The sequence below is a fragment of the Candidatus Paceibacterota bacterium genome (assembly GCA_035583355.1).
In the GTDB taxonomy this organism is placed as follows: domain Bacteria; phylum Patescibacteriota; class Minisyncoccia; order Phycocordibacterales; family UBA6899; genus JAJZQJ01.
In genome coordinates, this window is sequence record DATEZQ010000002.1 from 1 (window position 1) to 53,774 (window position 53,774).

The window sequence follows — 53,774 nt, forward strand, 5'->3', positions numbered from 1 at the left end:
CGCAAGAGCGCACTGAATAAGATATATCTGATACTAGGGGGAGCCGAAAAACCGTTCCGGTTTTTGACTCTTGGAACGCTACGCGTGCAAAACCAGAGTCCGGGCCTTGGCACGGCTCACAAAGTAGTTTAAGTGCGGGGCGCTTAAACTACTAAGTGGCCGTCGCCACGACTCGCCGACCGTGCACGCGGCTGGATTTATCACGAGCGAAGCTCGGATAAAATCTGCGCCGGGTGACAGTACCCGGCTCCGTCTTTCAAGTCCCGTCTACCGCTACAGAAACAAACAAAAACGAAGCTTTCGCTTCGTTTTTGTGTTTCTGCGCGGTAGACGGGACTTGAACCCGCAACCTCTCGCGTGACAGGCGAGTGCTCTAACCAGTTGAGCTACCACCGCATTCCTACATTTGTAGTGCTGAAAATATAGCATAAAGAATCGACCAATGCAAGCCAAAAAGTAGTTGCGCTTGCCCACTACTTTCTGTCGTGTATGCTTAGGAAAGAATCTTTATATCGACAAAATGGAGCCTGGAATGGCGACGATACGCTCGAAGCTTATAGAGGATAGACTTGGAAAACTGATCAACATGTTCGGAAGGATGCATGACCCCGTTGATGTACTTGAACTCATTCGCTTGTTCGAAAAGCATGAGTTTCGTGGAATGGTGGCAGTAATCAAGCGGCAGATGCGCCTTTCGATGCCCATTCGGGTTTGTTACGTCAATGACCCTCGGTATGGACCCGAGAAGTGTGTTGCTTGGGTTGACGGACTAAATTTTGTACCATTCTTTGGCACGCAGAACATCCGAGGCGAAATGGCGAGTATGTATCTTCGCCAGCACGCGCTCGTCGACATGCCGTCCCCGTCACTCATATTCGCTATTGCCCATGAGCTTGCACATGTGCTGCTCACTGCATTTCGCAGTGAACTTAACACCGATGAGGAGGCAACGGATCTCCTTGCTATCCTCCTTGGATACGGGACATGTTACGCCGCAGGTAAAACCTATCAATGCAAATACCCGTTTGGGGCAAATTTTCCATTCGAGCGATCAGAATTCACATCAGGCTACCTCTCCATTGATGAGATCATCTACGCAGAGATGCTTATTAGACGATAAATACACCGGGGAAACCCGGTTTTTTATTTCTGGGACAAGATTATTATGCCAATATCTCCTTTTTAAAGGTATTGATTTATTTGGGAAATCGGGTATTATGACGAAACAATTATAGCCAACATAGCTCAGATGGTAGAGCATTTCCATGGTAAGGAAAAGGTCATCGGTTCAATTCCGATTGTTGGCTCAAGTTTGTGGGTAAAATCCAAAAACTTCCAGTAGACTGCATATGCTGGGACGCCAAAGTAGCTCAGTCGGTAGAGCATCTCACTCGTAACGAGAAGGTCGCCGGTTCGATCCCGGCCTTTGGCTCCATTGACGCTTTAGCGTATAATGAATACATGTCGGCGTAGCTCAGACGGTTAGAGCGAAGGACTCATAAGCCTTAGGTCACAGGTTCGATTCCTGTCGCCGACACAAAAAGACCACCCCGAAGCGCAAGCTTCGGGGTGGCTTCTTTTTGTAGTCGGGACAGTGAATCGAAAGACGGAGCCGGGTACCGTCACCCGGCGCTAATTTTATCCGGCTCTTCGAGCCGTGATAAATCCAGCCGCGTGCACGGTCGGCGAGTCGGGGTCGCGAGTACTTTGGCTTTTGACGTCTCGTAGAGCGTCAAAAGACTTAGTAACTTGTGACCTAGTCCTGGACTCCTGTTCTGCACGCGAAGCGTTCCATGAGTCAAAAACCGGAACGGTTTTTCGGCTCCCCTGGTATCTGATATATCTGACTTAGCGCGGCTTTGCGCTCCATCAAACACAAACCCAAAAGGTTTTTGTTTGCCCAGTATCGCATTCCCCCATTTGCATTCCCCTCCCCCTCATGTTAGCCTTCCCACAGATTTTCAAGGAGGTCCAATGGACGCCGCTCCCAACAACCCGCTCGTCTTCACCGAGCATCAGCTCATCGCTTCCATAAGGAAGCCGCTCGTTCCCCGACTGCCGAAAAAACATGAGGGCATCCACTTCTTCCTCACGATGGACGATTTCGAAAAGGCCAGGCGACGTTCGCTCAGAACACGCTATATCTTCGTCGCAACCATCACCGTCAACGTGCGCATGACCCCATCGTGCTACTGGGAGTTCCTCGAAACCGGAAAGCTCTCCCTGGGCGACGTCTTCATTTCGGCGGCTGACTTCGAGAAGATCACGGCCATCAATGCCATGTAGAACGGCAATCAAAAAACCAGAGCAGTGCTCTGGTTTTTCTCATCTATTCTTTTTCCTCTTCTGGTTTCACCTCGCATGGCATATCCCCAGCAGGTAACTCCACGAAGAACGTCGTTCCTTTTCCCGGAATACCTTCAGACTCAAACCATATCCTTCCACAACATGCATCAACGACACGTTTTGCACTAAAGAGCCCGTACCCCGTGCTATGCACATTAACCTCGGTTGAATGTGCGCCATGCCCACCCTCCTTGAACATCTTCGGCGCATCCTCTGGAGTGATTCCTACACCTGTATCTCGGACTGAGAATAATATATGCCCAGGATCCTTCTGCTCAAGTCGCACATAAACACCACCACTGAGCGTATAATTTACCGCATTTGCCACAAGATTTTGAATGACATGCAGCTTTATGTATGCCTGATCGAGATTAACCATAAGTGGCCCATCGTGCGCGATATCAAGATTAAGCGAGAGGCCCTTTTTCACAGCGTCAGGGTCGACACCAGCTACTACCTCCTTCACCATCGCTGCAATATCAAACTTCGTCGAATGAAAGACGAGTTCGCTTCCAGACTTCAAAATGAGCATAATCGAATCAATAAGACGCATTGCATCCTTTGCGGACTGCTCGATGAAACCCTTTGCCTGTTCAGGCACAGGACCGAACTCACCCTCAAAGAGTGCACGGAAGAGCATAGCATGCTTTCCCAGAGTCCCCTTCACATCATGACTCATGACGCGATTCACTTCTTTTAATCGAGTTGCAAGCTCCTCGATCTCCTCGCGCTGCTTCACTTCATTGCGCACACTACGCATCAGCACGAGACCAATGACGGTCACAAGTACCAGTGATACGTAAGTAACACGATGTACATAGTCGATATCTTGAATGAAAAGAATTCCCGCCAAAACCATCACCAATGCGATGACGAGCATTTCCGCGCCCAGCATATGAATGGAAAATCGCTTATCATTCACTGCAATATAAGAAACACCTGCGAGGAATAGTACTGCCCCAATAGGAGCGATGAGCTCAAAACGATAATCACCGATAACATCTCCGAGGAGTGTCGTTAAGAGAAAAACCGCAAGGAAAGCAAAAGCAGAGAGTGCGATGATGACCGCTTTGCCGTGGAGCATCTGGATCTTCGGAGACCTCATGAACGCTCTGACGAGCACGAAACCTACACCAATCAATGCAAATGCTTCATAAATATATGTGTACACGAGGAGCGCATTGCCCTGCACCGCCTCGCAAGTGGAAATATCAAACGATTCAACATTATATGTCGACGGGGCAAGAATAATGATAGGAAGTATTGCGACGAGAAAGAAACGGCGCGCAAGCGTCGGCATCGTCTCACCATGAAGAAGGTGATATACAAACAACACCGTCGCGAGCGACATAAAGGCAGAAGCTACACCCCATGACTGCCATGCAAGCTGCACGAGAACGACCGGTGCTGCAATCCATGCGAGTAGTGACGTCCCTGAAAGAAATACGAGAGCAAATGCGAGAAGCGCAAAAAGCTGCGCGATGCGCTCATGGCGGTTGTAATAGAGTGTACGCAACGCAAACCACAAAGAAAACAGCATGATCGGTATATATGCGTAATACAAAAGCGGTGGCGCAATAGAGAAATCAAGTAATCCAAAGAATACAGGGCTTGCGTCTGTGCAAAGAAGTGAAAGCATAGTGCGTAAGTGTTTACAACAGCGTTGATTTCTTGTGCATAATGTGACAAAATCAATAAAGTAAGCGTTCTAATTTGGGTCACGTTACCACTGTTTCTTAAATCCTCGCTGTCTATTCAGCAATTATATCATGAGAATCCTACTGATTTCCGACATACTCCTCACTGGCGACTTTGCGATTAAGTTACGCCAGGAAGGTAACGAGGTGCGCGTATTCATTGCAGACGAACGCAATAAAAATAATCTCGATAACCTACTCGACAAGACCGATTCATGGGAGAAGGAACTTGAGTGGGTAGGAAAAGATGGCCTCATTATATTTGAAGATGCAGGACTCGGGAAAAAGCAGGATGAACTACGTGCGAATGGATATACTGTTCTCGGTGGCAGCGAACTCGGTGAGCGTACGGAAACGGATCGTGAATTCGGGCAGCAGGTTTTCGCGCTTCGTGGCCTACCTATTCTCCCAGTTTCTGATTTTACCTCACAGCACGATGCGATTGCATACCTCAAAGAACATCCCTCAGCCTGGGTACTCAAATATACTAATGGCCACCTAATGAAGCACCTCAGCTTCATCGGTTCTGATCCTGACGGTGGCGACGTGATCGCATATCTCGAAAACAACATTCGACATGACATTGGTGCTAACGAAACACTCTCACTCCAGGAGCGTGCCTTTGGCATAGAATTCGGTATTGCACGCTACTTCAATGGCACTGACTGGGTTGGGCCAATTGAATACAATCTTGAGCACACTCACCTCTTTCCCGGAGAGATAGGCCCAAACGTCGATGAAATGGGAACACTTGCGTGGTATGACGACAATGAAGACGAGCGTCTCTATCGCGAGATTCTTGCACCGATGAAAAAGTTTCTTCGTGAAGCTAAATTCCATGGCGACTATTCAATCAACTGCATCGTCAATGAGTCTGGTGCTCACCCCATCGAGGCAACCGCGCGACTGGGCGCTCCAATAATCCACCTGCAGGAGCAACTCAGTCTTTCACCATGGACAGAGTTCATGCTCGCAGTCGCAAGAGGTGAGCAATATAATCTTAAGTGGAAGAAGGGATTCGGTGTCGTCGTTTCTGTTGTCACTACTCCATTCCCTTACCCATATAGTGCGGAGGGCAAAACGATGCTCGGGCTTCCCGTCCACATTCAGCAAGATTGTAGCGTGGCAGAACTTCGCAGAATTCACCTTGAAGAGGTAGCATCGCGTGATGGCACAAATAAAACACTGTATATCTCTGGGACAAGCGGTACCGTACTTTATGTTTCAGGATACGGTGATACTGTATCTGCCGCACGACAGCAAGCATATGATACGATCGCAAAGATCTCAGTTCCAAAAATGTTCTATCGTAATGACATCGGAGCAACGTTTGAGAAAATACAGCTTCCACAACTCAAAGCATGGGGCTTTCTCTCACATCTATAAAAATAACAACACTTTCGTGTTGTTATTTTGTAATATAGTCATAGCCCATCCAGAATAGGATCACCCAGAATATCGCTTGAAAGGCTGCGAGGAAGACTAGTGTACCTATCGCTCGTTGTTTCTTTCCTGCAAATTCTTTATGCCAAAATTCAAGAAGACGTTCAGGTCCATCCCATATGATACTCTTTATGACCAAAAAGAGAATCGTTCCGAACCCCAAGAGTCTCGATTTCTTTTTTACGAGCTCGTAGCTCTTTCGGTATTGGCGACCAAGTGTAAGGTCTTCACCAGAACGTAGACAAATTTCATAAAGTGCATATGCGGTAATTGTATCGAACAACCACATTGCAAGCATCGTCCCGTAGAGATCTACTTCTAATCGTCGCATGACACCAACAAGCGCGATAGAGAGAATCACAAGCCCCCAATCTAGCACAGAATATATCACCCAACGAATGGCGACACTTTTGAGCTCAGCTACCTTGTCGCGAAGCTTCTCTTCCCCAAGAATAATACCGAGGCCGAGCACAGCAAACGAGACAACAGTGGCGATGGTTTCCAAGTTTTCCATATATACTCATAGTATCATACAAATTGTCCGTGAATTTTCTCTCTCACTATCCTAGAGGTACAAACACAAAATTCAACTACTGAATCAGTGCCACAGCCCAACTCAATCCGAGGTATGCGCAGTAATAGACTGTTGTCCAAACGGCCATAGAAATGGCGACCGAAGGAAGTGTAATAGTGAGCATGTTCCACCAAAACCCCTTTTCACGGCGATAAATCAGGAGTGTCACATAATCAGGATCGAGATAAAACCAACTTCCAATCCAAAATATTGTCTTGCGCGAAGAGAGCACCCACGCGACGATACGTCTAAACCAATGCTGCCCTTGATACTCTTTCCAAACAGCAAGGCGCTCCGCCTCCACTTGGGGACTGAGGCGGCCAAGAAGTACGTAACGCTTAAACCACCTTCTGCGGAAATCTTCCTCTCTCGCCATGCCGCGGAGCTCCTCGAGTCCGGTGATATCATGGCCTCGAGCAAAAAATACTCACTTGTTTGCACAATACCTGCACAAAAGAGGAAGTATGGGATTCCTACCCCAAAAAATGAAAATAGCGTACCAACGGCTCCAAACTGCCAAATAAAATATACCATTGCAACATCAGTGATTCGTGTCAAAAAAGTAATGAGGCGCTCTATAAAAATAATCTGACCTGTGCGGCCCAAAAACTTCCCCGCCTTCTTCAGCAACCCCGGCTTATCGGTAATGTGATTTGCATCCATATACTTCCCATTCTATCAGAAAATACAGATGACTAATCGGCAATCACCAGTCAAAACGACTTGCATAATATACCTTTTTGGTGTATAGTCGTATTTACGAAAGACAAATCTGACGCGTAAGCGTATGGTATTTGTATTTACCGTATAGCGGGATAGAGCAGCGGTAGCTCGTCAGGCTCATAACCTGAAGGCCTTGGTTCGATTCCAAGTCCCGCAACAAGTACCAAAAAATCTGCGTAAGCAGATTTTTTGTTGTACTTGATAGCAGGACTTGGAATCGAAGGACGGAACCGGGCACCGTCGCCCGGCGCTGATTTTATCCGGCCCTGGGCCGTGATAAATCCAGCCGTGCGCACGGTCGGTGAGTCCTGGCCCTACTCGCACACCGTATTCTGCGAATGCTTGGAGCAGAATACGGATGTGACGAAGGGGCGATTCCAACTCTGATTCAGCGCGCTCTTGCGCTCCGTCAATCGCAGGCGCTGCACGCCTGTGATTGCCCTTTAATTTAAAAACACACCAGGCAACGCCTAGTGTGTTTTGAATTTAACTCTCCAAATACCCTGCCTCCTTAAATATCAAATGATATGCATCAATCGCATCCTCCATCTCCCCTTTCTGTAAATCATAATCTCCCTCATGCGCAAGCACGTTTCGAAGCTTGTGCACCCTCCAGGCCTCTTGTAGGTACGGGAATGCGCTCTCTGGAATTGCTTCCATCCGCTCGCCCATCGTCTCTCCAGGGTAACCCATCTTTTTTATGATGTCGTCGAGAATACTATCTGCCTCGAGAATTGCAATACGCCAGTCTGAGGCATTCATAGAAGCGGCGAGCTTTTCAATACGCTCCCACTTTGGATTCTTTATTGGCGCAGTCTTCACCCAATCAAAAAGTGATTCGAGTTTTGCCTCCTCTGCCTTTTCAATGGCGTTCAACTTTGCACGAGCATGCCAGTAGTACCAAAAGAGGATGCAGACAACCGCCGCTCCGATAATATTCAAGATGAAGAAAATCGGTGATAATGTCGGCCAGATATTATCAAGAAAGTAATTGATAAGAAAATTATTTTCGAAGTCAGGCATAAGGGTTCATTATTTTGAAAGTCTTTCGACATCTCTACCAATACCAAAGAGGTACGGCTCATGGAAGTGATCTGCCATAAATTGAATTCCGACAGGAAGCTGCGTACCCTCACGCACTACCAGACCATTCGGAATCGATATTCCTGGAACTCCCGTAATATTCGCTGAGACGGTGAAGATATCTTCGAGATACATTTTTAGTGGATCTGCAGTCTTCTCCCCTATTTTAAATGCTGGACTTGGAGATGTTGGTGTAGCAATAAGATCAACGTCTTTGAGAATTTCCTTAAATTCATCAGTGAGTTTTCGACGCACAAGTACCGCTTTATTGTAGTACGCATCATAATACCCTGCAGAGAGCACATACGTACCCAACAAGATACGGCGACGCACCTCAGCACCAAATCCTTCGCCACGAGTCTCGAGATAGGTATCAATGAGCTTTACACCTTCCTTGCGCAAGCCGAAACGTACACCATCAAAACGTGCAAGATTTGATGAAACTTCCGCGGGCATCAAGATATAGTAAATTGCGAGTGCAAGAGGCAGCGTCGGCATCTCTATTGGGACGATGGCATGACCAGCCTCTTTCAGCTTCGCGATTGTAATATTGAAACTCTCGCGCACGTCTGCGTCGATACCATCCATATTTATGAATGATTCTGGTATACCGATGCGATAAGAATGTTTTGCGAGCACATACGGTCGCTCTTCATCACTAATAGACGTGCCATCCATCGGATCCTTACCTGAAATACTTGTATGCATGACTTCCACGTCATTTACAGTCTTTGCAAAGGGACCAATTTGATCAAGTGAAGAACCCATTGCCATAATCCCATATCGCGAGACTGAACCATAGGTTGGCTTGAGTCCGACGATACCGCATAGTGCTGCGGGCTGACGAATCGAACCACCCGTATCTGAGCCCAGCGAACCGAGAACGCTCCCCATTGCAATTGCCGCAGCAGAGCCACCCGATGAACCACCAGGAACACGTGTCTTATCGAGCGGATTCTTCACTGGACCCCATGCACAAGTCTCACTTGATGAACCCATGGCGAATTCATCCATGTTCGTACGGCCCACAATGACTGCCCCAGCTTCAATGAGCTTAGCGACCGCAGTTCCAGTGTAAGGTGCAACATATCCCTCAAGAATCTTTGAACCCGAAGTTGCACCATGCCCCGCAAATAGCATGTTGTCTTTGATGGCAACAGGAATACCTAGAAGCGGCGCCCTCTCTCCCTTTGCTATACGCGCGTCCGCTGCATCAGCCTGAAGAAGTGCATCCGCAAAAACTTCTGCGAATGCATTGATCTCCGGGTTTTTCGCAGCGATGACGTCAAGCACTGCCTGCGTCAACGCACGGGAGGTATACTCCCCCTTTTCAAGTGCTTCCCGTGCTGCAAGTATTGTAAGTGATGTTAGTTCTATGGTCATATGAAAAAGCTATTCGAACATTTGTTGTACGCGGACAAAATCTCCTTCACGCTTTGGGGCATTATCAAGAATCGCCTCACGCATTGCTCCCGGCTGTGCGGTAGCCACATCAGGGCGAAGTATATTACGATGATCCCCTGCCTCTGTATGCGCGTACGCGCTTGTGTCTACTTTTGCTATTTCTCCAACATAACCGAGCACGGCGTCGATCTTTTCAGCAAGAGCAGACTGCTCTCCTTCCGCTACCTTGATTCGTGCAAGCGTTGCGAGATGTTCTATATCCTGAGGTTGTAACTTCATATGCCTATACTACCGCAAAAATGCTGAAATATGAAGTGATGTTTCTACTCGTAAGCCTCATACAGCGCCTATACTATAGCGCGTTAAAGTATTGACAGTGCTCATACGCGTGTTAGAACAGGAATAGACACAAGAAGGAGGTTGCCATGTCAGATCCCGCAATGAAACGCACGGAGCGCGCGGAACAGCTCATGTCTGACCTTGCCCTACACATCTGTGAAGAAGGTGGGCAAATCTGGCTCGATGAACTTGAGCTATTCATGAAAAAACAAATTTGCTGGGTGATTGACCGAACGCCCAAGAAGGAGCGTACGGACCCCCTGCTCCTCGAACAGTATAGCGCACACATCAATAACCCAATCACTTCATTCAAAGAATTTCTTGAACATGGGGCCGTAAGAAACCAGCGCTGTTTCTTTGATGCAAATTTTACGGGATGGTTCGGAACATATAGTGCAAAGACATCTTCCCCCTGTACACTGCGGTGTAAGGAGTTACAGGAAAGCGCCAACGACCATGATCTAATAGCGGCGCTCGGTGGAGAAAACGCAGCAGAGGTGCCCCTCTCAATATTCTTTGGCGCGCTGATTACGCCCGTCGATGGAAGTCCGAGTGTTTTTGGAGAAAGTGATGTTCTTCATATTTTCTACGCTCGGGATAACATGGGCATACTTCGTGCAATAACAGTAGCGTGTAAAAATGGATCCCCAAGATTCATCTCCGCACACTCACTTATTAGCAATGCACGCTGGGATAAAGGACGTCGCGTTTTCTCGATCTAATCGCACTTACATTGCCCCCATTCTGGGGGCTTTTTAATTAAAAAACCCACACAGTGTGTGGGTTTTGTCTTTGTTCATGAAACATGAGACGGTTGACCGAACCTCGGATGAGGCGAAAGCACTGGAAAGACGCCTTCGATCATGATCGTCGACGTCGACACTCCATCACGGAGAATGATGAATGTCCGAGCACACGTCCCCCCTGCGCAGAGCCAGAGTGATCCATTTGCGTCGGCCTTAACCGCATGTCCTACACGCGAACCGCAGTGCGGGCACCCAAACTGTGCAAATGCGGTTGCAGAAACAGCGATGACCTCACGCTTTGTATCTTTCGGTGAACTGGTCATACCTCCCCCTTGTGTGAATCGATAATGTACGGCTAGCAAAAAACTAGCATACTCTTTTTGGAGTGTCGAGTGTATAAGAAAAACCGCTCACGCGGTTACTTCTTGCCGATCATATATAGAAACTCTTTTTCATCGATGACTTTTATTCCGAGCTGCTGTGCCTTTGCAAGCTTACTTCCTGCGTCACTACCCGCAACAACAAGACTCGTCTCTTTTGATACGCTACCCCCGGGACTCCCACCTGCATCTCGGATGAGCTGCTTTGCCTCATCACGCGAAAGCGTTTCGAGCCCCCCTGTAACAACCACAGTCATCCCCATAAGTGCCCCACTACGCACTACTGACTCATTCTCGACAACAACAAGTGCACGCAAACGCTCGAGATCATGTTGCGCATGCTTATTGTGACGCCAATTCAGAATCTCATCAGCCATCGTCTCTCCTATACCATTAACTGCAAGTAAGGCCTCCCTATCTGCAGCAAAGAATGCATCAAAAGAACCGAAGTATGTGGCGAGATCATGTGCAGTCTCTTCTCCAATCTGTGGAATTGCGAGTGCGACAATGAAACGTGAAAGTGGCACATGCTTGCGTTCACTGAAAGCATCGACGAGCTGCTCTGCGGACTTCTCTCCCCAGCCCTCAAGATTCACCAAGTCACCCTTAGTAAGCGTATAAAAATCCGCAACGCTTGTTACAAGTCCTTCACGCATAAGCTGCTCTACTATTTTTGGACCACACCCAACGACGTTTAATGCACTTTTCCCTACAACATAAGAAAGCTTACGAAGCTTTTGCGCAAACGAATCAGCGTCTACCGCTCTATGCGCAACTTGCCCAGGGATACGCTCAATCTTTCCAATCCCTTCAACAAAATCAGGGAAACGGAATGGCTTTGACCCCTTCGGGCGAAGCTCGGGAATCACTGCAATAATATCAGGTATAACATCCCCAGCCTTTTCGAGCACGACGGTATCTCCGATGCGCACATCAAGGCGTACTATTTCGTCTTCATTATGAAGGGTTGCACGGGAGACGGTTGTTCCAAGCACAGAAACAGGGCGCAAGTGTGCAACCGGCGTAATAACGCCCGTACGACCCACCTGCAAGACGATATCCTCCACGACGGTGGTTACCTGCTCTGTCGGGAATTTAAAGGCTATAGCCCAACGTGGGCCCTTTCCAGTGTACCCTAGAGCATCTTGATACTCCTTCTCTGCAACCTTCACTACAACACCATCAATCCAATACTCCTCTGCCCGAGTGCGTGTTTGCCAATGCTTCCAGAATGCAATAACCTCATCAACGGACTTGCATACCTTGAAATGGGGATTCACCTTGAATCCGAGGCGGCGCATAAGTTCAAGATTCTCTTGCTGCGTCTTTGGTCGCTCGCCATCGTAAGCACCCATTTCATAGATGAATGTATCCAACTTTCGTTCCGCAGCGATACGTGCGTCAAGCTGCCTCAATGTACCCGCAGCAGCGTTTCTCGGGTTCGCAAAGAGTGGTTCACCCTTTGCTGTACGCTCTTTATTAAGGCGTGCGAGCTCTGTCGTTGAAAGCCATGCCTCACCTTCCACAATAAGATCATGTGGCTCCTTGAGGGTAAGCGGTACTGACTCTATCGTACGTGCATTATGGGTCACATCTTCCCCCACAACTCCATCACCTCGAGTGAGTGCAAGTACAAGCTTGCCCTTCACATATTCGAGCACAAGTTTCAAACCATCGATCTTCAGCTCACACACATAGGTCGGTATCACGTGCTTACCCGTTTCCTGTACAAGCATACGCTTCACGCGCTCATCAAACTCACGCATATCCTCTACGGTAAAAATATCACCGAGTGACCATTGCGGAACCTTATGTTTCACTTTTTTGAAAGCGGCGAGCGGCCTCCCCGCGATGCGCTGCGAAGGAGAATCAGGAGTGATGAGCTCAGGGTACTCTGCCTCGATACGCACGAGCTCATCTTTGAGTGAATCAAGTGCCTCAGGCGAAATCTCCTCCTTGTCATAGACATGATACTGCTCACGATAGTGATTGATCGCTTCACGGAGCTTTGCGATCCTTTCGAGAATATCCTTGCCTGGCTTAGTCATACATTGAGTATAACATGGAGCAATTGAACAAAAAACAGCGATTATACGCTGTTTTTACTAGATATTTACGGAAACTTCGATAGTACGCTGAGTGACACGCGGACTGGTGATATTTCCACAAACATCTGAATATCCATTTGCGGTGAAGGTGGTAAGAATACCTGACTTTGCGACGGTCACCTGCACACACGAGCTCGGAAGATCGAGCGAGAACGAAGATGATCCCGTAGTGGTTGCGGTCACTGTGGTCGTATAGTTTTTGACGTAGGGATTTCCTGCACACTTGAAGTCCGTAGTCGAAGTCGACATCGGCCACGATTCTGAGGGGGTAAGCAACCCAAACTGTGTTGAATTTCCGCGCGCAAATGGAGTATACGGCATCTGACTGATTCCCGCAGAAGAATAATAGTTTGCGGCGAGACCCAAATCTTGTGCAGCCTGACTATTGATGCGATCGAGAAAGACCGCACACTCAAGTCCTCGGCTTGCCGCAGCAAATGCACGTACCGAATCACGTGCGAATGTTGCAAGCGCAACCTCCTTAATCGAGATCGCAAAGACACCCATACTCATTGCGAGAATTATGCTTGAAATGAGCACTGCCAGAAGCAATACATACCCTCTTTGTTTTTTTGCTTGCATGATGGTGTTAGATAGGGAGATTAGGGAACCAATTCATGAGCGTGTCATAAAGGAAAATTTTCCTCGTTTGATTTCCTGCAGGATAATCAACCTCAACAGTAACAGTGTACTCAGTCTTGTTCGCATTCGTTGCAACCGTCACAATGCGCTTCATGCCCGTATCTTTCCAGCCGGCAGGCGGCGGAGCAGGCATTTGTCTATACGTGCCATCGGTGTATTGATACACACTACAGGCAGAAACTGAAGCACATCCGCGAAGAGAGCTGTTTTGCCAAATTGTTGCGCTACCCTCTACTGCCGCCTGTTGCAGTGAAAAATCTACTGCACAACCTACACCCGTACAGGTCGGATCGATGTTATTCACCCATGAAGCCATGCTACGCGCATTATTGTTGTCACGCATATTATGGATGATTTCAAGCGCCTCCTCACCTAGTCGCGCTGCTGCAATCTCCTCTCGTGCATACGCTGCAGAACGCAAACTTTTTGCAGCAAGGAGAAAAGGACCACCAAGGGCAAAAGTAAGCACAGTAACCGCAACAACAGTTTCAATCAGAGTAATTCCTTTTTTCATATTAGCTTGGTGTTACAAGATGTGAATTTGGAGTTCGTGGTGTAATGGAGGTCTGAACAGTAAAATTACGCGCAGTCTTTGAAACGTGTGCGATTCCGGTCATAATCATGGTTACAATAGGCTGATCAAGGTCAAGTGGTGCTCCGCGGACATAGAACTTCAAGCTCGTCACCTCCACCTCCGGCGCTGTCATACGCTCCCACGTACCACTGTTTGCGAGCATGCGCTCCACAGATGAACTTGTTGCGTTGAAACGAAACTGCTGTTCTTGCATTGAACTTGAAAGACCTCCTGGTCCATAAAATCGCAACTTAGAGGAACCACCACTCTGATATGTACAATCCGATTGCCTTCCATCACTCGCATCTCCAGGAAAATTTGCTCCGCAATCAAAACGGATACCCATACGTATCGTTCGTGCGATGGCATCCATTGCACTGTTTGCATTATCCATGACCACACGCATCGCACGTGCTTCTCTTGAAGTGTTATTGAGAGAGGTAAGCGCGCCCACTGCAATAGTAACCACCATAGTAAAAATCGCAGTTGCTACGATAATCTCGATCAAAGTAAAACCACGCTGCTTCATGTCTTAATTGTAGCATAACAAAAACACTTTTGCGCATACGCAAAAGTGTTTTACTTCACAGATATTTGACCCGTATTCCAGAACTCAACAATTCGTTGATAACCTTTATTTGACTTAATGATGACCTGAGCTACCGAGAATGCCTCAGGAGGTGCTACTGCGCTAGGTTTCCCCCGAATTGCTGCATCGGGGCTAGGTCGTTTAAACACGAAATCAAATGACTGTGCGAAGTCGGTAGAAATACCACTCGTACAATCAGCAGAGCCCGCATGTGTCGCACCCGATCGTAAGCCACAGAGTGCGCTAATCGTCACTCCCTTAAGAAGATTGATTTTCTTCTCACACTCCGCCCCAACAACACTACAGTTCCCGCTATTATCGAACACATAATCTCCATCAAGGTCTGCGAAAAAGACAAACTGAGTGGTCGACGCTCGGTCAAAATGCACCCCATAACCTGCATACGTACCATTGAAGGAACGCTTTACAGAAAGAGAATTAACCTGTGCCTCGTGTCCAAACTGTGCTATTTGATGCGCCAAAATATCGACTCCGATACGATTATTGAAATTATTATAACTAAGTACCGTCACCGTCGAAAGGGTAGCAAAAATCGCAATCGATATCGAAAGTTCAATAAATGAGAATCCACGATTCTTCTGTTTTGGGAGTATATGAAATAGCATTATTTTGAAACGTGAATCAGTATTTGCTGCATCGATGCATTTATCAGGCTTCAGAATTTGGATGAAATTTGCCTTATTGGAGCCATATGAACTCTAGTGAGCCGTATGGGTTATACGGTGAACGAGGCATGTGGCGAAATAAGGTAAAGTTCGCCAAATTATAAGCCTAGTAGAAGGACAAGCTTAAAGTGAGAACACTCCAACCGTAATAGTACACGAGCACCGTAGCCAGCGCGATGAACGGTCCAAACGGAACTTCCGTGCGCATACTTCCCTTCTTCATAAGCAAGATAACTACCGATGGTATTGCTGCAAGCCAGAATGCGAAGATCAGAGCAGAGAGTCCACCCAAAAGTCCGAGGAACCATGCAACACCCCAAACCAATTTTGCATCACCGAGACCCATAGCCCTTCCTCGTGAGAAATACCAGATAGCCGCGAGAGGGACTGCGAGGAGTGGCGCTGCGGCAACATCGATCCAACGAGGAACCGACACAAAGAGTGGCATAAGACTTGGCCATGCCGCCTCATAAGCGCGCAGTGCAACTGCGGCAATACCCACAAATGCAAATAAGAGCGAGAGTGAATCAGGAATGATCTTGTGACGAAAATCATATGCGGAAATCACCACAAGGGTCGCGAGTGCGACTGCATCAATCGCAAACTGCGCAGCGATGAGTGGAGTATACGAGAACAATGAGAAGTGCGTATGCTGAGCGGCAACAAGCACAAGGAGTCCTGTGAGTGCTTCGACGATGGGGTACTGGAACGAGAGCTTGCCTCTGCAGTACGCACAGCGCCCACCCTGAATGATGAATGAAACGAGTGGAATAAGCATGTACCACTTGAGCGGCTTACCACAATTCATGCATTTACTACGTCCTCCGAGTGTACGCCCACTCCCCATGCGCAGCACAACCACGTTAAGGAAAGAGCCAATAATGAGGCCAAATATAAAAATGAGGCCAGTATTCACAAAGTAGAAAAGTGCGCTGATATCCATACACTATAGTATAGCACAGTTTATTTTTTCAGCAGTTTAATTCTGAAAAAACAAAACCACCCGAAGGTGGTATATGTTTTATTAATTAGAGACGTCGTAACAAAGCTCTGTAGGAGTTGCTTGTCCCTGAGGAGTACCCGCAGTATTGTCACAGCTGATGCTTGTTCCGTTGAATGAAAATACACCAGTCTTATCAGAGTCTGACAAAAGTGCAGTATTATCACCACGCTCAAGCTTTGCAGCAATGATGTATGAGGTCGTTGTACCACCATACACGTAGTATGTACTTGCTGTAGGATCTGTTGGAACCTTTGGAATATAGGTTGGAGAGAGCACACCAAGCTCCGTTGAAGATGCAGTGATTGCATTTACTGCATTCCTAATTGGATAAGATGAGCTTGCATCATAGTAAAGCTCAAGTGCGAGCTGGATCTGACCAACATCTGAGATGCGGCGTGCGTCACGGCTCTTTGCACGTGCAGTCGAAAGCGAAGCGAGTACCACAGATGAAAGGATACCGATGATCGCAATAACGACGAGGAGTTCAATAAGGGTGAAACCCTTAGAACCCTTGATAAGGTTTTTTGACATATATGTGTTTACCCGATTGGGCTTTCTTTATTATACCCTACTTTTCATCTGCACATGCAATACATTTGCGTTACCTGTGGAAAACAAAAACCACCCGAGGGTGGTTTTTGCTTATGGCGCAAGATCGTAACACGCTTCAGTGCCAGAATTAAGGTTACACCTGCTCCCCCTTCCGAAGAAAACAGTATTTGCTGTGTCCCCATCGGTCGCCAGAGGTGCGCTTGAACTCGCGTTGATCTCAAGATCAGCACCGAGAAGATAGGCAGTGGCACTTACTGACCCCGTACAAGTTGTATCACCCCTTGCAGCGAGTGCACAGTAATAATATGAGTTACTACCTGGATCATCGGGAATATTCGGGATGTAACTTGGCTTAAGATAACCAATACCTGTCGCAGGAACTGTCGTCCATGTCTGAAGTCCTGCAATCGTAGGATAAGTTGAACTTGCATCATAATACATCTCGAGCGCGAGCTGGAGCTGCCCCATATCAGATATGCGACGTGCGTCACGGCTCTTTGCACGTGCGCTTGAAAGCGAGGCGAGTACCACAGAAGAGAGAATACCGATGATTGCGATAACCACAAGAAGTTCAATAAGAGTGAAACCCTTCGATCCCTTAACAGAATGTGTAGACATAGAGTATATTTGTTAGCCGTTGGCTCAACCCATTATACACTAAAAATTAACAAAAACATTACAAACAAATTTAAGTGTAACAGCAACGATAATATGATATCCAACAACAAGCGAAGAATATAAAAACCATCCCCATGGGATGGTAATTATTTGACGCTAGTTTGCAATATCGTAACAGGTTTCTGTACCTCCTGGCTGCTGAGTACCCGACGTAGTACATGTTGCTCCTACTCCGTAGAAGACTGTACCTACAGTTAAGTCAGCATCCGTTGTAAGCGCAGCATTATCAGTGCGCTCAAGGTTTGCACCGAGTGCATATGCGAGTACGGTACCAGAAGTACCACTACACGTTGAAGCGCCCTTTGCTGCCATAGGACAGAAGTAATAGTTTGCCGCTGCCGTTGGATCTGAAGGAACCTTTGGAATATATGCAGGGGATGTGCTTCCAACGCCAGCTGTAGGAACCGCTGCGCTTGTCCACGACTGGAGACCGCCAGCATTGAATGGATAAGATGAGTTTGCATCGAAGTAAAGCTCGAGCGCAAGCTGAATCTGACCAAGATCCGAGACGCGACGAGCATCACGACTCTTTGCACGAGCGGTCGAGAGCGAAGCGAGCACCACCGATGAGAGAATACCGATGATTGCAATAACCACAAGCAATTCAATGAGCGTAAAACCTTTTGACTGCTTTTTTAATGATGTATATGACATAAACTATTAATTACTAGTCCCGTAATTGGGTTATCTAAAGTATAGCATACTATACTAACTTATAGTATTGCTATCCCCTCCCCTGTGGATAACTTTGACCTCGCAAGCTCGGCACCAGGCAAAGTTGCCCGATAGAGACGCCCGTCAACTCACATCCATTTATCATGAATGAAGACATCCATGATAAATGGTGTGGTTCCTGGCCGGACTCGCGACCTCAAAGATTCGGTATCGCTCCGCCTCGTTCGGCGGAAAATGCTCCGCATTTTCTTTTTCGCCTCACGCACCGCGCGCCAAATCAACTCAAGCCGTCGCTCCGCTCCGTCTCTCACGGGTAACTCCCCCTCACGAAGCAATGGCAAAGTTATCCCACAATTTCTCTCGTCGCAAACAATGAAACACTGAGGATTTTTCGTGTCAGCGCATAGCTCTGGAGGGCGACGAATCAGACTCGAAAACGCAAGGAACGACATATGAAACCGCGAGGATTTTTCCGTGCGGTTGCCTCGCTGGAGCCTGACGACGTACAAGTGTACGGCGAAGGCGAAGCGTGAGGCAACCCCGCGGAAAAAGACCGCGGCCTCTTGTACGCTGGTGAACCTCTTCATTCTAAAGAAAAAAGCCCGAGGGCTTTTTCTTTAGAATGAAGAGGTGATGTCATAAATCGGCATAAGGACAGAGGTCAAGAGTCCCCCCACACCAAGTCCAAGCATCACAATCATCGCCGGCTCAATAAGTCCCACCAACGTATCAACAGCATTGTCGACTTCACGCTTGTAGAACTTCGCAAGTGTTTCAAGGATATTCCCGACTTCACCAGTCTCCTCTCCCACACGCACCATTTGCACCATCACCTGAGGAATGAGTGCAGAACGTCCAAGTGCACCCGAAAGCGCAACACCGGTACGCACATCTTGTGCTGCAGTAAGCATCGCTTGACGATAGAGCTCGTTATCCACCACTTCTGCAGAAATCTCAACCGCACGAACCATTGGCACACCTGAAGTGACCATCGTATTGATGTTATCACAAATACGAGAGAGATAGAGCTTGCGATAGAGATCCCCTACATACGGAACCTGCAATGCGATGTTTGCATACACTTCTTTCCCTTCTCGCGACTGACCATAACGGAATGCGAAGAACACACCCACCGCAAGAATAGCGGCAAAGAACAGTCCGTAGTTGATCAAGAAATTCGAAGCTCCAATAACGAAGCGAGTATATATAGGCAACTCCTTCCCTGTCTCAACAATGATTGCAGAAAGCTTTGGAATAACCACCACAAGCATAAGCACCATGACGGATGCGAAAACGACAATAACGAAGGCTGGATACACAAGTGCTTTCTTCGTCTTTGTGACGAGTTCATAGGTACGATCGAGATAATCTGCGAGATATTCAAACGTCTTTGAAAGATTACCTGACTCCTCACCTGCACGCACCATGTTCGTATAGAATGGTGTAAATACATCAGGATATTTCGACATTGCGGCAGCAAGCGTTGAGCCTGCGCGAAGATCTTCGGAAATAGACTCGAGACGATGACGCAATGCAACATTCTCAGTTTCACCCGCAAGAAGTTGGAAGACGCGCAAGGCAGGAACCTGTGCAAGAAAAAGTGTCGAAATCTGTCGCGACAAAATAACAATATCCTTATACTTTACATGCTCCTCGAAGAAAGAGATTTTCTTCATCCAGGCAGGCTGCACGCCCACCTCTGTGACATTCATGACGACTAATCCACGACGCTGTAGTGCAGCAATTGCAAGGTCTTTGCTTGCTGCATCTACCTCACCGCGACGCTCTTGCCCTGAGCTTTGTTCAATGGCGACATACCGAAATTGCATGAGTATATTGTAACATGGAATATGATGCACAAGTCATGAGTCATGCGTCATGAGTCATGAGAAATACGCAAAAATATGGATATTTATTTTAGAGTTTCCAACATACGAGCCAGCAAAAAACCTCAGATTTTGGATGCAGGTTGCCATGCTGGAGGCATGCGAACTCTAGCGAGCCGTAGGTGTTCTACGGTGAGCGAGTCGCATGCCAAAGCATAGCAAGATGCGCCAAAATATGAGGTTTCTACAGCAATCGTTCCAAAGACCTAGGGTTTTGTGAGTGCATGTAGGCTACATCCGCCGACACCTCCCCTGCTTTCACTAATCCTGCAAGAATTCTATTCATATCAATCATGCCGAGCTCAGATCCTGTCTCAATGATCATCGGGATTTCGTGCGTGCGTCGCTCACGAATAAGATTCGCGACCGCATTGTTGTTAATTAAAAGCTCATATGCGGGGACAAGACCTCCTGAAATTCTTGGAATGAGTCGTTGTGAGAAAATGCCTGCGAGCGATCCAGCGAGCTGAACACGAATCTGATCTTGCTGGCCTGCAGGGAATGAGTCGATGATGCGATCGATCGTCTGAGAAGCATTGTTTGTATGGAGCGTCGAGAGAACTAAGTGACCCGTTTCAGCTGCAGTCACTGCTGCTGAAATCGTCTCAAGCCCTCGCATCTCACCAATAAGAATGACATTCACATCTTCACGCAGACATGATCGAAGTGCAACATTAAAATCATCGGTATCAAAGTGCACTTCACGCTGCGAAATCATTGAGCGATCTGCCTGAAAAACATACTCAATAGGATCTTCAATCGTCACAATGTTTTCTGCTCGATCGCGATTGATCATTTCAACCATTGCAGCAAGTGTTGTCGACTTACCTTGTCCGACAGGACCGACGCAAAGGAAGAATCCCTGCTTGCGCTTTGTAAAGAGCTCCAACACCGGAGGGAGACCGAGCTCATGAATAGTCTTCACCTTTTGAGGAACCAAACGGAGTGCGATACCCACTGTACCGCGCTGGAAAAATGCATTACCACGAAAACGTGCTTCTGAACCAAACGAGAATGAGAAGTCAGACTCCTTTGCCGTGAGAAAGCGCTTCATACCCGCCTCATCAAGAAGCTCTTGCACGACTGCACGCGTATCATCAGGAGTAAGTGCAGGATACTTCACCAGTGGCACCAACACTCGTGCAACACGAATAGTAGGAGAACGACCCACTGCAAAGTGGAGATCCGAAGCACCCTCACGAATGACCGTAAGAATAAGTTCCTCAATATATTTACGATAATCTTGAATCATATATTTATATTATTGTGTTACGGTCGCATTTCCAGAGACTTTTCTGGCTTGTGCCTCCTTATAAATTTGACTTACTCGAGCAACCACCTCCGAAGGAGTAGAGGTCGCTTTTACGATATAACCCAATGCGCCCAATTTCACCGCACGCTCGATATCTTCTTCCTCTCCAAGATTCGAAAGCACAACAATCACTGCCTCGGGAGCAAGCTGCTCTGCGCGCACCGACTCCAAGAATTGAAACCCATCGATACCGGGCATTACCAGATCGGTTACGATAATTTCAGGTCTATTACCTGAACGTAACTGCTCAAGTGCTTCCTTAGGGTTTGATTTCGCTACAACCTGATATCCCGACATAGAAAAACGCTGGGAATACATATCGAGCAAAAAACCATCATCTTCTACAAGATAGAGTGTGATTGAATCAGACATGCGTTAATTATATCATGCTAAATTCAAAGTCATGAGTCATGCGTCATGAGTCATGAGAAAAAAGCAAAATACACAGCATAATACTGTGTATTTTTGAGCGCCCTCATGACTCATGACGCATGACTCATGCCTAAATTATATTGTTGATTTCTTCAAACGGAATCACTCCCTGAAATGCCTTTATGAGCGCATCATCTTTCATGGTAATCATGCCCTTTCGACGTGCGATATCATAAATTGCCTGCTCTTCCGGCTTAGTCAAAATGACATGTTCGATATCCTTATCAAGTCGCAAAAATTCGAACACAGGAATACGACCCTTCGTACCCGTCGGACATGCCGCAGAAGGCGTCGCATTATACACATAACTAGGTATGGTGATCTGCGCGCGAATCTCAGCAGGAAGATCAGCAAACTGTTTTTCTGCCATAATACGCTGACTTTCGGTCATTGGAAGCGCAGTCTTGCCATCATCACAGAGCGTACGCAAGAGGCGCTGTCCGACCACCAACGCGAGCGTTGGTGCAATCAAATATGGATCGACGCCCATGTCGATAAGGCGAGGAATAGCTCCTGCTGCCGTATTGGTGTGGAGCGTTGAGAAGACAAGGTGACCAGTAAGTGCTGCTTGAATAGCAAGCTGCGCAGTCTCCTTGTCGCGAATTTCTCCAACCATGATAATGTCTGGGTCTTGGCGCAATATGGAACGAAGACCATTTGCAAAAGTATATCCGATCTCGGGTCGCACCTGTGATTGCGAAACGCCTTGCATGCTATATTCGACTGGATCTTCAAGCGAAACAACATTATATTTCTCACGATCAAGCTCCCCAAGCATCGTATAGAGCGTCGTTGTCTTACCTGAACCGGTTGGACCCGTTACAAGGATAAGTCCATATGGCATCGCAAGCACATTGCGCAGTTCATTCTCTCTGGTTTTATCTAGGCCGATTTGATCAAGGGGACGAATACCACGCGAGGAATCAAGAATACGCATCACAACCTTCTCTCCGAAATATGCTGGGAATGTCGAAACACGGAAGTCGACACGTCGATCATCCATTTTCACAGAGAAACGTCCGTCTTGCGGTTTGCGTTTCTCATCAAGCTTAAGCTGAGCCAAAATCTTAATACGTGCAACAACAGCGCTATGGATATTCGTTGGAAGAATGATTGATGTATACATTGCACCATCAACACGAAAACGCACGCGCACACGCTCCCCCATGTGCTCGATATGCACGTCAGACGCATTCCCCTCCACCGCATGACGCAAAAGCACGGCAACAATCTTTGTCACTGGAGCTTCCTCAACAATCTTTTCTTCTCCTTCACCTCCTCCCACGCCCTCTTCTGCAGCACTGCCTGATGAAAATTCAACTCCCTCCGTTTTCTCCATGTCGAGCTCTGAGAGCGCCTTGGTCACTTCACCCGTAAGATTCTTATACTGCTCAACGACGGTATTGAAATCCGGCTGAGTAATCACGTATAGACGGAATGGCATCCCAAGCTTTGCAGCAATGAACTGCACCGCATCACGTGCTTGCGTGAAATCAGGATCCACGATACCAACCTCAAGCACTGAATCAACCACCGCAAGCGGGACGACAAAATAGTGTCTCGCTGACTCCTCAGGGATGTCTCGCAGGACACTAACTGGAACCTTTATGTCGCCGAGGATACGAAACTCAAGGCCATAATACTCAGCCTTCAGCGCGAGCACCTGTTCTTGCGTCATGCCTCCACGGGCGAGCACCTCGTCGAGGCCACCCTTGGTGCGTTCAGACTCTTGCGTCAGCTCAGGAATGATTGTTTCCTCGATGATTTGTTTCTGTGAGAGAAATTGCAGAAAACTCATACTATGAATATTATATCACAACAAAACCTGATTCTCGTAAAATATTTTCATCATGCAAAGCAAAAACCGAGGTGAACCTCGGTTTGTTGAAGAGAGTCTCATGTTACCGTTCGATGCAACAAACGTGCAACTGTGGCATACGCTGTCGACTTGTCCGTCGGCTCAGCACCAATATGCACGAATGCCGCATTAAGCAGTGGATCCCCTGATGCAGCAAAAAGTGTAATTCGTCCACGCCTTGTATTCATGAGATCTTCCGCAAGCAGAAGTGTTGTACCCATGCGACGATCTTTGCGACTGAGTGGCACATGGCCATCCAGCAAAATGATTGCAATATCATCATGCTCTGCAATCAGCAGAATCCCTTCCTCGATTGTACTCGCAACCAAAAATACGCAATGCGCCGCAAGTGCTGCTTCCGCAAGCTCTTGAAACAATGGATCATCCTCAATAAGTAAAACTTTTGGTTTTACTGGAGGATTTTGCATAGACACAATATCCTCCTCTCCAAAAAGTACCCTCTTGGCATAGTACACCTGCCGCATCTTCGGTCAACGTCTTTTGCACCATGAAATAGCAAAAACAAGTACGCAAGTAGCTATTTATGCACAAGTACAAAGAGGCCAACAATAATCAATGCAAAAGCAAATACCTTGCGTAGTACATTCTCTTCATGAAAATAAAATACTCCAGAAACAAGCGACCACAATACTGAGCAAGCGCGAGAAAATGCAAGAATAAGAGACGCAGGAGCGTACTGGTATGCGAGCGATATCAAAAGACTTGAAAATGCTTGTGAAACAAATGAGAATCCAAGCAGTGGATGAGCTTTCATTTGCACCAGAAGCTGTCTATCCTCCCTTGAGAACACCAGCCGTGTCGCATAGATAGAGAAGAGTGCAAGCGAGATGTAAAACTGAGAAATAGCCGCGGCATTATAGTGCGTAATATCGTATTTATATAATGTCAGGTTCACCACAGAAAGCACTGCGGAAACTAGTGCGAGTCCAATCCCCTTCCCATGGATCTTCCCTCCTGCAAAATACGAAAGAAGTACGACAAGGATAATACCAATCCCCAGAAATTCGACATTTGTAATCGTATACCCCATTGCGATATCAACCACAAGGAGTAACGGAATCGTCAGGACACGCGTAAAACTGAACGTTGAACGATCGACGTTCGCAAGTGCACGAAAGACCACTTCACACTGTAGAAATTCTGAAAATATGCGTAACGCAAAAAGTGGCAATGCATCAATATTATAGTGAAGACTATGCCCTTGAAATAATGCTGCTCCACCAAACATGAGTACAGCCATCGATTCGATTAAAAAGCCATAGAGAATATATGTGAAAACACGACCAGCAAAAGCATGCTTCGATGCTGAAGCAGAAAGTTCTTCAAAGAAATGGCCAACAAAAACGAGCATGCCTGCAAACATAGACTCTTATCATACAAGAGAATGTCCACCCTGTGAATCCAAAAAAGAAAAACCATACACAATGTGTATGGTTTTCATATTAGCGTTTGCGCTTCTCGATGAAATTCGCCATGGTCACCAGGAGTGGTGATCCGATGAATATCGAAGAGTAGGTACCAATGATAACACCAATACCAAGAGTGAATGCGAAGTACTTGGTCGACTCACCTCCAAAGAGATAAAGTGCACCAATAACAATAAGCACGGTAAGTGAGGTGTTGATTGACCGAGTGAATGTCTGAGATACCGACTTACCAACTGTTGTCTCAAAGTCCTCCTTTAGACCGCTTCGAAGATTCTCTCGTGTGCGATCAAACACAACGATAGTGTCGTGTACCGAGAATCCAAGCACCGTCAAGAGTGCCGTCACAAAGAGTACGTCGATCTGAACACCGATATTATGTGCGCTCAGCCAGATATAGATGCCGGCAGGAATAATCACGTCGTGCGCAAGTGCGATGACTGTGATGAAGCCATACATCCAAGAAGATACTGGCTTACTGACCTGGCGAAATGCATATGCAACATAAAGCATAATACCAATAAGCACAGAGATGATCGCCCAGATTGAGTTCGAACGAAGCTCTGCTCCAATTGATGGACCATATGAACTAAAGCGCACAATCTCTGTCTTCTCTCCAATTGACGCTACAGTGATGAGCTCTTGACGCTCCTTTTCAGTGAGATCCTTAGTGCGGATGAGCACACTCTTCTCGCCTGCTGCCTGTACTTGTACCGTACCCCAGCCAAGCTTTCCGAGTGCAGTCTTGATATCTTCTATCTGCGGCTTCTCCTGGTAAGAAAGCTCGAGAAGTGCACCTCCCGTAAACTCAATACTGTAGTTCCACTTGTTGAAGATAAGCGAACCCATTGAAGCAATCAACAATATCCCTGAAAGGATATAGAAGAATACGCGATGTTTGATGATATACATATGAGCTTATTTAGTGAATCCCCCTCCAAAGAGAAAATGTACGAGCTTCGACTTGCCCGATGCCCCAAGTGCGTAAAGGAATGAACGTGATACGGTGATTGCGGTAAAGAGTGAAAGAAGTACGCCGAGCCCGAGAGTCAGTGCAAAACCCTTCACCACCGAGGTACCGAACCAGAAGAGAATAGAGGCAGAGATGAGTGATGATATATTCGAGTCACGGATACTTGTCCATGCGCGAGTGAATCCATCATGCATTGCATCGCCGAGATCCTTTCCTTTCTTCATTTCCTCCTTCATGCGCTCAAAGATGAGAATATTCGCATCCACAGCCATACCAACTGAAAGCAAGAATCCTGCGATACCTGCCGCGGTAAGTGTCACTGGAATAAGCTTAAATACAGTGAGCATCAACGCCACGTAGATACCCATCGCAAGTGACGCGATGATTCCTGGAACGCGATACCACATGATAAGGAAGAATGCGACAAGCAAAATACCGATAAGTCCTGCATGCATGCCAGACTTCAGTGCATCTTGCCCAAGCGTTGCGCCAATGGTCTGTGTAGATACCAATGTAATGGGTACAGGAATCGCTCCAGAGTTCAAACGTCCCTTAAGATCGCGTGCCTCCTGCATAGTGAAGTTTCCTGAAATGATGGCATTACCATCAGTGATTGCTTCACGCACAACCGGAGTAGAAATTGGCTGTCCATCAAGATAGATAGCTACGCGCTTCTCCACGTTAGCCTTCGTAATCTCAGCGAAGAGCTTCTGACCTTCATCGTTGAAAGCAAGTGAGATCGTTGGCTCATTCGTCTGACTTCCGATGACCACCTCAGCCTTCTTTAGCTGTGCACCAGTCAATCGAGTCTCTATGAAGTCTGCGTCCTCAAGCGCTCGTGGGTGTGCAGTCAGTGCTGCCTGCTTTTCAGCATCAGTGACCCCTTCCTTCGTGAAGACCTCCTTCACTGCATCACGATCTTTCTTGATTGCATCCTTATCGGCTCCCTCTGGGCGCTCGGTCTTGAATTGCAAGAGTGGTGTCTGTCCAATCTGCTCAGTCGCAGCACGAACATCAGTAAGGCCTGGAAATTCAATGATCAAACGCTGCACAGAATCACCTGTAGCTGATCGTGTTGCTTCTGTCTGGACATTGGGCTCTGAGACGCCGAGTGCGTTGATACGACGCTCGATAACATCACGGAGCGCTGCCATTGTCTCAGGGACATCTTTTGCGGCAACCGCCTTTGTATCTGCCTGGTAAGTAAGTTGTGTGCCTCCCTGGATATCAAGTCCAAAACGGAACGGGAATTTTGCCATGAACTTTGCTCCTGGCTTCTCGCTCGCATAGACTGTAAACCCGAGTCCTACTCCGGCAAGGAGAAGGATGAGGGCAATAATGCGCTTTTTCCACATAATACCTTGAATTATAGCTGTATTTATGTTCCCGTAAAGGCTTGACACTACCGGTGCCGCTCGGCACAGCACTGAATAATTTCGCAAGAAACTCGCCTCCTTCATGCAAAAGCGTGCGTGAAAATATAAAAATCAAGCCCTTGGGCTTGATCTTCATTTTATTCTTTGCAACCAGCGCACTTCAGCACAACGAAAGAGTAGCGCCACCTGCCAGCCAAGATATGCCCCCGCAATGACATCAGTGAACCAATGGACGCCAACCGCGATTCTTCCGATCATGACGAGGGGTACCAAGAATGAGATAAAGACACCGAGACGGCGATGGGTAAACCACAGTGTTGTCGCAAATGCTGTAATAAGCGCAACGTGGAGCGAAGGAAATGAGGCAAGTGGGTCCGTTGCGGGAACAAACGGAACAAAGCCAAGCACGGCATACGGACGGATGACAACAACTACATCTTTAAGTAAGAGTGCAATGATTGCAGTTACTAAAAGAGGAAATAGGTCATGAAACACTGTGCGCGTATACGTCCCCACTTTGCGAAGTGGAAAAAGCATAAATACATACATCGACACTGCGAGCACTAAAAGTCCATCTGAAAGAAGAATGGCGAAAGACTCAGTCCATATATTGAGTGACGAGTAGTGATAGAACGCAAGCGCAATCGACTGATTGATTGAGGTGAACATAATTAGGCATTAGCGCGACCTCGCGCGAGAATAAGCAAATTCTTCATGAGCGCAACAACGACGAGTGGCCCCACACCTCCTGGTGTCGGAGTGAAGAGTGACGCGTGAAGCGCTACATCAGGGTGCGCATCGCCAACGAGCTTTCCTTCGACTCGTTGCATACCTGCATCAATCACGACAACACCCTCGCTCACATGTTCAGGTTTTAAGAGATGCGGAACACCTGCTCCACAAATAATCACTTGCGCATCCTTAGTAAACTCCTTGAGATCACGCACGGGCTGATCAACGACAGTGACTCGCGCACCACACTGACGCATGAATTGAGCAAGTGGTGCGCCAACAAGAATGCCATGCCCCAAAACAAGGACTTCCCTACCAAGTGTATGTACGGAGTATGCCTCAAAAATATATTGAACCGCTGCAACAACAGGAGGAAGGATGGGAAATTCTTCGTGCGCAAAACGTGCACGCGCGTCAGGGGACAGCACGTCAACATCCTTTGCAAGCGGAATAGCCGAAAGCACACGCGACCTATCGATATGCGCAGGAAGTGGTAGTTGCACCATTATGCCGTCAATCCCATCATCGCCACCAAGCGTAACAATCGCATCGATAACCGCGTCAGTTGTCGACTCATGAGGGAGACGAATAACAGTAGTCTCGATATTAAGTTCTCGCGCCTTGTCGACTTTTCGCTTTACATACGCACTGCTTGGTGCATCCCCTTCAATCAATACGATTCCAAGTCCAGGAGTAATCGAAAACTGAGCACGCGCTTTCGCGAGCGCAGCTTCCATCTTTTTCGCAAGTAATTGTCCGTGCACGATATTCATCATTGGGCATTATAGCATGGGTGTATACTATACATATGCGACCGATCATACGATCTTTACTGTATATAAGCATTGGCGTATATATTGGTTTTGGAATCTATGCCACACTCAGGCAGGACAACATGCTCTATTTTCCCGAAACTACAGCGAAGAACTTATCTGAGTGTGCAGAGGAAAACGGTGGCACTGCTATAGATAATCTTCGATACAAAAATCTCCATGGCGTTCTTTACGAGAAAAGCACGAGCACGCTGATTGTCATTTACCACGGAAATGCAACAAATGCGTGCGCGAGAGGACTCTACCTCACCGCATTATCACAAAACCCTGCAAGCGTTCTCGTTGTTTCCTATCCTGGTTATCTTGGCGACCTCACGCCGCCAAGCAGCACTCGCATATTAAGGGAAGTAAGCGATGCCGTCCTTTGGGCAACGGAACATCGCTATGCTACTGTTGGAGTTATTGGTGAATCTATTGGTGTTGGACCAGCAAGTTTTCACGCTGCGCTATACCCCGCACCACTTGCACTTATCGCTCCCTACCCCTCACTCTCAGCACTCGCATCAAAAGTTCTCCCGCTTTACCCCGTACGTGCAATCCTACGCGACGACTTCTATGTGAGCTCTTGGGCCAGAGCAGCATCGCGAGTACTCGTCATTGTGGGCTCGAACGACACAACCATACCAAAACAGCTCTCCGAAAATCTCTTTGCATCACTGCCGCAGAAGGAAAAATATTTTCTTGAACTCCCCTACGACCACGATGAGCTTCTCGGAAGCATTGAGGGTGTACGCATGATCGCTCGATTTCTTGCGTTGCCACAATAATAAAACACGCATAGAAGTGCGTGTTTTATTATGCCCCAACTCGTGAAATAGCCGCATATACAGTACGGAATACAATTTTGAAATCAAATGCAAACGAACGATGTTGCATATAGAAGAGGTCATAGGCGAGCTGTCTTTGAGCCCCCTCTACTTCAGATAATACTTGATCATCATGTAACTGTGCCAAACCAATAAGTCCAGGCGTAACGAAATGACGCACCGTGTAATATGGGATCAATTCATTATATTGCTCTACGCTAGGAGAGACTTCAGGTCGTGGACCAATAAGTGAAAGGTCGCCCATAATAACACTGAAAAGTCGAGGTAATTTATCAAGATGATAACGAGATATAAAACGGTTCAATTTCGTTGAACGCTCATTACCTGTGGTTGCTATACAAAACCTTGCAAGGTAGATACGCTTCATATTTTTTCCAACATATTCCTGTACGGAAAGCCCAGTACGAGCATTACGTCGCAGTGCAATCAAGACAGGAATATAAAGCGGAACAGAAACGATGAACAGTGGTATGGCGATTAGCAGATCAAAAATTCGCTTCACTATATTAAACATCGAATGCATAGGGAATGAAACGTTCTCGACGAGCCAAGCGTGGTTCACCCTATGCAAAGCAACATACTCATTGAGCTCTTCGAATATGACATTTTGATCAACAAATTGTACCCCTTTGAAACTCAGTGCATAAAGTTCACTAAGAATCGGGAGTATTTGTGCATCGCGTATATCGAGCACTACAACCCTCGCACTCCCCGACTTCACAAACTCTTGCACCCAAGATATCACCTGAGATTCACTGAGAGCTTTTGTGTCGCAAAAATGAGCAAACGCTATATGAAAATGTGCTGCATCATTCACCTGTCTGAACAGTTCACGGGTATTCCCTCCTGAACCAACAAGAACGGCACGAGTACGATTCCTTGCGAGCAATGTACGGTTACTCCATACCTTTCTCCAAAACACCCCCACGCGAGTCATATGTAGACGTCGCGCTAAAACTGAATAATGATTTCTGAGGCGGTAAGTTGGCATTTGCTCAAAGCTAGCAGATGCCAAAGCGAGTGTCCAGTACACAAAACACGCACTCTGTGCGTGTTTAAAATCCAAGAAATTCATTCTTCATCTCTTCCCTATTCGCTACGCGCCTAAAGCGTCTCATTCCCATCAATAAACCGAGGCCAACAAACTCAGTCAGCAAATGCGAGCCACCATAACTCATGAATGGCAATGTCTGTCCTGTAACCGGCATCAAGCCGATATTCATTCCTACGTGAATGATGAATTGCACAATAATGAAGATAACCAGTCCCGCCGCGTATAGTGTTTCAAAATTTGTCGCACCAAGCATACCTTCATGCAATATGCGCATCACCAAAACAAGGAAACAGATGAAAAGCAATGTCACCCCGATAAAACCCCACTCTTCTGCATATGCAGCGAAAATAAAGTCAGTCTGGTACTCTGGAAGAAACTTGAGCCTTGATTGGGTTCCTTCCCCAATACCCTTTCCCAGCACTTGCCCAGAACCAACAGCTACGGTCGACTGATATGCATTCCATCCAGAGCCACGAATATCAGTAAGTGGTGCAATAAAGGTAATGATACGATTCTTCTGATGTTGCGTGAACACAAATCCCCACATGAGACCAAAAAGTATAACTCCGATGCCAAGTACCCCAAAGAGATGCTTCTTATTAATCCCTGAAACTACCGTCATACCAAACCAAAGCGCGAGATAAATGATTGCGGAACCGAAATCAGGCTGTAAAAGCACAAGCAGTGCAGGCAACGCAACATACGCAGCACTGATAATGATATGCTTCACATGAGCGATCTCAACGTGCCTACGTGAGTAATATTTGGCCAAGAGAAGAATGAGCACAAGCTTCATCACGTCGGCAGGCTGGAATGCGAGAAAACCGAGGTTGAACCAACCTTTTGCCCCCTTCCACGCACTACCCATAACAAACAGTGCAGCAAGCAAGAAAACCATCACCCCATAGAGCATTGCAATCACGTGTGACTTACGAAGAATGCGCGTATCAATGAAAGAAACTCCAATAGAGGCAAAGAATGCAATTGGAATCCAAACGAGTTGCCTGATGAAATATGTATTACTTCCCGAAAAAGCATACATCGAAACCAGCCCTGCTCCCATAATGGGAATAAGAATGAGGTAGGTAATCCAATCAATGTGTCGCAGTTTCTCCAAGTTCATATATCCTTGGGATTATTTCTACGACAGATGGACCCTTTTTGCAAATGGTGCTTGCAATCTGCTTATAGACTTTCCCTAATTCACTCCCCGATGGAGCAGCATAATAATATTCAGGATATGATGCAACCCCTTTCAGAAAATCCACATTCACATCACTTCCCAGTCCTATTGTATAGAGAGTTACCCCCTTTGCTTTCAAGTCTTTTGCTGCATCATTCGCGAGCGATATGGGGTACTCCGTATCCTGTGGATTTGCGGGGTTCTTCGGATCAGTAGGAGCACCATCGGTAAGCATGACAACCGCTTGTCGCGCCATCTCACGCTTGCGCTGTGTACTAAACTCGTCTCGTGCAGCATTTAGGGCTGCAGCAATATTCGTATACTGCAAACCTGTCGTCAAAATATCAGTACCTGCAATAGCGCCGCTCACACGAAGCAGATCCTTCGTTAAGGGTTGATCAATAGGGCTTGTTACTTCAGTAGCGAATGAAATATATCCTGCCTGATCCTCAGCAGAAAGTTGTGCCACAAAATCTTCTGCAGCACTCTTTGCCATAGAAAGTGGTTGTGGCGGATTCTTTCCATCTGAAGCCATTGAGCCCGATCGGTCGAGCACAAGAATAACATCTACCGGCGTTGCGCATGCCTGACCTTTCGCTTCATAGGTGAACTTTTGTGGCCAAGTGAACGTTACTTGCTTGGTTTCCCTTGGAGCTAATTCATCGATATAGGTCTCGGATACACCAACGGGACCGTTTCTATCGGAAACAGTTGCGGTAACAGGCACGTGACGAAGTGTATCTGTCGTTTGATTTTGAAGTGTTGCAATGAGTCGCGGAGCAGTATCTGGCGTTAACAATTCGTATCCAAGCACAGACACCTTGCGTACCGTAGGAGGTGTTGCCTTGATGAATTTATAGCCTGGCAAAATAGTGAGACGCGCTCGCGCAGCATCTACACCTTGAGTGTCTAACCCACCGCCAAAGAGCGTAAAGTGATCTCCGGCATTTGCGAAAGTACTGTAGGTTCGTGAAAGCAAAGTTCTCCCCTCATCATCAAAAAGCTCGACAGTGTAGCTCAGCTCCGGGATGCTCGCATCAAGATTGGGATTCTCAACAAGCGAAGCAACATCATACATGCCCTTGCGAACCAAAAAAGTTTTTGTCCACAATGTATTGATGCCCAGATGTGTATCACGACACTGTGCGGCACAAATCCCCCCACAGTCTACTCCTGTCTCATCCTGATTTTGTACCTTATCGAAGCAGCTTGGTCGTGATTTCACAATAAAGAAAATACTTGTCCCAATGAGCAACAAGGAACCAATAACGATTGCGAGAGTAATTATTTGACGGCGTCTTGCCCAATCTAATTGCATAGGACAATTATAACATAGCGCACCATCGCAGAGCGGTTGAACAAAAAGCGCTCGAACACGACTTCGGGCGCGATGATTCGCTAGCGCAAGTAGCTTCGGACCTTCTCAACTATTGTGTTGATTTTGGTGTCTGCTTTTACGAGATATTCGACTGCGCCCAGTGCGAGACCTTTTTGGGCATCGGATTCCTGCCCAAGATTCGACAAGATGATGACCGGTATCGTTTTCCACTTTGGGTTGGCTTTCATCTCGGAAAGCACCTCAAATCCATTCTTTTTTGGCAACATCATATCCAGCAATACCAGGGAGGGTAAATTTTCAGATTTATTTTTGAGTATCGCTAAAGCAGCCTCACCATCCCCAACGGATTCAGCGAGAATCTGCTCGTGTGCGAATTTCGCACGATACGCCTTATCGATATAGACGTCATCTTCAACGACAAGTACCCATTTATCTGCCATAGTTATTGTTAGTATACCAAATATTAGGTAATATACAATCAGGTATTTTTTTGCGCGCCTGCTACCACCCCACCTCGTGTAGGATCCTCGAAATATGCGCTTACCTGCCCAACAACATCCTTGATCTCATGATCCGACTTCGAGATGAAATCAATAATATTCAGTTCAAAAGCTCGCTTCATTTTGTCTGGTCCACTTGATACAGATACGATAAGAACTGGAATACTTCGATAACGCTCATCTTTTCGCAGGTACTCCAAAAAGTCTATCCCCGACATTCCCGGGAGAAGTATATCAAGCCAAATCAGATCAGGTATGTGATCGCTGAGCCATTGCATCGCATGTTCTGCGGAAATCATCATTATGGGTTGAAATCCTGCACGATCAAGTTTCAGAGAAATTGCCTCTGTAAGTGCTTGATCATCTTCTATGATAAGTATGGTTTTTGGTTGCATATATGTTTATAGACCTAAAGGATTAAGTGTTTCGCCAAGAGTAGTTACGCGGAGTGTGCCCCACCCTGAGGTATCGAGCACCACTTCTGCTTGCAAGCCCTTCCGGGCATTGCGGTGATATCCAAGTGCAGAAATGATCTTTGGCGATTCGACCGTACCGATACCATTACTCACTGCAACACGAGCACATGCCCGGAGTGTCGCACATCCACTTGTTGCCATTTCAATATTGAAGACAATTGCTGTACTTGTACCAACATCCCTATTTCGGGCAAGTTGCTGTAACGCATCACGAAGACCTGTTTGTGCATACTGCATTGCTTGAGCGCCGTCAGCATTCGCTTGTGTCAGATAGATTCGTGCGGTCTCAACTGAAGTTACGCTTATCGCAATAAGAAAAACAAGAATACCGATTCCAAGGACGAGCGGAATACTCGCCGCACCTTTTATTTTTAGCTTGCTCATAATGTATCTTTTCCTATGAGTAATGTACCGTCGACGCTCCGCAACATCTCTGGTGCCTGAAGGTGCTCAAGGACGACATGATACCGCACACTTGTGCTTGTGGCCCCCAAGCGTGGCTCAACATAAGCATTTCCCTCGAACCACAATGTGCGTACTCGAACGCGAGTATTCGCGAGCGGCACAGTACTACTTCCACTGATGCGCTGCAACATACTCCCATTAAGTTGAAACAGCACCGCACCGTCGACATTCATAATAAGAAGTGAAGTGGAAGTTGCTCCCGGTGAAGGGTTCATCAGCTGTACTGCACGCGCAGCCTCTTGCCTGAGCACTGTGGTTATATTTTGTACTCCATTTGCAAGATCATCACGATGATCATGCTCTGATTGCGCACGAAGTGCGGCAACGAAATATCCGGAAAGAACAACACCGATGACTGCCAAAATCGCCACATAGATGAGAAGCTCAATAATCGATATACCCTTCTTGTAGATTACACTACTCATATATTATGGGGACCACGAGAGGAATATTTCATCAACACTGGGAGTAGTTGGACCGGCGACGAGACAATCATCCGCGCACAGCTGCACCTTGTATCGATAATACTGTTTGCCATCAAGCAATGCACTACACCCCGAGCGGAACAGATCAAAGGGGATATCAGGCCCCATGGTAGTGAACCAATCACCACTACTGCACGATGGCCCGCCAATATAGCTCCATGCCCCAACGGTGCAGACTGGAAAATTTGTTGCACCGTTTACACATGGTGCAGTTGCCATCTGAAAACGCACCCTCCCTTTGTCGTTACCCGCTCCACCGAGTTGTCCCCTCCAAGTAAAACTGTTATACAATACCCCTTTTGGTGCACGCGTATCGAGCACCACGCTCTCAGCGGTACCCGTAGGAGGGAAACCACCACAATTACTTTGTGCGGGATGAAATCGATACGTAAGTACGAGCTTTATTGAAACATTGAGAAGTGCTACTGCACCTGGATCAACGGTAATGTTCTGTGAGTAATTTCCTGCACTTCCGCGCTGAAAGACATTACGAACATTTGCCGACAAAAAATCAAACTGTGTTGGCTCGGATGTTGCAATGAGTGTATGTGTCATCCCATCAATATTTCGATCATTGAAATATGCAGCAACCTCTCCGCCGCCAACGTATAGACCAACCATTTCTATGTATGCGCTCGTAACGGGACCAGATATTCCAGTGATATTGTCATTGATTGCATACGAGATGGGAAATGTAGTTACTCCAGAAATTGATGGTGCCTGTGCGATAAAAAATTCGACAGTCTTCATCTTTTCTGTCTGTGGTGCACCATCAGGACAGTTATTCCCAATCTCGCGGGTGTAGGAATTCGTAACATGCACGCTCGTTCCTGAAAGAGTCACACCACTAGGGATGAATGTCACCTGATGCAGGTAATCTCCTGCCGTCGCTGCAGCAAGCTTTCCAGTCTTATCTCCAAAGACTAGCGCAAGTGGAAGTGGGCTTGCAGTATTCGGCAACACATATGTCTGATCAGTAGCTGCATCACCATCAAGACGAAGCACAAGTGTTCCTCCTCCCTCATACAGTCCGTCGACAGACAAATACACGCGCATTGGGGTCGATGCTCCGAGCACCTCTCCCCCATGCACCGTAAAATTTATGGTCTGAGAAGAAGAGAACGGTGCCGTCATTCCTGACACAAATGTACGATTAGAAACAGCAACTTCTCTCGCTGAAACAGAAAACGTGCACACAAGCAAAAATGCTATGAGTGGTACTCCAATGCGAAAAATATTGCGTTCTGTACTGTGCATAAATAATGACTACTTATCTCGTTTATACTTTGCACCTTCACCCGGAATCAAAATGCTTACATCACCCATGCTCGTACGTACGATATAACTCCAGCGACCATCACGCTCCTCAAAATATAGGGCAATGCCAACAATTTTTGCATTTGCAAAGTATGGATTTGCTGTCACCTGTAAAATCGCATCGCTAGAATCAGGGAAATTCACTGGAAAAAGAGTAGCTGCTGCCGGAGCTCCTGAGGTAGGAGTAGTCGAGATCACCCCATCCTTACCAACAAGGAGACGAAACACTTTTTCGTTTGCACTATAAAGTACCTCATACTGCGCACACGTACCATCAGGATATAGGTCTGTGGCAGAACGTATCGCAAATACTGACCGTAGCTCACTTTGTAAAAATGGAAGCACTGCTTTCATCGTCAGGCCACCAGAAGTGGCACCCTTCTCCGACACTGACACACCTTTACTCGAAAATTCAGGGTAACGATAATAACGCTGTTGATATTCCCTCTGCTGGATAACGGGGGCATCCTGCCCACTCACAGAGAACTGGGCACTTTTCTGCCCCATTAACACAGAGAACAAAACCACCACTCCAATAAGCAGCAACACACTTCCCCAAATTATTTTCCGTGATAGTCGCATATTTATGGAGTGTAGCTATACGTAACAATGACATCAGCCCCAATACTTGAAAGAGTAGTATCACTACCTGCGCTAATCGATATAGTATTTACTCCTGGTGAAAGATTCAGTGTCTGCAGGGGATGATAAAGTCTCCATGGTGAAAAGAGTGGTCTCCCACCGGGCAATGAATAGGTAACGGAATTTCCCCCATTCACCTGAACAGTAAGGCTTGCGTTCGAGGCTGAGCCACCAGTTTGGTATAGTCCTCGAAGATCAAGGAATATACTCTGGAATTGCACACTTGTTTCGGGAATAACAACAGCAAAACTACTTGTCGCCTCTGCTCCTTGCACAGTAGATCCACCGCTTGAAAGTACATGGAAATATAGTGTCTTTGCGGGCTGCGTAACGCCGAGCGTTGTAAATTGCTGCACGCTACTCCAGGAATTATTCCCTGCAGCGTCTGCTGCATAAATACGATAATAGTAGAGTGTATTGGAATCGAGATTTGAAAGGAGTGCCGTGTGATTCAATGATAGCGACAACAACTCATTACTACATCCATTGCTACCTGCACAGGTATTTGTAAATACATCTGTCTTATTCAGCTGGATTACCTGCGTTGCAGGTTCACTCGTATTCCAAGAAAGGGTTACACTATTAGTCGATGGTGTACCTGAGCTGATATTGATAATATTCGGCGAAGTCTGATCAATGAGGAAATCAGCGGCCGTCTCCAAGTTTGGAGTTGGCTGAGGAAAGACAGCCCACGCACTATAGTATGTTGTGCCACCTACCGTATATTCAGTGCGCGCACGCCAATGATACGCATTTTCAGCGAGCGGAATACTCACTCTGCAATTATTCGCAGACACCGTACAATCAACAGTTCCCGGACCTGCGACTGGGTCGCCTAGTTTTACTGATGCGCATGCACCAGTAGTACACGTAAATGCGGTACCAATTGGTTTTACCTCTACAGCAAGGCGCATACTTCCCGACACTCCTGAAGCGGCAGTGATCACACCTCCTATAAGTATTGTCGTCGCTCCAGTACTTCCACCGACAGGAAGTGTCGTTAGTACTGGTGCACTGAGTCCACTATCGGTAATCATCGAAGTATTCTGCGTCGTCGTTGCATACTGCGTAAGATTCGATGGTGGGCTTGCAACATTATTATTAACTACAGTGAATGGCCGTGTGCCTGCGGGATATGTTCCAGCAGTAAGCGATACAACGGTCACTCCAAGGCTTGCATTGATTGGGACAGCAGACACCACCTGTGTGTCAGACCAAGAATTCCAATAGTCTGCAGTGGCTCCCCCGAGAGTAATATTGTCACTACTTGAAAATCCTGGAGCAAGCAACACACTACTATCTGTCCCCAACGCCCCCGAAGGACAAATTCCTGCAGCGGGACAAAAATGGTCACCAGTAAGTGTGAGTGTGTCTGCATGTCCACCCGTAGATGGAACAACTGCTACTAATCTTGGACGTATTGAGAAGGTATTCGCGTAATCAACACGCGCAGCACTTGCTGCTGGAAAATCGCGGGCAAGACTAATTGCGCCAGTATATGCATTATCTGCAATAAGCGTAGGGACCCTCACTTTTACTGCGGTATCACTCCAACTTTCTATTGAGACAGAATCTGTAGGGCTATTACATGTCGTATCACTGCAACCCAATATTTGCACAGCGCTAGTATTCTGACTCGCTCCAAAACGCGTACCAAGAAGAGTAATTACTCCATCGGTATCTCCCGCACTATATTCCTTCGCACCATCAGGCCCAAGACCACTAGGAACAACAAGGCTTGTAATTTGGGGAAACAAGAAGAAATTCAGACCATCACCAGTAATCCCCGCAGTGGTCACCGCAAGCGCTGCGCTTCCTCCATAGTTTGCCCCAAAATCAGCATCTGCATTTCCTAACGATGCAGTATCCAGTGCAATGCTAACTTGCGTATTACTCCAACTCGTCACGTTGCTACTTGCAATCGTCGTTGGCGTTGCACCCTGGATCACTATATTATGTGATGCACTCGCCCTATTCTCTGGACCAGGATCTGCTCCGAATCCAAAACCATTAATCGTGATTATTTGAGCGGATGAACCCGCCCCAAGACGCCCACCACAGTTTCCGCAGCCTGGAGCATAATCTAGCGCAGACTCAGTACTGTTCACATACCCCGTCACATTCGGTGCCACGATCGCACGTACCATAGGTATTCCGAGCAATAATTCATCGTTAGTAACTGCGGAACTTGTATCAACATCGCTCACTGAATTAACCGATAGATTGATCGTTTGACCCGCAGAAGGATATGCCCCACCATTACCAAAGGTCGCCTTCGGAAAAGCATATAATCGCTGCCCCGCAGCTATTGAGAGTGCTGGAGAAAATGTAAATGTAATTGTGTTGCCGGATACCACCCCTCCCACAGAACGAGTGACCCCATTATTCGGATTTGCATCTGCGTCAATATCAAGTGACCAATTACTTGTCTGGGATAAATTCACCGTACCCGAATTTGTAAGCATGATTCGAGAAACTGAGATCGCATTCTTCCCTCGCGCAGTCATCGTATAGCCTGTACAGTCGGAAATACTTGTACAGGTTGCATCAGCAAAATATGCCGTTCCCGCAGAAGGAACCGTGGTGATAGCATTTGCTGTAGTCGTACTGAGCACAAAAAGAGGCGGTGCAACTTGAAGCGCCATACCCATGCGAGCATACGCACTACTTGGGACAGGATAGGTCCATGTCGTAAGTTCAGGAACGGTCCCCGCAGTAACACTCGACCACGAGACACTTGTCCCTGAAAGAGTTGCGCGCTTCATATAGCCTGCATTACTTGCATCATCAATGAGCATGATCGCCTGACTTGGGAAACCTGCGATCTGCACTGCATGTACTTGCCCCTCTCCCGAGATGATTGTAGGCGAAGTTATATCTGTCGCACCCGCTACAAAGCTTCCTCCATTCGTAGACTGATACCAATCCAATCCATTTGTCACATCATTTCCATAAACTGAAACAGCCGCTCTATTTGCTCCATCCACTAACCACACTGTATCGGTAGGAATACCTCCATCACCAATTGGGGTTGCCGTTTGGTCAGCTACAGGAGTACCAAACGAGGAACCTCCCCATATCGCAAACTCACAAAGATACTGCGAAATTGACGGTTCGAGCGTACAGGTTGAGAGTGCAATCTCATTGGTGATAGGACTCGGTGTCAGTTGCACGAAATCACCATAGCCATTAAGAGCGGAAATTGACCCTACTCCAGACCATGCGCCTGCAGCAGAGCGGGTTGCATAACGTGCTTTATTTGTTGAGTTCTCGCCCATTACAACAAGCAGATCTCCCGTGAGAGACTCATAGGAAATATCAAGTGCGCGCACTGGCGGATAAGTACCTGCAAACCCAGTATAGACAGTGCCATTTGTAGTTATCCTTGTTCCCCAAAACGTCCACGACGAGCCACTCCATGTCGCCGCTCCCCCCGACCTTGTATCATCAAGATATGCGAGTCCCAACTGTGCACTTCCGTTTCTTGCGGCAAGTTTAAGCGCAACGATGTTCCCTGCTGTAGGTCCACCCGTTCTCTCAGACTGTGCAGTCCAAGTTGAACCGTTCCATATACGATAATAAAATGTTGTCTTTCCTCCTGATATCCTTCCTCGATATGCAACCATTGCCCTACCCGTTGACTGCTCATAGGCAATATCAAACCGCGGAACATTTCCATCACCAAGAGAAACATTCCAATCCGCAACCCAAGACACTCCATCAGTAGAGTGATATACACGCAGAAGGCCGGCCGTATCCTGTACGCCAAGCACAAACTCTTTTGTCAGCGGATCACTGCGTACTATGATGAATTTCGCATCCACTCCACCGATTGCAACCGAGGGGGGACCCAGCACACCCTTGGCCTCACTATGGAAACGTTGCATCACATCGCCACCACTTGACCACAACACTGGTCCTTCATCGGTCAATGCAAAAACACTTGAGGGCTGCATACCAAAAAGCACAACAAGGAGTCCTGAGAAAAATATTGTACGAAATAATTTTTTCATATTAACTTTCTACACGCGTCACCACTACTGCGCCGTTCTCATTCACTACCGCTTGCAATCGCGTAGTACCATATCCAAGCACAAATGTTGTCGTTGATGCAGAACCTGTAAGTGGCGCAAACTCGATGCTTTTTGGGTTACTCGATGGATCGAGCCACGAGACTCCAAAAGGAAGCATATGGGTCTCCGTCTGAAATACTTCAGCAGAAAGATCACGCGTCGTCGTAGCATAAAATTCCCATGTCATGTTTTGAGGAACAGCACGTACGCCCCATGTCATACCTCGATCACCAACAATCGCTCTTCCACGCGCAGCTTCAATATCAGCAACGAATGATTTCATCGTACTTCCTGCTGCTACTTCTACGATTGATGAGCGAAAATAACTCACTCCTGCAGCAGAAAGTATTGCAATGACGGCAATAACGAGGAGGACTTCAAGAATAGTGAATCCTCGTGATGAATTGTGAAATTGAATAATCATGATCTTTTTTCCGAAATAATTAGCAGCCAGTACAGAGCTGTAGCGTATCCCCCACTTGAATATTGCTTCTCCCCGAAATCGGTACAGTTGCGGTTTCGCAGTATGCGGAACTTGAACCAGTGACCCCCCATGCAGTCTGCCCACAAACGATATTGCGCCATCTCGTGATGATGGTCTGGAGCCTGAGCGATTCACCCTTCCCCCAGGTTACCGTACCGTCGATAACAAGCGCACCGGCATCATTACGAGAGCTCGTCGTCGCGGTAAGTGTGAGGGGTGTAAGTGTACCCCCTATGGCCCTCGTGGCATCACGTACTGTGAATGATCGTTCATAAGCGACCCCATCGAGGGTAACCGTTGCAGAGCCTGTTGCAACCTGCAGCTGCCCGCCAACCTGTGAAATTGCATACGGGACACCACGAGAAAGCGAACCAATGTTATCCCAATGCTCCTCTGAGGATGCACGCACGAGAGTGAGCAATTCTTCAAGCATGGCAGTACCTCCCGCCCGTGTGCGTGATGCCTTCTCACTCACAAAACCAACCGAAAGCGCTTGTGCAATAATCGTCGAAATGGCAAGAAACAACGCAAGTGCAATAAGCACCTCTATGAGAAGAACACCTCCTTGCTGCTGTCTAAGTGACGTTTGCATGCTAGGCAACTTTTGTCATCAGCTGATAAATTGGCAACAAAATACTCATCGAAATCAGTCCAACTACGGCCCCCATCGCAAGTAAGAGTATTGGCTCAAGGAGCGTCGTCATGTTACGTAAGAGATAATCAACTTCATCATCATAGAATTCTGATACTTCTACAAGAATGTCCCCAAGCTTCCCAGTCTCCTCACCTACACGAGTGAGACCCACTACAATATTTGGAAACAACTCGGGATATTTTTCGAGCTCAACAGAAAGTGGTGCACCACCCATCACCGCGGTGCGCGTAGTCAATGTCGCACGCTGCATTGCGAGATGCCCAACACTTCCCGCCGTAGTCTCAAGTGCTTCCATCATAGGGATTCCCGCAATGAGCAAGTTTCCGAGCGTGCGCGTAAAGCGTACAAGCGCTACTCCATGAACTACCGTGCGCGCAACGGGAGTGCGCTCGAGAATTTGAGCAAAAACAGATTTTCCACTTGGAGATTTTCGAAACCACACAATAACCGCAGTAATTAAAAGAAGAATAATTCCATCAAGCCAAATGCTATATGCGAAAAGGTTTGAAATAGCGAGCACTATGCGGGTAAGAATTGGTAGCGTCACCCCCGACTGAGTGAACGCACCCGAAAGACGAGGAAGCACAAATACCATCAGGAGCAGCACAACAAGCAGAGAGCCCACGACGAGAATAAGTGGATAGACAAGCGCGGCACGCACACGCTGTCGCAAGCCAAAGTCACGCTTTAGATATTCTGAAATTAGCGCAAGTGTCTTCCCTAGTGTTCCCGAAATCTCACCCGAGCGGAGCAAACCAATGAATGCGGGATTGAAATACTCTTTGTACGGAGTGAATGCCACTGAAAGCGTCGCACCGCCGCGCACTGATGCTTCAACTCCAGCGATCATGTCACGCATACCGGAATGCTTATTGTCTTTTGCAAGCAACGCAAGTGCATTGAGGACCGTCACACCAGCCTGAAGCGCTATGCCGAAATTTCGAATAAAGAAAAGAATATCTGCGGAGGTTGGCGCGCGCTCAGAAAAACGGCGAAAGCCAGAAATCGCCTCATTCATCTCTTTTATTTCAATTGGAGTGAGATTGCGCTGCAAGAGAAGCGCCACTGCACCATCTTTCGAAGGAGCTTCTATGCTGCCTATTGCGTCTGTTCCACCCTTCTTGATTGCTTTGTAGGAATATATCGGCATTGTTTTCAATATTTATTCACGCGCAACTCGAAGCACCTCCTCGACGGTTGTTGCTCCGAGCTCAACTTTTCGCAATCCATCTTCAAACATCGTAACCATCCCCTCCTTGATCGCTTGCTTGCGCAACGCTGATGCATCCTTACCTTCTACAATGAGTGCACGCACCGCATCGCTTACAGGGAATACTTCGAAAATACCCATCTGCCCAAGATAGCCTGACATGCCACACACCTTGCACCCCTTCCCCTTGTAGAGCGTCTCAGGCAGATGGGTAATATGATCTTCTTTGCGTGCAGCAAGTTCTGCTTTGATGATTGCATTCGTTGCCTCATCAGCAGGATATGAGGTGATACAGGTTGTACAGACACGACGCACAAGACGCTGGGCAACAACGACATTGATGGTGCTTGAAAGGAGAAATGGCTCTGCACCCATATCGATAAGTCTCGGAATCGCGCTTGGCGCATCAGTAGTATGGAGTGATGAAAGCACACGGTGCCCTGTAAGTGCTGCCTGAATTGCGATTTCAACAGTATCATTATCACGAATTTCTCCGATCATAATAATGTCGGGATTCTGACGCAAGAGTGCACGCAGACCATTCGCAAATGTAATGCCTGTTTTTGTGTTGACCTGTGTTTGATTGATGCGAGGAAACTCATATTCAACGGGGTCCTCAATCGTTGTAATATTCACGTCTGGCGTATTGAGTATTTGGAGTAACGCGTAGAGCGTAGTTGTTTTTCCATGCCCCGTGGGTCCAGTTACGAGAATGAGCCCGTGGGGGCGCTTGATCTCGAGTTCGAGTGCGGAAATTGCTGATTCCCCTAACCCGAGATTTGCCAATGAGAGTGGCCGCGCTGAGGAGCGCAATAGGCGCATCTCTGCCTTCTCCCCGTGGAGTACGGGAATAATATTGACGCGAATATCCGTTGCTGCGCCTTCTTCACCTTCAAAGGTAAAACGACCATCCTGAGGAATACGGTGTTCATCGATCGCAAGATTAGCGAGTACTTTGACACGCGCAATGAGCGCCGCAATCAACTCGGGAGGAAGTTGTAGCACCACACGCATCACCCCATCAACACGAAAACGCACGAGCATTGCATCAGGTAGTGGTTCAAAGTGGATATCCGAAGCATTAAGCGTTACCGCGTGATCAAGAATCTTATTGAGTATCAATGTAATCGAAGATGAAGTCGCCTTTCTTGTTAAGGGCTCGTTAGACTCCTTGCTTGCAAGAAGTGCTTGCCCTTTGAGCTCCGTTTCAAAATCACCGCCAAATGAAGGTTGATACTGCTTGAGCCCAAAATGAAAACTCGAGAGGCCCATAAATGCGGGCTCTACCCAAGCAGAAAGTAATGCCGAAACATACGCACGTGCACCATAGTCGAACGGATCAAGCATAGCGAGCTTCGCAACACGCTGCTCGTCATCATAGTCATAGAGAATGACACGTTTTAGCTTTGCGACTGATTCAGGGAGGCGGTTAAGCACACTCTCATCAATCGACAAACGGTGAAGATTAACAACGGGCACATCATAATATGGCTGAAGAGTTTCAAGGAAAATATCCTCAGATATCGCCCCTCTCCCAATGAGCACATCAGGAATAGTATGACCTGAATGCACCGCCTCTTGCGCTGCACTGTCAAAATCCCCCTCGGTCACGAATCCAGAGCCTACGAGAAAACCGCGGAGTGCTTCTTTCGCGATATGCATATACTAAAGTATACCACATATACAAAAGAGTACCTCGCGGTCTCATGGGGACAAATTATTACAATCCCGAGAACTTTAACGATGCTATTAGCGGACAAAGAGTGGCGATGTAATCACCAAAAATGAACACCATAAAGAAGCCTATTAGGATTGATGGGTAGAGTGCCGTGCGCCCACCCCGACTGACCGTAACGACTACAACGTTGAGCAAAAATACGAGGAGCGTTGCGAGGATAAAGAGAAGCACATTTGGCCACGTGATAATAAGACTCCCGGCAACAAACAAATGAATATCCAGAGCTGAGAGCAGTGCAGGTCTCATCTTTCGGAGTGCGCGCAGGAACACGTAGAGAACAAGCGCAACAGCTATCCCCCAGAATAAGCCCATCCAATATCGCGAGAGCATGTAATGAGCAAAGTATCCATGTCGTAGCAAAAGTAGTGGCGTAAAAAGCTTAAACAATCCAGGGAGAGGAACCGAGTCAGGTAGTGGGAGGTATGTCAGTGGAGCAGTAAAAGGATTTCCTGCCCAATGTATATACTGACCCACAGCAAGAATGCCTCCATAGGTTACGCGAGCAGCAATATAGCCTAAATGCAACCACGGAAAACGCAGTCGCAATAAGTTGGGCTGTAAGACTTTGAGTAAAATGAGTAAAACGTAAAGTGCCAAACACGCTGTACTCCAATACGCAAGGAGGTGCGCGAGCATATTTGCCTGCGAGAAAGTTCCTAACATATTATTTATTATAGCAACATACGAATGAATATACAAAAAAGGCGCAAAGCGCCTTTTTGTACTAGAAACCCCCGGTCCCAAGAATACGTATATTTGTTCCGACTTCAAAGAGATTATCATTGTCTCCCCCATCAGACTGCATGCGATTTGTCACCTTTGTGAATTCATCACTTTCGAGTCGTGCATCAACCTCGTAAGTAAGATTCGTCGAGTTACATGCATAACGATATACAAAGTCTGTACTCGTTGGTGCGGTGAGTGTTGTAATCTTATTTACTGGATCAACAGGGAGATTAGAAATTGGTGAACCAGAAGTAAGTGCTTCGAAGTTTACCGGAATCCAGCCACCACCATCGACGCGCGAAAGGTTTGCTTGAGTAACCTGCGCTGCGGTTGGCTGCACAGCAGCACCAGCAACGGTCACGCCAGTAATACTACCTGAGTCAGAAGGCAAGCTATACCAAACTTTATTTCCTGACACCCAAGCAGATGACGTGCGACATAATGCATTGATTGTCGACGTACCACTACCGTCAAGGTTTGGTGAAGCTATTGTCGTCGTATAAACGCCCATAGCAGTTTTGAGCGTATTAAGATCAGAGATGCGCTGAGAGTCACGAGATTTTCGCAATGTTTCCACGGGATTGATCACGATGATCAACATCACCGAAAGAATTGCGATGATTGCGATCACAATGAGCAACTCGAGGAGTGTAAAACCCTCATGCTGCCTCTCCTGTTTTACAAATAGAGATTGCATATAGAATGAAGCACGTAATAATTATTAAGCGTAAAGCTCATACGCTTTACTTATGTATAGTATACCATACGCTAGTCACAAGTCTAAGTAAATACTTACGTTCTGTGGATAGCACTGTGCATATGTATAGTATGTGTTACGTGGTATACTTTTGTTATGATGCGTCAAGCAATTAAGCGAATGCGTTTTTTGCTCAATGCACGCGAAAAAATTGCGGGTGTTTCTTTTACAGATGGGGCGATATTTTGTGTACTTGAGGGGAACAGAGGAGCAGATGAACCAGCACGCATACTCACACACAAACTCCCTCCCCGAGTCATTATTGATGGCATTGTGATTGACCACAACCTGCTCGCAAGAGAACTTGAACAAGTGCTTCGCGAACTAAACACGCAAGTATCTTTCGTAAATCTTTCCCTCCCCTCTGCACTCATATTTTCAACAATCCTTCATCTCCCCAAAAGCGTAAATAGCGCAAATGATTACAATAAAGCACTTGAGCTCATGCTCGATGTCGAGCTTCCCTGGAAGAGAGAGGCGGCATATACCGACTTCAACATCACCGAAAGTGACGCCGATCTTCGTGCAAATATTTTCTCCATACTACGCTCTGCGGCAGATCCCTACATTCTCGCGGCCGAGCATGCAGGGGTAGAGGTCCTCGCACTGGAATTTGACGCAGCAAGCACTGCACGCCTCATGGAACAGCAAGCGAAGAATACTCTTTCGGTGAGTGCGACAACAACCCATGTTAGTATTTTTGTCACTAAAGACAAAACTGTCCGCTTCCTCTTCACTCTCCCCCTCGAGCGGGTCCCTGATGAGCAAGCAATGCTTCGTGAACTCACACGCGTACGAAACTATTTTGCAACCGAAACAGGAGAGGAAATCAATGACTCCCCCTCGGATGTACCATTAAATGCCTCCGCACGCTCTCTGCTGGGCAAGTTTGAGACTGATATTAGTGTCTACCCTGCCGCAGGCGCAGCGATCCGAAATCCCATTACGACGCAAACAACAAGAGAGCTTTCCTTACTACCTCTTCGTTCTGATGAGCTCTACAATCTCCATCGCATTGCATCAGGCCTACAACTATTACGACAGGCGACTATTGCGACCTGTCTCATCTTGCTTGGTGCAGACATCCTCCTTATGCAAATTCTTGGAGTGGTCTCAAAACAAAGCATCGCCCGCGCAACAAACGCACCTCATATATATTCCAATATTGCAGAAATTGATAAGGAAACTGCAGCACTCGACAATGCATTACTTGCTGCGGATAATATTGGCACTCACATGAAGCGCTACAGTTCCGCACTAGACCTTATCGACCATATTGCTACTGATGGTATTACAATTACTTCAATAACAACAGGCAGCGGAAGCGGACCCATCACCATTTCGGGAACTGCAGCGACACGCAATCAATATAATTTTTTCCGCACGAGCATCGTCGCAACAGAACAGCTTGAAGTGCTCAGCTTCCCACTTGGTGGGCTTGATACCTCGCTCAATATTCCTTTCACGCTCACCGTTAAGATATAGATCACACAACATATCCATGTCATCATTGCTCGACAAAAAAACATTCCGCTTCCGCATCATTCGCGAGTCAACACTAATCCTCGTGATCATTTTGTGTACCTACATTGTCAGCAATCAACTTCGTGATCGCATTGGGCAGATTAACGGGACGATAATTTCAGAAAACAATCTCTATGGGCTCACACAATTTCGTAAGGAAACATTCGATATACTTGGGGAGCATCTTCGTTCAATGAAAGAACTCCGTGAGCAGATCACGCGTGCGCTTCCGCCAACAGAAGATATTCGTGAGTTTCTGAAGATCCTAGAAACCTACGCACTGAAACATGGCGTTGCTGCGACTATCGGCGTTGGTGCAGCAACCATTACAAATATCAAAACAGACAATATCTCCCTTCAAGCAATCACCATACACATTGACGTTACGGGTGAGCTGAGTGCAGTGCGCGCGTATATTCGAGAAATTGAACACCTTCCCTATTTCTTCACCATCACGAACATCGATGAGAAGCGCGATTTGAATCAGCCCGCATTCAGGCATACCATTATTGCGGGCACACTCTGGACGAAGCCCGAACAAACACTCACGCAGCGACAACAATAGCACCACAAATATGCAGCTCAAGGCACCTAAGAACTTAATGCGACTAATCCTTCCTGGATTATTCCTTACCTATATCGCCGCAACCATTCTTGCGTTTCTTCTGCATGCACAATATTTCAACGACGTACTCGCAAAAACATTTGCAGAGCCTTCATTTCCGACACAGGTTGCAGTAAATTTACCACTGCTCAATCGAGTTGCACTCCTCATTCGTCTTGACCAAGATAACATTGACTCGCTGAGTGCCTCTGCAGTCCGCAAGGCAACAACCACTGCATCTACCCCGGAAGAGAGCACGGCCGGCGGGGTGCCAGTAAACGCACCCCCAGGTGCACCTCTTGAAATGACCTCACCATCTTCTACCCTACAGATTAACTCAACGACCTCCACAACATCAGCACCTCGCACAAGACAACCCTAAGTGCCTCAAAGGATGTTGCATGGATGGCGTCATAGCGCGAGTACATACCAAACCGGAAAATAATAGAGCTGAAACAAGCTTTCAGTCATTGCGAACAAAACTTGAGACACCCTGAAAAACAAAAACATACCAAATTGGTATGTTTTTAAATCGCGAAAAACTTTTTCGCATTCATATTGATCTGCCTCCTCATGACCTCCGGATCCTCGCCACGAATACGTGCAATGGCAGCATACACTTCGCGTACATACTTTGACTCATTGCGTTTCCCACGATAGGGCTTTGGTGCAACATAAGGTGCATCAGTCTCTGCGAGAATAGATTCCTTTGGCATATAGCGCACCACTTCATCGTAGTCCGATGAGAACGTCAGGACACCCGTGAATGAACACGTGAAGCCCAGATCAAGAAACTCTTTCGCAATCGCGATGTCACCCGCAAAGAAATGTGCATTTCCACGTATCTCTGGACCCGGTGCACGACTTGCCTCTTTAAGTTGCGCAATGATATCTTCATATGCATCCATCGTTCCCTTCGTTGGCCTTCCGTGGATCATAAGTGGCTTATCCACCGCACGCGCGATATCAATCTGCTCTGCGAAAAGATGATACTGACGGAACTTCTCCTTCTTCTCATCGCCGGACCAGTCGCCTGCTTGTGGCCAGAAATAGTCCAGTCCGCATTCGCCGATAGCAACCACTTCGGGAAGCTTCGCCCATGCGCGGTAGCGGTCATTGTCGAAGATTTCGGGATGACCATCAGAGGGATGCTGCCCGATAACGGCATAGCGCCCCTCCTCGGGATTCGCAAGTGCAATTGCCTTCTCATTCATCACCACATCAGTTCCGATGACGATCGTCGCGATATTGAGCTCCAAAAGCTCCGCCTTCTGCTGTTCGCGGTCACCATCAAACGCCTTATCATTCAAATGCCCATGGGCATCAATATACTCAAACTCCATACCTTCAGCATACCAGAATTCCCCCTCCCCGCCACCTCCCTCAAATAACAATCATAAGGATAGAACGTTTACCGCGACCGCACTAAACGTCCTATTTTATTTTCTTTTTCATCACCCTTAAATCTCATATTCGAGAGCTGTAAAAAATTTTGAATCAAAAACAAATTTCCCTGCTCAATGAACAAAAATTCTAATGCCTAGTTTTATGTAAAATATATTTTCTGATCAATAAAACTAATTACCGTATCTAATACATCATTATTCTATCTACTCAATAACTGCTGCACTATGCGACGGAAACTCCATGATAAAGTGTGGACTGATATATTCCACAATGGATATATCTATCTATCTCAAGCAGCCTCGCTGCCTTTGCGATAAATTCAGCTACATTTACTTTTCCAATAAAAAATGATTTATGCAGCAAGCGAAAACCTAAACGCTTCACGAAATGTCTAAATAGCGCCCGCTTCTTTCTTAGTGCCTCAGGAATATCCCAAGAAATAATATGGGTCCTGTCGTCAAAATGATCTACCGCGGTAGCTTCTCTTGAAATGCGCTCTAGCTTACTCTCATCACTAAAACGCTCCTGAAGTGATATCCCCTTTTCTGTGAATTTGAAGATAACAATTTTCTTTTTATCCTCAATTGCAGTAGTTCTGTAGAGATATCCTTGTTTTTCAAGTAGCTTAAAAGCGCGGCGACGCTGAACCGCATTGATTATTTCTCTCGTCTCTGCTCCAGCATCTTTCAGAGCATGCCACTGCCGCCTTAATGTATTCGGTCGAGCTTTCCTTCCTAAATCTATACAATATGCGAGTAGAAATGCCTTCATGTTATGCCCAATACGACCACGTAAAGGATCTTCTGTGTAAAAGCTTCCACCAGATGAGTTCCCCAGTTTAAGTACCTGCTCAAGTTCAACGTCTGAATTTTTAACCTTCTTCATAACAAATATATTAATAAAGCCACTGCGTCGGAACGCGTGGCATGTGTATTCTTATACTATACAACTGAATAGTATTTATGTAAGGCACTTATCCACAGAAAAGGACGTTTAGTGCGACCGCACTAAACGTCCTTTTCTGTTTGGGCTGTTCAATATCAAATAACGCCTTGCGGCGCTATTTTTGGGTGATGACTGATATCACGATTCAATTGTGCTTATGAATAGGAGCAAGTCAGGAGTAGATGAAACTGGAGCTTGGTCCGAAATGGAGTCAGTAATAGCTTGGGCTCCGTCGACGGTTTGCGGATTCTCTTCCCCCTTTACTGCCGATGGCTCTACACCTACTGTACTCTTATCAGTCTGCATGACTGCTTCAATACTTGATTCGCTTTCTAGACTGGGTGTCGATTTCAGTTCCTCAGATACAGTGGAGTTACCACTCGTATCCCCGATACTAAGCATTGCACTAAATGAGGTCGCAGTATCTTGTGTGGGCATCGACCAAGGCACATAACCTGCATCACCCGGGTAATTCCCTACCATGTACGGGCGCATGAGGACACATGAGCCGATTGAAGTAACGACTCCTGAACACTCTCCGCGCGTGAAGTTCAAAACCTCAGTATCTACTCCTTCCTCCTGAAGGCTGCTCGTATAATTGAAGCGGATACTGCCACTACTTCCGTTAAGCTCAGGGAGAACGGTTGCCGCATATTGCTGTGTCATCTCTACTCCTCCGTTCATTGAAGTCGTAGGCGGCTCATTCACAAGTGCGCCTGGAGTGCGAAGAAGCACATACTGCCGCGCAAGAATACTTAATACGGGGAACGGAGTACGCACCGCATCCATGAAAATATCAGTGATACCAAGATCAACAGGGACAAAGCCCATCATATTAGATACCTTGAACCACGAGGCCTCCCCTGTAGCACCAATGTAATACTCGGTAATCTGCATACGCTCCTCGAGCGGATTGCGCCCCCACATGGTTATGGGGAATATTGTCGGTCGTGGCGCCCAGCCGTGGCCACAAGTTGCATTCAATTCTTCAAGAGTGATGCCTTCATAATACGCGGGACCATCATAGCAGAACACACCCGGCGTACTAGTCGCAGTACCTCCCCCATCACCAACAGGCGGGGTAGAAGATGCGGTTGAAGTAGCAGATCCGCCTCCTGTTTCTGAAGGAGTACTTGTACTTGTCGAAGTACTTGTCTCACCTGCCACTACAGGTGGAGTTGTTGTTGCAGTAGAGGTGCCGAGCACATCACCGGGTGGAGTTGTAGGTGGAGTGCTTGTGCTCGTACTTGATGCAGTATCACCAGGAGGAGTAGTGGGAGGAGTTGTTGTGCTCGAAGTTGAGCCTTCGCCTGGAACGGACGGAGTTGTGGTTGCAGTACTTGTGCTACTTCCATTGTCTTGAGTGATTGGCGGAGTACTTGTTGCCGTGCTTGTTCCTGTATCTGAAGGAGTTGTTGTTGCAGTGCTTGTTCCCGCGACAACAGGGGGCTCTTCCCATGATGGATCAAGTGTCCCTGGGGGAAGGCCGTAAAACTCAGAACAATCTTCTGCATTCCGTGAGGCGTAATAGATACGACAATCTTGTGTACCTGCCGAAGCAACAACTCCAAATTGATCATCTGGTCCGATATATGCATCACCCCCACTTTGTCCACTCAAGTAAAGCGAGCTCCCACAATCAATGCCCATACGATAGATCTTTCCACCAAGCCATTCCACAAGTGAAAATGTGTCCGTCTTGAAATAGTCACAAGATGGAGGATCACCCGGTGCGGTACCATCCTGATAATACGTAAGATACAATTTTCCAGACTCCAATCGTATTCTTGCTGCAGGCGTATTTATGCGTACGATGCCGCCACGGATAATTACCGGGGCATTCAAAAAAGCATATGGATCACGCACGAGCGTTCCTTCGGGATGCACGAGGATATATGGAACAGTCTCGATGATGGGACGAGTTCCAGGAGAGGAATAGCTTCCAAATTCCTTATTCGTACTGATCATCCCTGTCTTCCAAATATTCAGTGTGCCGTGCACATGAACCACCGTCTGCCCTGCTCCACCAAATATTGCCGCATCGGGAATCGCGAGAATCCACGGATGAGCATTATCGACTCTCCAGTCTGCGCCCTCTGGGATATTCACTGTCCCCGTCACATAGTTCCCGCGAGGAAGAACTTCGCTAGGATATATTCCGGTGACCAACTTCCCTTCATAGATGTGATAATTCCATGCCTGATTCTCATAGCCGATGGTCGATGCATTTTCATACTGTGTTGGCGTCTCGAGCGCTCGCGCACGGACCCAATA

The 53,774-nt window shown here is 47.1% G+C and carries 53 protein-coding genes and 5 tRNA genes; 12 read left to right on the top strand and 46 right to left on the bottom strand.

Annotated elements, in window-relative coordinates:
• Window positions 1–322: 322 nt before the first annotated feature.
• Window positions 323–396: transfer RNA gene (locus VJ579_01010), tRNA-Asp, on the bottom strand.
• Window positions 397–532: 136 nt separating this feature from the next.
• Between VJ579_01010 and VJ579_01015 the strand changes: the two genes are divergently transcribed.
• The 5 genes from VJ579_01015 (at window position 533) to VJ579_01035 (ending at window position 2,286) form a co-directional block, all read left to right on the top strand.
• On the top strand, window positions 533–1,120 hold the full coding sequence (locus tag VJ579_01015) for a hypothetical protein (protein ID HXK37632.1): 588 nt from the start codon (window positions 533–535) through the stop codon (window positions 1,118–1,120).
• 114 nt (window positions 1,121–1,234) lie between these two features.
• Window positions 1,235–1,307, top strand: a tRNA-Thr gene (locus tag VJ579_01020).
• A 52-nt stretch (window positions 1,308–1,359) separates the two neighbouring features.
• A tRNA-Thr gene (locus tag VJ579_01025) sits at window positions 1,360–1,435 on the top strand.
• A gap of 28 nt (window positions 1,436–1,463) precedes the next feature.
• Window positions 1,464–1,537 (top strand) — tRNA-Met (locus VJ579_01030).
• A 437-nt stretch (window positions 1,538–1,974) separates the two neighbouring features.
• Window positions 1,975–2,286 carry a hypothetical protein gene (locus tag VJ579_01035; protein ID HXK37633.1) on the top strand — a complete coding sequence of 104 codons (312 nt, stop codon included), beginning with the start codon at window positions 1,975–1,977 and terminating at the stop codon, window positions 2,284–2,286.
• Window positions 2,287–2,329: 43 nt separating this feature from the next.
• Here the strand turns inward: VJ579_01035 and VJ579_01040 are convergent, their stop codons facing one another.
• Window positions 2,330–3,985, bottom strand: a complete 1,656-nt coding sequence (locus VJ579_01040) for an ATP-binding protein (protein ID HXK37634.1) — start codon at window positions 3,983–3,985, stop codon at window positions 2,330–2,332.
• A gap of 130 nt (window positions 3,986–4,115) precedes the next feature.
• On the opposite strand from VJ579_01040, the gene VJ579_01045 reads away from it, so the two are divergent.
• Window positions 4,116–5,429, top strand: a complete 1,314-nt coding sequence (locus tag VJ579_01045) for a phosphoribosylglycinamide synthetase C domain-containing protein (protein ID HXK37635.1) — start codon at window positions 4,116–4,118, stop codon at window positions 5,427–5,429.
• Window positions 5,430–5,451: 22 nt separating this feature from the next.
• Here VJ579_01045 and VJ579_01050 read toward each other — a convergent pair whose 3' ends face one another.
• Window positions 5,452–6,000: a hypothetical protein gene (locus tag VJ579_01050; GenBank protein HXK37636.1), complete on the bottom strand. Its 549-nt coding sequence runs from the start codon at window positions 5,998–6,000 to the stop codon at window positions 5,452–5,454.
• 76 nt (window positions 6,001–6,076) lie between these two features.
• Window positions 6,077–6,436 carry a hypothetical protein gene (locus VJ579_01055; GenBank protein ID HXK37637.1) on the bottom strand — a complete coding sequence of 120 codons (360 nt, stop codon included), beginning with the start codon at window positions 6,434–6,436 and terminating at the stop codon, window positions 6,077–6,079.
• Window positions 6,437–6,869: 433 nt separating this feature from the next.
• Between VJ579_01055 and VJ579_01060 the strand changes: the two genes are divergently transcribed.
• A tRNA-Met gene (locus VJ579_01060) sits at window positions 6,870–6,940 on the top strand.
• A 329-nt stretch (window positions 6,941–7,269) separates the two neighbouring features.
• Here VJ579_01060 and VJ579_01065 read toward each other — a convergent pair.
• The 3 genes from VJ579_01065 to gatC are packed head-to-tail and all read right to left on the bottom strand — an operon-like array spanning window position 7,270 to window position 9,549.
• A complete protein-coding gene (locus VJ579_01065) occupies window positions 7,270–7,806 on the bottom strand; it encodes a hypothetical protein (GenBank protein ID HXK37638.1) in 537 nt (178 codons plus the stop codon).
• Window positions 7,807–7,815: 9 nt separating this feature from the next.
• Window positions 7,816–9,249: an Asp-tRNA(Asn)/Glu-tRNA(Gln) amidotransferase subunit GatA gene (gene gatA / locus VJ579_01070; GenBank protein HXK37639.1), complete on the bottom strand. Its 1,434-nt coding sequence runs from the start codon at window positions 9,247–9,249 to the stop codon at window positions 7,816–7,818.
• Window positions 9,250–9,258: 9 nt separating this feature from the next.
• A complete protein-coding gene (gatC, locus tag VJ579_01075; GenBank protein HXK37640.1) occupies window positions 9,259–9,549 on the bottom strand; it encodes an Asp-tRNA(Asn)/Glu-tRNA(Gln) amidotransferase subunit GatC in 291 nt (96 codons plus the stop codon).
• 146 nt (window positions 9,550–9,695) lie between these two features.
• Between gatC and VJ579_01080 the strand changes: the two genes are divergently transcribed.
• Complete coding sequence (locus VJ579_01080; protein ID HXK37641.1) at window positions 9,696–10,331, top strand: hypothetical protein; 636 nt, start codon at window positions 9,696–9,698, stop codon at window positions 10,329–10,331.
• Window positions 10,332–10,405: 74 nt separating this feature from the next.
• On the opposite strand, the gene VJ579_01085 is transcribed toward VJ579_01080, so the two are convergent.
• The 20 genes from VJ579_01085 to VJ579_01180 all read right to left on the bottom strand — a co-directional run bounded on the left by VJ579_01085 (window position 10,406) and on the right by VJ579_01180 (window position 29,029).
• Window positions 10,406–10,678: a hypothetical protein gene (locus tag VJ579_01085; GenBank protein ID HXK37642.1), complete on the bottom strand. Its 273-nt coding sequence runs from the start codon at window positions 10,676–10,678 to the stop codon at window positions 10,406–10,408.
• A 95-nt stretch (window positions 10,679–10,773) separates the two neighbouring features.
• Window positions 10,774–12,783, bottom strand: coding sequence for an NAD-dependent DNA ligase LigA (gene ligA / locus VJ579_01090; GenBank protein ID HXK37643.1), 2,010 nt, complete (start codon window positions 12,781–12,783; stop codon window positions 10,774–10,776).
• 57 nt (window positions 12,784–12,840) lie between these two features.
• On the bottom strand, window positions 12,841–13,425 hold the full coding sequence (locus VJ579_01095; GenBank protein ID HXK37644.1) for a hypothetical protein: 585 nt from the start codon (window positions 13,423–13,425) through the stop codon (window positions 12,841–12,843).
• Between the two features lie 7 nt (window positions 13,426–13,432).
• Window positions 13,433–13,999 carry a hypothetical protein gene (locus VJ579_01100; GenBank protein HXK37645.1) on the bottom strand — a complete coding sequence of 189 codons (567 nt, stop codon included), beginning with the start codon at window positions 13,997–13,999 and terminating at the stop codon, window positions 13,433–13,435.
• Between the two features lies 1 nt (window position 14,000).
• Entirely contained in the window at window positions 14,001–14,588 is a 588-nt protein-coding gene (locus tag VJ579_01105) for a type II secretion system protein (protein ID HXK37646.1), read from the bottom strand.
• Between the two features lie 50 nt (window positions 14,589–14,638).
• Entirely contained in the window at window positions 14,639–15,274 is a 636-nt protein-coding gene (locus tag VJ579_01110) for a prepilin-type N-terminal cleavage/methylation domain-containing protein (protein HXK37647.1), read from the bottom strand.
• A gap of 166 nt (window positions 15,275–15,440) precedes the next feature.
• Window positions 15,441–16,277 (bottom strand): prepilin peptidase, encoded by an 837-nt coding sequence (locus VJ579_01115; protein HXK37648.1) that lies wholly within the window; start codon window positions 16,275–16,277, stop codon window positions 15,441–15,443.
• Between the two features lie 81 nt (window positions 16,278–16,358).
• Window positions 16,359–16,868, bottom strand: coding sequence for a type II secretion system protein (locus VJ579_01120; protein HXK37649.1), 510 nt, complete (start codon window positions 16,866–16,868; stop codon window positions 16,359–16,361).
• A gap of 111 nt (window positions 16,869–16,979) precedes the next feature.
• A complete protein-coding gene (locus VJ579_01125; GenBank protein HXK37650.1) occupies window positions 16,980–17,507 on the bottom strand; it encodes a prepilin-type N-terminal cleavage/methylation domain-containing protein in 528 nt (175 codons plus the stop codon).
• 156 nt (window positions 17,508–17,663) lie between these two features.
• Window positions 17,664–18,221: a prepilin-type N-terminal cleavage/methylation domain-containing protein gene (locus VJ579_01130; GenBank protein ID HXK37651.1), complete on the bottom strand. Its 558-nt coding sequence runs from the start codon at window positions 18,219–18,221 to the stop codon at window positions 17,664–17,666.
• Window positions 18,222–18,859: 638 nt separating this feature from the next.
• Window positions 18,860–20,071, bottom strand: coding sequence for a type II secretion system F family protein (locus VJ579_01135; protein HXK37652.1), 1,212 nt, complete (start codon window positions 20,069–20,071; stop codon window positions 18,860–18,862).
• Window positions 20,072–20,312: 241 nt separating this feature from the next.
• Window positions 20,313–21,380, bottom strand: a complete 1,068-nt coding sequence (locus tag VJ579_01140; protein HXK37653.1) for a PilT/PilU family type 4a pilus ATPase — start codon at window positions 21,378–21,380, stop codon at window positions 20,313–20,315.
• A 9-nt stretch (window positions 21,381–21,389) separates the two neighbouring features.
• Window positions 21,390–21,812 carry a response regulator gene (locus VJ579_01145; GenBank protein ID HXK37654.1) on the bottom strand — a complete coding sequence of 141 codons (423 nt, stop codon included), beginning with the start codon at window positions 21,810–21,812 and terminating at the stop codon, window positions 21,390–21,392.
• A gap of 130 nt (window positions 21,813–21,942) precedes the next feature.
• Entirely contained in the window at window positions 21,943–23,670 is a 1,728-nt protein-coding gene (locus VJ579_01150) for a GspE/PulE family protein (GenBank protein ID HXK37655.1), read from the bottom strand.
• A gap of 98 nt (window positions 23,671–23,768) precedes the next feature.
• On the bottom strand, window positions 23,769–24,158 hold the full coding sequence (locus VJ579_01155) for a hypothetical protein (protein ID HXK37656.1): 390 nt from the start codon (window positions 24,156–24,158) through the stop codon (window positions 23,769–23,771).
• A gap of 110 nt (window positions 24,159–24,268) precedes the next feature.
• Window positions 24,269–25,114 (bottom strand): hypothetical protein, encoded by an 846-nt coding sequence (locus VJ579_01160; protein HXK37657.1) that lies wholly within the window; start codon window positions 25,112–25,114, stop codon window positions 24,269–24,271.
• A 79-nt stretch (window positions 25,115–25,193) separates the two neighbouring features.
• Window positions 25,194–26,087: a protein translocase subunit SecF gene (gene secF, locus VJ579_01165; GenBank protein HXK37658.1), complete on the bottom strand. Its 894-nt coding sequence runs from the start codon at window positions 26,085–26,087 to the stop codon at window positions 25,194–25,196.
• A 6-nt stretch (window positions 26,088–26,093) separates the two neighbouring features.
• Window positions 26,094–27,503, bottom strand: coding sequence for a protein translocase subunit SecD (secD, locus tag VJ579_01170; GenBank protein ID HXK37659.1), 1,410 nt, complete (start codon window positions 27,501–27,503; stop codon window positions 26,094–26,096).
• A 153-nt stretch (window positions 27,504–27,656) separates the two neighbouring features.
• On the bottom strand, window positions 27,657–28,193 hold the full coding sequence (locus VJ579_01175) for a phosphatase PAP2 family protein (protein HXK37660.1): 537 nt from the start codon (window positions 28,191–28,193) through the stop codon (window positions 27,657–27,659).
• 2 nt (window positions 28,194–28,195) lie between these two features.
• Window positions 28,196–29,029, bottom strand: a complete 834-nt coding sequence (locus tag VJ579_01180) for a bifunctional 5,10-methylenetetrahydrofolate dehydrogenase/5,10-methenyltetrahydrofolate cyclohydrolase (GenBank protein HXK37661.1) — start codon at window positions 29,027–29,029, stop codon at window positions 28,196–28,198.
• 35 nt (window positions 29,030–29,064) lie between these two features.
• On the opposite strand from VJ579_01180, the gene VJ579_01185 reads away from it, so the two are divergent.
• A complete protein-coding gene (locus VJ579_01185; protein HXK37662.1) occupies window positions 29,065–29,856 on the top strand; it encodes a hypothetical protein in 792 nt (263 codons plus the stop codon).
• Window positions 29,857–29,884: 28 nt separating this feature from the next.
• On the opposite strand, the gene VJ579_01190 is transcribed toward VJ579_01185, so the two are convergent.
• The 16 genes from VJ579_01190 to VJ579_01265 form a co-directional block, all read right to left on the bottom strand.
• On the bottom strand, window positions 29,885–30,853 hold the full coding sequence (locus tag VJ579_01190) for a sugar transferase (GenBank protein HXK37663.1): 969 nt from the start codon (window positions 30,851–30,853) through the stop codon (window positions 29,885–29,887).
• Window positions 30,854–30,971: 118 nt separating this feature from the next.
• Window positions 30,972–32,093: an FtsW/RodA/SpoVE family cell cycle protein gene (locus tag VJ579_01195; protein HXK37664.1), complete on the bottom strand. Its 1,122-nt coding sequence runs from the start codon at window positions 32,091–32,093 to the stop codon at window positions 30,972–30,974.
• Window positions 32,065–33,471, bottom strand: a complete 1,407-nt coding sequence (locus VJ579_01200) for a vWA domain-containing protein (protein ID HXK37665.1) — start codon at window positions 33,469–33,471, stop codon at window positions 32,065–32,067. Before VJ579_01200 ends, VJ579_01195 begins: the two co-directional genes overlap by 29 nt.
• 80 nt (window positions 33,472–33,551) lie before the next feature.
• A complete protein-coding gene (locus tag VJ579_01205) occupies window positions 33,552–33,932 on the bottom strand; it encodes a response regulator (GenBank protein ID HXK37666.1) in 381 nt (126 codons plus the stop codon).
• Window positions 33,933–33,970: 38 nt separating this feature from the next.
• Window positions 33,971–34,387, bottom strand: a complete 417-nt coding sequence (locus VJ579_01210) for a response regulator (GenBank protein HXK37667.1) — start codon at window positions 34,385–34,387, stop codon at window positions 33,971–33,973.
• Between the two features lie 6 nt (window positions 34,388–34,393).
• Complete coding sequence (locus tag VJ579_01215) at window positions 34,394–34,852, bottom strand: hypothetical protein (GenBank protein HXK37668.1); 459 nt, start codon at window positions 34,850–34,852, stop codon at window positions 34,394–34,396.
• Window positions 34,849–35,358 (bottom strand): hypothetical protein, encoded by a 510-nt coding sequence (locus VJ579_01220; protein ID HXK37669.1) that lies wholly within the window; start codon window positions 35,356–35,358, stop codon window positions 34,849–34,851. The genes VJ579_01215 and VJ579_01220 overlap by 4 nt, the downstream gene beginning before the upstream one ends.
• Before the next feature lie 3 nt (window positions 35,359–35,361).
• Window positions 35,362–36,675 (bottom strand): hypothetical protein, encoded by a 1,314-nt coding sequence (locus VJ579_01225; protein ID HXK37670.1) that lies wholly within the window; start codon window positions 36,673–36,675, stop codon window positions 35,362–35,364.
• Between the two features lie 9 nt (window positions 36,676–36,684).
• Window positions 36,685–37,317 carry a hypothetical protein gene (locus tag VJ579_01230; protein ID HXK37671.1) on the bottom strand — a complete coding sequence of 211 codons (633 nt, stop codon included), beginning with the start codon at window positions 37,315–37,317 and terminating at the stop codon, window positions 36,685–36,687.
• 2 nt (window positions 37,318–37,319) lie between these two features.
• Window positions 37,320–41,390 (bottom strand): fibronectin type III domain-containing protein, encoded by a 4,071-nt coding sequence (locus VJ579_01235; protein ID HXK37672.1) that lies wholly within the window; start codon window positions 41,388–41,390, stop codon window positions 37,320–37,322.
• Window position 41,391: 1 nt separating this feature from the next.
• A complete protein-coding gene (locus VJ579_01240) occupies window positions 41,392–41,874 on the bottom strand; it encodes a prepilin-type N-terminal cleavage/methylation domain-containing protein (protein ID HXK37673.1) in 483 nt (160 codons plus the stop codon).
• Between the two features lie 19 nt (window positions 41,875–41,893).
• Complete coding sequence (locus tag VJ579_01245) at window positions 41,894–42,526, bottom strand: hypothetical protein (GenBank protein HXK37674.1); 633 nt, start codon at window positions 42,524–42,526, stop codon at window positions 41,894–41,896.
• Window position 42,527: 1 nt separating this feature from the next.
• Window positions 42,528–43,739, bottom strand: a complete 1,212-nt coding sequence (locus VJ579_01250) for a type II secretion system F family protein (GenBank protein ID HXK37675.1) — start codon at window positions 43,737–43,739, stop codon at window positions 42,528–42,530.
• 12 nt (window positions 43,740–43,751) lie between these two features.
• A complete protein-coding gene (locus VJ579_01255; protein ID HXK37676.1) occupies window positions 43,752–45,461 on the bottom strand; it encodes a type II/IV secretion system protein in 1,710 nt (569 codons plus the stop codon).
• Window positions 45,462–45,519: 58 nt separating this feature from the next.
• Window positions 45,520–46,200, bottom strand: coding sequence for a hypothetical protein (locus VJ579_01260; GenBank protein HXK37677.1), 681 nt, complete (start codon window positions 46,198–46,200; stop codon window positions 45,520–45,522).
• 61 nt (window positions 46,201–46,261) lie between these two features.
• The gene (locus tag VJ579_01265; protein HXK37678.1) at window positions 46,262–46,960 is read right to left on the bottom strand and encodes a prepilin-type N-terminal cleavage/methylation domain-containing protein; all 699 of its coding nucleotides are present in this window, start codon (window positions 46,958–46,960) and stop codon (window positions 46,262–46,264) included.
• Window positions 46,961–47,116: 156 nt separating this feature from the next.
• Between VJ579_01265 and VJ579_01270 the strand changes: the two genes are divergently transcribed.
• The 3 genes from VJ579_01270 to VJ579_01280 are packed head-to-tail and all read left to right on the top strand — an operon-like array spanning window position 47,117 to window position 49,530.
• Window positions 47,117–48,505 (top strand): hypothetical protein, encoded by a 1,389-nt coding sequence (locus VJ579_01270; GenBank protein HXK37679.1) that lies wholly within the window; start codon window positions 47,117–47,119, stop codon window positions 48,503–48,505.
• Window positions 48,506–48,521: 16 nt separating this feature from the next.
• Window positions 48,522–49,109, top strand: coding sequence for a hypothetical protein (locus VJ579_01275; protein HXK37680.1), 588 nt, complete (start codon window positions 48,522–48,524; stop codon window positions 49,107–49,109).
• Window positions 49,110–49,119: 10 nt separating this feature from the next.
• Window positions 49,120–49,530 carry a hypothetical protein gene (locus VJ579_01280; GenBank protein ID HXK37681.1) on the top strand — a complete coding sequence of 137 codons (411 nt, stop codon included), beginning with the start codon at window positions 49,120–49,122 and terminating at the stop codon, window positions 49,528–49,530.
• Between the two features lie 145 nt (window positions 49,531–49,675).
• Here the strand turns inward: VJ579_01280 and VJ579_01285 are convergent, their stop codons facing one another.
• From VJ579_01285 to VJ579_01295, 3 genes are all read right to left on the bottom strand, one after another.
• The gene (locus VJ579_01285; GenBank protein ID HXK37682.1) at window positions 49,676–50,491 is read right to left on the bottom strand and encodes a TatD family hydrolase; all 816 of its coding nucleotides are present in this window, start codon (window positions 50,489–50,491) and stop codon (window positions 49,676–49,678) included.
• 286 nt (window positions 50,492–50,777) lie between these two features.
• Window positions 50,778–51,440 (bottom strand): hypothetical protein, encoded by a 663-nt coding sequence (locus tag VJ579_01290; GenBank protein HXK37683.1) that lies wholly within the window; start codon window positions 51,438–51,440, stop codon window positions 50,778–50,780.
• Between the two features lie 198 nt (window positions 51,441–51,638).
• The coding region (locus VJ579_01295) for a hypothetical protein (GenBank protein ID HXK37684.1) at window positions 51,639–53,774 on the bottom strand (2,136 nt) is incomplete at its 5' end.

Bases quoted from the DNA above. Each gene is read 5' to 3' on its own strand.
- VJ579_01015 (HXK37632.1), top strand. From the start codon at position 533: ATGGCGACGATACGCTCGAAGCTTATAGAGGATAGACTTGGAAAACTG.
- VJ579_01035 (HXK37633.1), top strand. From the start codon at position 1,975: ATGGACGCCGCTCCCAACAACCCGCTCGTCTTCACCGAGCATCAGCTC.
- VJ579_01040 (HXK37634.1), bottom strand. From the start codon at position 3,985: ATGCTTTCACTTCTTTGCACAGACGCAAGCCCTGTATTCTTTGGATTA.
- VJ579_01045 (HXK37635.1), top strand. From the start codon at position 4,116: ATGAGAATCCTACTGATTTCCGACATACTCCTCACTGGCGACTTTGCG.
- VJ579_01050 (HXK37636.1), bottom strand. From the start codon at position 6,000: ATGGAAAACTTGGAAACCATCGCCACTGTTGTCTCGTTTGCTGTGCTC.
- VJ579_01055 (HXK37637.1), bottom strand. From the start codon at position 6,436: ATGGCGAGAGAGGAAGATTTCCGCAGAAGGTGGTTTAAGCGTTACGTA.
- VJ579_01065 (HXK37638.1), bottom strand. From the start codon at position 7,806: ATGCCTGACTTCGAAAATAATTTTCTTATCAATTACTTTCTTGATAAT.
- gatA (HXK37639.1), bottom strand. From the start codon at position 9,249: ATGACCATAGAACTAACATCACTTACAATACTTGCAGCACGGGAAGCA.
- gatC (HXK37640.1), bottom strand. From the start codon at position 9,549: ATGAAGTTACAACCTCAGGATATAGAACATCTCGCAACGCTTGCACGA.
- VJ579_01080 (HXK37641.1), top strand. From the start codon at position 9,696: ATGTCAGATCCCGCAATGAAACGCACGGAGCGCGCGGAACAGCTCATG.
- VJ579_01085 (HXK37642.1), bottom strand. From the start codon at position 10,678: ATGACCAGTTCACCGAAAGATACAAAGCGTGAGGTCATCGCTGTTTCT.
- ligA (HXK37643.1), bottom strand. From the start codon at position 12,783: ATGACTAAGCCAGGCAAGGATATTCTCGAAAGGATCGCAAAGCTCCGT.
- VJ579_01095 (HXK37644.1), bottom strand. From the start codon at position 13,425: ATGCAAGCAAAAAAACAAAGAGGGTATGTATTGCTTCTGGCAGTGCTC.
- VJ579_01100 (HXK37645.1), bottom strand. From the start codon at position 13,999: ATGAAAAAAGGAATTACTCTGATTGAAACTGTTGTTGCGGTTACTGTG.
- VJ579_01105 (HXK37646.1), bottom strand. From the start codon at position 14,588: ATGAAGCAGCGTGGTTTTACTTTGATCGAGATTATCGTAGCAACTGCG.
- VJ579_01110 (HXK37647.1), bottom strand. From the start codon at position 15,274: ATGCTATTTCATATACTCCCAAAACAGAAGAATCGTGGATTCTCATTT.
- VJ579_01115 (HXK37648.1), bottom strand. From the start codon at position 16,277: ATGGATATCAGCGCACTTTTCTACTTTGTGAATACTGGCCTCATTTTT.
- VJ579_01120 (HXK37649.1), bottom strand. From the start codon at position 16,868: ATGTCAAAAAACCTTATCAAGGGTTCTAAGGGTTTCACCCTTATTGAA.
- VJ579_01125 (HXK37650.1), bottom strand. From the start codon at position 17,507: ATGTCTACACATTCTGTTAAGGGATCGAAGGGTTTCACTCTTATTGAA.
- VJ579_01130 (HXK37651.1), bottom strand. From the start codon at position 18,221: ATGTCATATACATCATTAAAAAAGCAGTCAAAAGGTTTTACGCTCATT.
- VJ579_01135 (HXK37652.1), bottom strand. From the start codon at position 20,071: ATGCAATTTCGGTATGTCGCCATTGAACAAAGCTCAGGGCAAGAGCGT.
- VJ579_01140 (HXK37653.1), bottom strand. From the start codon at position 21,380: ATGATTCAAGATTATCGTAAATATATTGAGGAACTTATTCTTACGGTC.
- VJ579_01145 (HXK37654.1), bottom strand. From the start codon at position 21,812: ATGTCTGATTCAATCACACTCTATCTTGTAGAAGATGATGGTTTTTTG.
- VJ579_01150 (HXK37655.1), bottom strand. From the start codon at position 23,670: ATGAGTTTTCTGCAATTTCTCTCACAGAAACAAATCATCGAGGAAACA.
- VJ579_01155 (HXK37656.1), bottom strand. From the start codon at position 24,158: ATGCAAAATCCTCCAGTAAAACCAAAAGTTTTACTTATTGAGGATGAT.
- VJ579_01160 (HXK37657.1), bottom strand. From the start codon at position 25,114: ATGTTTGCAGGCATGCTCGTTTTTGTTGGCCATTTCTTTGAAGAACTT.
- secF (HXK37658.1), bottom strand. From the start codon at position 26,087: ATGTATATCATCAAACATCGCGTATTCTTCTATATCCTTTCAGGGATA.
- secD (HXK37659.1), bottom strand. From the start codon at position 27,503: ATGTGGAAAAAGCGCATTATTGCCCTCATCCTTCTCCTTGCCGGAGTA.
- VJ579_01175 (HXK37660.1), bottom strand. From the start codon at position 28,193: ATGTTCACCTCAATCAATCAGTCGATTGCGCTTGCGTTCTATCACTAC.
- VJ579_01180 (HXK37661.1), bottom strand. From the start codon at position 29,029: ATGAATATCGTGCACGGACAATTACTTGCGAAAAAGATGGAAGCTGCG.
- VJ579_01185 (HXK37662.1), top strand. From the start codon at position 29,065: ATGCGACCGATCATACGATCTTTACTGTATATAAGCATTGGCGTATAT.
- VJ579_01190 (HXK37663.1), bottom strand. From the start codon at position 30,853: ATGACTCGCGTGGGGGTGTTTTGGAGAAAGGTATGGAGTAACCGTACA.
- VJ579_01195 (HXK37664.1), bottom strand. From the start codon at position 32,093: ATGAACTTGGAGAAACTGCGACACATTGATTGGATTACCTACCTCATT.
- VJ579_01200 (HXK37665.1), bottom strand. From the start codon at position 33,471: ATGCAATTAGATTGGGCAAGACGCCGTCAAATAATTACTCTCGCAATC.
- VJ579_01205 (HXK37666.1), bottom strand. From the start codon at position 33,932: ATGGCAGATAAATGGGTACTTGTCGTTGAAGATGACGTCTATATCGAT.
- VJ579_01210 (HXK37667.1), bottom strand. From the start codon at position 34,387: ATGCAACCAAAAACCATACTTATCATAGAAGATGATCAAGCACTTACA.
- VJ579_01215 (HXK37668.1), bottom strand. From the start codon at position 34,852: ATGAGCAAGCTAAAAATAAAAGGTGCGGCGAGTATTCCGCTCGTCCTT.
- VJ579_01220 (HXK37669.1), bottom strand. From the start codon at position 35,358: ATGAGTAGTGTAATCTACAAGAAGGGTATATCGATTATTGAGCTTCTC.
- VJ579_01225 (HXK37670.1), bottom strand. From the start codon at position 36,675: ATGCACAGTACAGAACGCAATATTTTTCGCATTGGAGTACCACTCATA.
- VJ579_01230 (HXK37671.1), bottom strand. From the start codon at position 37,317: ATGCGACTATCACGGAAAATAATTTGGGGAAGTGTGTTGCTGCTTATT.
- VJ579_01235 (HXK37672.1), bottom strand. From the start codon at position 41,390: ATGAAAAAATTATTTCGTACAATATTTTTCTCAGGACTCCTTGTTGTG.
- VJ579_01240 (HXK37673.1), bottom strand. From the start codon at position 41,874: ATGATTATTCAATTTCACAATTCATCACGAGGATTCACTATTCTTGAA.
- VJ579_01245 (HXK37674.1), bottom strand. From the start codon at position 42,526: ATGCAAACGTCACTTAGACAGCAGCAAGGAGGTGTTCTTCTCATAGAG.
- VJ579_01250 (HXK37675.1), bottom strand. From the start codon at position 43,739: ATGCCGATATATTCCTACAAAGCAATCAAGAAGGGTGGAACAGACGCA.
- VJ579_01255 (HXK37676.1), bottom strand. From the start codon at position 45,461: ATGCATATCGCGAAAGAAGCACTCCGCGGTTTTCTCGTAGGCTCTGGA.
- VJ579_01260 (HXK37677.1), bottom strand. From the start codon at position 46,200: ATGTTAGGAACTTTCTCGCAGGCAAATATGCTCGCGCACCTCCTTGCG.
- VJ579_01265 (HXK37678.1), bottom strand. From the start codon at position 46,960: ATGCAATCTCTATTTGTAAAACAGGAGAGGCAGCATGAGGGTTTTACA.
- VJ579_01270 (HXK37679.1), top strand. From the start codon at position 47,117: ATGATGCGTCAAGCAATTAAGCGAATGCGTTTTTTGCTCAATGCACGC.
- VJ579_01275 (HXK37680.1), top strand. From the start codon at position 48,522: ATGTCATCATTGCTCGACAAAAAAACATTCCGCTTCCGCATCATTCGC.
- VJ579_01280 (HXK37681.1), top strand. From the start codon at position 49,120: ATGCAGCTCAAGGCACCTAAGAACTTAATGCGACTAATCCTTCCTGGA.
- VJ579_01285 (HXK37682.1), bottom strand. From the start codon at position 50,491: ATGGAGTTTGAGTATATTGATGCCCATGGGCATTTGAATGATAAGGCG.
- VJ579_01290 (HXK37683.1), bottom strand. From the start codon at position 51,440: ATGAAGAAGGTTAAAAATTCAGACGTTGAACTTGAGCAGGTACTTAAA.